The organism is Streptomyces sp. NPDC107562, from assembly GCF_055657325.1.
Window position 1 is genome coordinate 900,813 of sequence record NZ_JBVKBE010000001.1, and the last position, 57,671, is coordinate 958,483.

The 57,671-nt window shown below is 71.7% G+C and carries 34 protein-coding genes and 2 pseudogenes (1 of these 36 only partly in view); 19 read left to right on the top strand and 17 right to left on the bottom strand.

Annotation, left to right across the window (positions count from 1 at the left end; all coding sequences use genetic code 11):
* Window positions 1–66: 66 nt before the first annotated feature.
* Complete coding sequence (locus tag ACZ7LV_RS04100; protein WP_471935449.1) at window positions 67–1,272, bottom strand: cysteine desulfurase-like protein; 1,206 nt, start codon at window positions 1,270–1,272, stop codon at window positions 67–69.
* A gap of 181 nt (window positions 1,273–1,453) precedes the next feature.
* Between ACZ7LV_RS04100 and ACZ7LV_RS04105 the strand changes: the two are divergent.
* The 4 genes and pseudogenes from ACZ7LV_RS04105 to ACZ7LV_RS04120 form a co-directional block, all read left to right on the top strand.
* A pseudogene (locus ACZ7LV_RS04105) lies at window positions 1,454–1,894 on the top strand (IS5 family transposase); the annotation flags it as partial.
* Between the two features lie 774 nt (window positions 1,895–2,668).
* Complete coding sequence (locus ACZ7LV_RS04110; protein WP_471935451.1) at window positions 2,669–4,411, top strand: serine/threonine-protein kinase; 1,743 nt, start codon at window positions 2,669–2,671, stop codon at window positions 4,409–4,411.
* A 331-nt stretch (window positions 4,412–4,742) separates the two neighbouring features.
* On the top strand, window positions 4,743–5,198 hold the full coding sequence (locus ACZ7LV_RS04115; protein WP_471935452.1) for a hypothetical protein: 456 nt from the start codon (window positions 4,743–4,745) through the stop codon (window positions 5,196–5,198).
* A 52-nt stretch (window positions 5,199–5,250) separates the two neighbouring features.
* Window positions 5,251–6,096 (top strand): annotated as a pseudogene (locus ACZ7LV_RS04120) (IS5 family transposase).
* A 95-nt stretch (window positions 6,097–6,191) separates the two neighbouring features.
* Here ACZ7LV_RS04120 and ACZ7LV_RS04125 read toward each other — a convergent pair.
* The 4 genes from ACZ7LV_RS04125 to ACZ7LV_RS04140 form a co-directional block, all read right to left on the bottom strand.
* On the bottom strand, window positions 6,192–7,496 hold the full coding sequence (locus ACZ7LV_RS04125) for a glycoside hydrolase family 125 protein (RefSeq protein WP_471935454.1): 1,305 nt from the start codon (window positions 7,494–7,496) through the stop codon (window positions 6,192–6,194).
* A 229-nt stretch (window positions 7,497–7,725) separates the two neighbouring features.
* Window positions 7,726–8,829, bottom strand: coding sequence for a LacI family DNA-binding transcriptional regulator (locus ACZ7LV_RS04130; RefSeq protein ID WP_471935456.1), 1,104 nt, complete (start codon window positions 8,827–8,829; stop codon window positions 7,726–7,728).
* Between the two features lie 44 nt (window positions 8,830–8,873).
* Complete coding sequence (locus ACZ7LV_RS04135; RefSeq protein WP_471935458.1) at window positions 8,874–9,809, bottom strand: ROK family protein; 936 nt, start codon at window positions 9,807–9,809, stop codon at window positions 8,874–8,876.
* Entirely contained in the window at window positions 9,806–11,524 is a 1,719-nt protein-coding gene (locus ACZ7LV_RS04140) for a class I mannose-6-phosphate isomerase (protein WP_471935460.1), read from the bottom strand. Before ACZ7LV_RS04140 ends, ACZ7LV_RS04135 begins: the two co-directional genes overlap by 4 nt.
* A gap of 291 nt (window positions 11,525–11,815) precedes the next feature.
* Between ACZ7LV_RS04140 and ACZ7LV_RS04145 the strand changes: the two genes are divergently transcribed.
* From ACZ7LV_RS04145 to ACZ7LV_RS04170, 6 genes are all read left to right on the top strand, one after another.
* Window positions 11,816–13,129: an ABC transporter substrate-binding protein gene (locus ACZ7LV_RS04145; RefSeq protein WP_471935462.1), complete on the top strand. Its 1,314-nt coding sequence runs from the start codon at window positions 11,816–11,818 to the stop codon at window positions 13,127–13,129.
* Entirely contained in the window at window positions 13,126–14,085 is a 960-nt protein-coding gene (locus tag ACZ7LV_RS04150; RefSeq protein WP_471935464.1) for a carbohydrate ABC transporter permease, read from the top strand. Before ACZ7LV_RS04145 ends, ACZ7LV_RS04150 begins: the two co-directional genes overlap by 4 nt.
* Window positions 14,086–14,087: 2 nt before the next feature.
* A complete protein-coding gene (locus ACZ7LV_RS04155; protein WP_471935466.1) occupies window positions 14,088–14,903 on the top strand; it encodes a carbohydrate ABC transporter permease in 816 nt (271 codons plus the stop codon).
* A gap of 50 nt (window positions 14,904–14,953) precedes the next feature.
* On the top strand, window positions 14,954–16,177 hold the full coding sequence (locus tag ACZ7LV_RS04160) for a glycoside hydrolase family 76 protein (RefSeq protein ID WP_471935469.1): 1,224 nt from the start codon (window positions 14,954–14,956) through the stop codon (window positions 16,175–16,177).
* A gap of 50 nt (window positions 16,178–16,227) precedes the next feature.
* The gene (locus ACZ7LV_RS04165) at window positions 16,228–19,362 is read left to right on the top strand and encodes a glycoside hydrolase family 38 N-terminal domain-containing protein (protein WP_471935471.1); all 3,135 of its coding nucleotides are present in this window, start codon (window positions 16,228–16,230) and stop codon (window positions 19,360–19,362) included.
* Between the two features lie 190 nt (window positions 19,363–19,552).
* Window positions 19,553–20,293 (top strand): alpha/beta hydrolase, encoded by a 741-nt coding sequence (locus ACZ7LV_RS04170; RefSeq protein ID WP_471935473.1) that lies wholly within the window; start codon window positions 19,553–19,555, stop codon window positions 20,291–20,293.
* Window positions 20,294–20,649: 356 nt separating this feature from the next.
* Here the strand turns inward: ACZ7LV_RS04170 and ACZ7LV_RS04175 are convergent, their stop codons facing one another.
* The 3 genes from ACZ7LV_RS04175 to ACZ7LV_RS04185 form a co-directional block, all read right to left on the bottom strand.
* The gene (locus ACZ7LV_RS04175; RefSeq protein ID WP_471935475.1) at window positions 20,650–21,633 is read right to left on the bottom strand and encodes a TIGR03619 family F420-dependent LLM class oxidoreductase; all 984 of its coding nucleotides are present in this window, start codon (window positions 21,631–21,633) and stop codon (window positions 20,650–20,652) included.
* 135 nt (window positions 21,634–21,768) lie between these two features.
* Window positions 21,769–22,407 carry an NADPH-dependent F420 reductase gene (locus ACZ7LV_RS04180; RefSeq protein ID WP_471935477.1) on the bottom strand — a complete coding sequence of 213 codons (639 nt, stop codon included), beginning with the start codon at window positions 22,405–22,407 and terminating at the stop codon, window positions 21,769–21,771.
* A gap of 150 nt (window positions 22,408–22,557) precedes the next feature.
* Complete coding sequence (locus ACZ7LV_RS04185) at window positions 22,558–23,310, bottom strand: SDR family NAD(P)-dependent oxidoreductase (RefSeq protein ID WP_471935479.1); 753 nt, start codon at window positions 23,308–23,310, stop codon at window positions 22,558–22,560.
* Window positions 23,311–23,584: 274 nt separating this feature from the next.
* Between ACZ7LV_RS04185 and ACZ7LV_RS04190 the strand changes: the two genes are divergently transcribed.
* Window positions 23,585–24,178 (top strand): TetR/AcrR family transcriptional regulator, encoded by a 594-nt coding sequence (locus tag ACZ7LV_RS04190; RefSeq protein WP_471935481.1) that lies wholly within the window; start codon window positions 23,585–23,587, stop codon window positions 24,176–24,178.
* A gap of 641 nt (window positions 24,179–24,819) precedes the next feature.
* Here the strand turns inward: ACZ7LV_RS04190 and ACZ7LV_RS04195 are convergent.
* Entirely contained in the window at window positions 24,820–25,785 is a 966-nt protein-coding gene (locus ACZ7LV_RS04195; protein ID WP_471935483.1) for an NAD(P)-dependent alcohol dehydrogenase, read from the bottom strand.
* 100 nt (window positions 25,786–25,885) lie between these two features.
* On the opposite strand from ACZ7LV_RS04195, the gene ACZ7LV_RS04200 reads away from it, so the two are divergent.
* Window positions 25,886–26,566: a TetR/AcrR family transcriptional regulator gene (locus tag ACZ7LV_RS04200; RefSeq protein ID WP_471936109.1), complete on the top strand. Its 681-nt coding sequence runs from the start codon at window positions 25,886–25,888 to the stop codon at window positions 26,564–26,566.
* Between the two features lie 62 nt (window positions 26,567–26,628).
* Here ACZ7LV_RS04200 and ACZ7LV_RS04205 read toward each other — a convergent pair whose 3' ends face one another.
* Window positions 26,629–27,465 carry a helix-turn-helix transcriptional regulator gene (locus ACZ7LV_RS04205; RefSeq protein ID WP_471935485.1) on the bottom strand — a complete coding sequence of 279 codons (837 nt, stop codon included), beginning with the start codon at window positions 27,463–27,465 and terminating at the stop codon, window positions 26,629–26,631.
* A gap of 472 nt (window positions 27,466–27,937) precedes the next feature.
* Entirely contained in the window at window positions 27,938–28,966 is a 1,029-nt protein-coding gene (locus ACZ7LV_RS04210) for an alcohol dehydrogenase catalytic domain-containing protein (protein ID WP_471935487.1), read from the bottom strand.
* Window positions 28,967–29,636: 670 nt separating this feature from the next.
* Here ACZ7LV_RS04210 and ACZ7LV_RS04215 point away from each other — a divergent pair.
* Entirely contained in the window at window positions 29,637–30,926 is a 1,290-nt protein-coding gene (locus ACZ7LV_RS04215) for a PP2C family protein-serine/threonine phosphatase (protein ID WP_471935489.1), read from the top strand.
* A 130-nt stretch (window positions 30,927–31,056) separates the two neighbouring features.
* On the opposite strand, the gene ACZ7LV_RS04220 is transcribed toward ACZ7LV_RS04215, so the two are convergent.
* Together ACZ7LV_RS04220 and ACZ7LV_RS04225 are read right to left on the bottom strand one after the other, a co-directional pair.
* Window positions 31,057–31,527 (bottom strand): hypothetical protein, encoded by a 471-nt coding sequence (locus tag ACZ7LV_RS04220; protein WP_471935491.1) that lies wholly within the window; start codon window positions 31,525–31,527, stop codon window positions 31,057–31,059.
* A gap of 160 nt (window positions 31,528–31,687) precedes the next feature.
* Window positions 31,688–32,041 carry a DUF1330 domain-containing protein gene (locus ACZ7LV_RS04225; RefSeq protein WP_471935493.1) on the bottom strand — a complete coding sequence of 118 codons (354 nt, stop codon included), beginning with the start codon at window positions 32,039–32,041 and terminating at the stop codon, window positions 31,688–31,690.
* A 261-nt stretch (window positions 32,042–32,302) separates the two neighbouring features.
* On the opposite strand from ACZ7LV_RS04225, the gene ACZ7LV_RS04230 reads away from it, so the two are divergent.
* Window positions 32,303–32,605 (top strand): putative quinol monooxygenase, encoded by a 303-nt coding sequence (locus tag ACZ7LV_RS04230; protein WP_471935495.1) that lies wholly within the window; start codon window positions 32,303–32,305, stop codon window positions 32,603–32,605.
* Between the two features lie 50 nt (window positions 32,606–32,655).
* On the opposite strand, the gene ACZ7LV_RS04235 is transcribed toward ACZ7LV_RS04230, so the two are convergent.
* From ACZ7LV_RS04235 to ACZ7LV_RS04245, 3 genes are all read right to left on the bottom strand, one after another.
* Window positions 32,656–33,678 carry a GlxA family transcriptional regulator gene (locus ACZ7LV_RS04235; RefSeq protein WP_471935497.1) on the bottom strand — a complete coding sequence of 341 codons (1,023 nt, stop codon included), beginning with the start codon at window positions 33,676–33,678 and terminating at the stop codon, window positions 32,656–32,658.
* A 371-nt stretch (window positions 33,679–34,049) separates the two neighbouring features.
* Window positions 34,050–34,403: a carboxymuconolactone decarboxylase family protein gene (locus tag ACZ7LV_RS04240; RefSeq protein ID WP_471935499.1), complete on the bottom strand. Its 354-nt coding sequence runs from the start codon at window positions 34,401–34,403 to the stop codon at window positions 34,050–34,052.
* Between the two features lie 415 nt (window positions 34,404–34,818).
* Window positions 34,819–36,903, bottom strand: coding sequence for a B12-binding domain-containing radical SAM protein (locus ACZ7LV_RS04245; protein ID WP_471935501.1), 2,085 nt, complete (start codon window positions 36,901–36,903; stop codon window positions 34,819–34,821).
* A 296-nt stretch (window positions 36,904–37,199) separates the two neighbouring features.
* Between ACZ7LV_RS04245 and ACZ7LV_RS04250 the strand changes: the two genes are divergently transcribed.
* From ACZ7LV_RS04250 to ACZ7LV_RS04270, 5 genes are read left to right on the top strand one after another with little or no spacing between them, the layout of a single operon-like run.
* Window positions 37,200–51,980: a non-ribosomal peptide synthetase gene (locus ACZ7LV_RS04250; protein WP_471935503.1), complete on the top strand. Its 14,781-nt coding sequence runs from the start codon at window positions 37,200–37,202 to the stop codon at window positions 51,978–51,980.
* 14 nt (window positions 51,981–51,994) lie between these two features.
* On the top strand, window positions 51,995–52,219 hold the full coding sequence (locus ACZ7LV_RS04255; protein WP_471935504.1) for an MbtH family protein: 225 nt from the start codon (window positions 51,995–51,997) through the stop codon (window positions 52,217–52,219).
* A complete protein-coding gene (locus ACZ7LV_RS04260; RefSeq protein ID WP_471935506.1) occupies window positions 52,216–53,175 on the top strand; it encodes an ATP-binding cassette domain-containing protein in 960 nt (319 codons plus the stop codon). The genes ACZ7LV_RS04255 and ACZ7LV_RS04260 overlap by 4 nt, the downstream gene beginning before the upstream one ends.
* Window positions 53,172–53,927, top strand: coding sequence for an ABC transporter permease (locus tag ACZ7LV_RS04265; protein WP_471935508.1), 756 nt, complete (start codon window positions 53,172–53,174; stop codon window positions 53,925–53,927). The genes ACZ7LV_RS04260 and ACZ7LV_RS04265 overlap by 4 nt, the downstream gene beginning before the upstream one ends.
* Before the next feature lie 10 nt (window positions 53,928–53,937).
* Window positions 53,938–56,256, top strand: coding sequence for a lantibiotic dehydratase (locus ACZ7LV_RS04270; RefSeq protein ID WP_471935510.1), 2,319 nt, complete (start codon window positions 53,938–53,940; stop codon window positions 56,254–56,256).
* A gap of 18 nt (window positions 56,257–56,274) precedes the next feature.
* On the opposite strand, the gene ACZ7LV_RS04275 is transcribed toward ACZ7LV_RS04270, so the two are convergent.
* Window positions 56,275–57,671 carry the end of a type I polyketide synthase gene (locus ACZ7LV_RS04275; protein WP_471935513.1) on the bottom strand. Its footprint extends 4,195 nt past the window's final position, so 1,397 of the gene's 5,592 nt are visible here — the last part of the coding sequence; its start codon lies beyond the right edge, outside the window — the gene reads right to left on this strand; the stop codon is at window positions 56,275–56,277.

Sequence of the window (57,671 nt, forward strand, 5' to 3'; positions counted from 1 at the left end):
CTGGGTGGATGGGGACCGGTCACCGCCGGTCCGGGTTGCGGTCCGGGTCGTGGCGCCCGTTCGCGCTCACTCCTCCAGGAACTCGGCCAACGCCGCCAGCAGCCGGTCGACGTCCTCCAAGTCGTTGTAGGGGGCGAGTCCGATGCGCAGGCCGCCGGTGTCGCCGAGGCCCAGGTGGCGGGAGGCCTCGATGGCGTAGAAGTGGCTGGCGGGAGCGTGGATGTCGCGGGCGGCGAGGAACCGGTAGGCGTCGGCGGTGTCGTGGTGCTCGAAGGTGAGCAGGAGAGTGGGGGTGCGGTCCGCGGCCCGGGAGTGGAGGGTGACACCCGGGAGCGCGGCCAGTTCCTTGTCGAGCTGGGTGCGCAAGCTGTGCTCGTGTGCTTCGAGTGCGACGAAGGAGGCGGCCAGGCGTTCGCGCCGAGTGCCCACCGCGTTCGGGTCGAGGCCCGCCAGGAAGTCCACGGCGGCGTGCGTACCGGCGAGCAACTCGTAGGGAAGAGTGCCCAGTTCGAAGCGCTCGGGGACCGCGTCGCTGGAGGGCAGCAGCTTGTCGGGGCGCAGGGTCTCCAGCAGCGCGGGCCGGGCGGCCAGGACGCCGTGGTGGGGGCCGAGGAACTTGTACGGGGAGCAGACGAAGAAGTCCGCCCCCAGAGCCGGCAGATCGACCAGGGTGTGCGCGGTGTAGTGGACGCCGTCGACATGGGCGAGCGCTCCGGCCTCGTGGACCAGGCGGCAGATCTCGGCGATCGGGGGGCGGGTCCCGATGAGGTTGGAGGCCGCGGTGACGGCGACGAGACGCGTGCGGTCGGACAGGACGGCGCGGATGTCGTCGGCCGTCAACTCTCCGGTGGCGGGGTCGAACCCGGCCCAGCGCACGATGGCGCCGGCCCGTTCCGCGGCCTGCACCCAGGGGCGGATGTTGGCGTCATGGTCGAGGCGGGTGACGACGACCTCGTCGCCGGGCGCCCATGAGGCGGCGACGGCGCGGGCGACGTCGTAGGTGAGCTGCGTGGCGCTGCGCCCGAACACGATCCCCGCCGGGTCCGCGCCCAGCAGGTCGGCCACGGCCCGGCGCGCCCCGGTGACGACGGTCTCGGCGTTGCGCTCCCCCAGGGAGTACTGCCCCCGGTTGGACAGGGGCCGCGACAGCGCGTCCGCGATCGCGTCGATGACGGGCTGCGGCGTCTGTGTGCCCCCGGGCCCGTCGAAGTGGACGGTCCCGGCGGTGAGTGCGGGGAACCGGGAGCGCAAGGCGGCAATGTCGTACGTCAACGTCGTAGCTCCTGTCGTGGTCCGGGCCAGGGCACGAGTCAACCTCATCGGTCCCACCGCAGCGACATCGCCTCTCCCTGGCGGGCGGGGGAGGGGGGCGCCTCCGCCGGCTGATGTGCACCTGCGAGACGGCCCTATGCCTAGAGCGTGTCTCTCTGATGGGTCGGTCAGTTGATCGGATGTGTCAGTCCGATTAATGATCACGGATGCGATGTGGGACCGGATCGAGCCGTTGATGTCGGCCGATCCGGTCCGCGGGCGGCGATGGGCCGATCACCGCCGCACTCTTGAGGCCATCGCGTGGAAGTACCGCACCAGCTCGCCCTGGCGGGACCTTCCCGATGAGCTCGGCCCGTTCCAGACCGCTCACAAGCGGCTGATCAGATGGGCCGTCGACGGCACCTGGGAGATGATCCTGGCCGCCGTATTGGCGGCGGCGGACGCCGACGACGGCATCGACTGGACGGTGTCGGTGGACTCCACGGTTGTCCGGGCTCACCAGCACGCTGCCGGAGCGCTCAAAATGGGGCGGCCCACTCCGGCGAGCCCGCCGATCACGCGCTCGGACGCTCCCGCGGCGGGCTGAGCACCAAGGTCCACCTGGCCGCAGACGGCAGCGCACCTCCAAGTACAGGGCCGCGGGAGCGCGTTCTGCAGGGCCTCGGTGCAGTCGACGGTGTGGAGCACGGTGCCGCCGCTCGTGGCCGCCGGCCTTTTGCAGCACTCCCCGGAGGCTCTGCGCGGCCCTGCTGCCTCGCGCAGCGCCGACGACTCGCAGGTGCTCGGCGGGCGCAGCGTCAAATGAGACGCCGCCGACCGGCCGCGGTTCGGGGGCCGGTTGTCCTGGGCGAGGAGCTTGCGGTCGCGCCGCCCATCTCGACCTCGGCCTGCTTGCCCCTTCCAGCCGCCAACCGGGGCAGCGCAGCCGTTCGCCCGAGTGCCGAGGAGGAAAAATGTCTTCGCCTCACCACCGTGAACCGGGACCATCCACACTCCTTCCTCCCTGGCCGAGCTCCCGGCCGCACGGAGTGCGGCTGCACGCTGGAATCCTCGACGTTTTCCGGTACCCGGCTGGCGGAGCGGTAAGTCAACTGCCGGAAGAGGAACGGATCAGGGGTCCCCGTCGGGGGACGACGCGCCCATCGTTACTCCGTCTCGACACCCGTCAGTATCGTGTGCAGAGCTGTCAGGGCAAGGACTCCGTCGTTCGCTGAAAGCTCGGGCCCTCGCGTACGAGCAGTGGGTCATGGCGCCGCTGGCCTTGCAGGTGGTCCGGCGCTTTCGCAGCGCGACCGCTGCCCGACGCACCCGAAGGCGGCGAGGCGGTCGCTACGCTACCCCTGGCTTCGCGGGTTCGGCGAGGGCCGCACAGTCGGAAACAGGGGATGGGTCATCAATGAGCAGCACGCCTTCTGCAGGCCTCTTCACACCACTTCAGGAGGGCGACCCGGCCGATGTGGGCGGATACCGGCTGAGCGCCGTCCTAGGTACGGGAGGCATGGGCAAGGTCTACCTCTCCTACACACCGGGGGGCCGGCCCATCGCGCTCAAGGTGATTCGGCCGGAGTTCAGTGAAGACCCCGAATTCAGACGGCGGTTCACACAGGAGGTTCAAGCCGCGCAGCGGGTGCAGGGACTGTACACGGCTCCAGTACTCGACTTCGACACCGAGGGAGCCCAACCTTGGCTCGCCACCGCCTACGTCCCCGGCCCTTCGCTCGCGCACGCCGTGGCCCAGCACGGGGGCCTGCCGCTGCGCAGTGTGCTCCTGCTGACGGTGGGGGTGGCCGAGGCGCTCACTGTGATTCACGGCGCGGGGATCGTGCACCGTGATCTGAAGCCCGCCAATGTGCTCCTGGCCTCCGACGGCCCTCGTGTCATCGACTTCGGCATCGCCCGCGCAGCCGACGCGACCTCACTGACCGGTACGGGCGTGAGCGTAGGCACACCGACTTTCATGGCGCCGGAGCAGGCGTCAGCCGGTACGATCACCCCGGCCACCGACATCTTCGCCCTGGGCCAGATCGCGGCTTTCGCGGCGATCGGTTCGCCCGCTTACGGTGAAGGCTCCTCGCACGCGGTGCTCTATCGCATCGTCCACGAGGACCCCGACCTCAGCCGACTGCCTTCCGAACTGTTGCCCCTGGTCACCCGCTGTCTCACCCGAGACCCGGTCGGCCGGCCTGGCCTTGGCGAGGTCATCGCCCTGTGCCACGAGCTTTCGTCCGAACCGTTGCGCCAGGGCGAGGACTGGCTGCCGCAGAAGGTCGTCGACTCGATCACCGAGCGGTTGCGTCTGCCGGAGCCCGCGAAGACACCGCCACAGTCGGCTGTAGCTCCGACGCCGACTCAGGTCTCACAGCCGAGTTCGCCGCCCGGCACAGTGGACCCATACGCGCCGACTGGCTTCGCGCCGCCCCCCGCGCCAGGAACTCCGGGGCAGGTGCGGCCTTCCGGGCATCAGGGACGTCCTGCTCCAGGTCACCCGGCGAACCACGTGCCGTCACCCGTGACTCACCACCCCTCGGGGCCGTCGGCCGGCGAGAAGCCCAAGCGGACGGGGCTGATCGTGGCCGCGTCGGTCGTGGGCACGCTGGTCACTCTGGGAGTCATCGGCTTCCTGCTGTCGGACGGAGACGGCAAGGAGGCAAACAGCGGGTCGAACGCCCCTACTCACAGCAGCAGTAGACCTGCGAGCGGCGACGGTAGCCCGGGTGGGGGGCAGCCTTCGAAAGACCCGCAACCTGTTGCGTACGAAGGCATCGATCTGACAGACGGCTACCAGCTCCTACTGGCTGACGACCCGCCACGGCCGGCGGAGAAGGAGGATGCGGCGCCCGGTGATCTCTACTTCAGAGTCGTCAACTTCCTGGATGAGTCGTCGATCGGTACTGACAACGGGAAGCTCGTCCTCCTGAACAACGCGCAGAAGGGCTCCCTGGAGACCTGCCGCAAGGAGACGCGTTATACCGAGAAGATCGACCTCAACCAGCTGAGCCAGGGCTCGGAGATGTGCGTCCTGAGTGACGCGGGTCATGTGGCGGTAGCCACGTACCGCGGCAAGTCGAGCGATAGCGACCCCGGCTCATACATCACCTTGGATCTACGGATCTGGCGCAACGCGCAGGCCGGCGGGTGAGCTTGCTTGAGTGGCTGCCTCGCGAGGCAGCCTTCGTGGAGTGGGTGGTGGACAGTCACGGCGTCGAGCACCAGGCCGACATGCGGAGCTCGTATTCCCTATCTCCGTGGTGGTTCCGGTGAGGCTGTTCGGAGCAGATGTGGAGATCAAGCTTTCTGGGGCAGTCCGTCATGGCCACCGTGCCCCTCCACCGATACGCTACTCGGCGGGCTAGTCACACATATGGTGCAATCTGACGGGGTCTGTTCCTGTGCCGGGGAACAGGAGTTCAGCCGTTTTGTGGTCACTCGGCGAGGACCGGGAGAGGTCGCTGGTGCGAAGGATTGATGGAGTGAAACGGCGCTTTTTATCCGTCGTTGCGGTCTTTGGGCTCATGGCGAGCGCTCTGCTCACTGGGGCCGGCACCGCATCAGCGACTGAGCCGGAAGACGCGCCGCCGGGCTATGCCGGCCCGTTCACGGCCGCTTGCAAAGGCCGTTTGGTTCTGCGGTTGCCCCTATGGGTCGGGGACGCGGAAACCGAGGTCTACTACGACAGCGCGGGCTCCGGCACCTTCTGTGCCCGGACCGTGGATCGTATGCCCGGCTCACACAGCATGCATGTCCGCCTTCAGCGTCACGGCTGGTCGACCTACTGGTACGACACTGGCACTTACTCGGACTATGCGGGCGTCATCTACGTCTCCGGCGCCAACAGCACCTGTGCCGTCGTCACCGGTTGGATCGAGGTCGGCGACACCAACTACTCGCATGATCCATATCGCCTTTGCATGCCCGGAGTCAGTTAGAGCGTGTCTCTCTGATGGGTTGGTCAGTTGATCGGATGTGTCAGTCCGATTAATGATCACGGATGCGATGTGGGACCGGATCGAGCCGTTGATGCCGGCCGATCCGGTCCGCGGGCGGCGATGGGCCGATCACCGCCGCACTCTTGAGGCCATCGCGTGGAAGTACCGCACCAGCTCGCCCTGGCGGGACCTTCCCGATGAGCTCGGCCCGTTCCAGACCGCTCACAAGCGGCTGATCAGATGGGCCGTCGACGGCACCTGGGAGATGATCCTGGCCGCCGTATTGGCGGCGGCGGACGCCGACGACGGCATCGACTGGACGGTGTCGGTGGACTCCACGGTTGTCCGGGCTCACCAGCACGCTGCCGGAGCGCTCAAAATGGGGCGGCCCACTCCGGCGAGCCCGCCGATCACGCGCTCGGACGCTCCCGCGGCGGGCTGAGCACCAAGGTCCACCTGGCCGCAGACGGCAGCGCACGGCCTCTCGCCTTCACCGTCACCGCAGGCCAGGCGGGTGATGCACCCGCCTTCGAGACGGTGATGTCCCACATCCGCGTGCCCCGCAGCGGCTCGGGCAGGCCGCGGACCCGGCCCTTGGCCGTTCTCGCCGACCGCGCGTATTCTTCGCGCGCCATCCGCAGCCACCTGCGGCGCCGGGGGATCCGCGCGGTTATCCCGCAGCCGTCCGACCCAAGTCGGCCACCGCATGCGGCGAGGCCGACTCGGTGGCCGTCCGCCCGGCTTCGACAGCGAGGCGTACAAGCAGCGGAACGCAGTCGAGCGGTGCATCAACCGCCTCAAGCAGTGGCGAGGCCTGGCCACACGAACCGACAAGCTCACGATCGCCTACCAGGCCGCACTCCACCTCGCGGCCATCCTCATCTGGACCCGACAGTGACCAAAGAGACGGAGCCTAGGCCGCCGCCTCCGGGTACGCGCTCGGCCGCTGCCCGATGGCGACATCGCGCCGGTGAGGCCGGGTCGCAGTACCGCTCACCGCGTCGACGCCCACAGCGGACGGGTGCCGAGTCCCACGATGTCCAGGGCCAGTTCGGCGTACATGGCGTTGGCCCAGGAGAACCAGGGGCGGGTGAAGCGGTGGGGGTCGTCCTTGTGGAAGGACTCGTGCATGGCGCCGGTGTCAGCGTCGGTGGAGATCAGTGTGCGCAGGGCGCTGATCCGTTCCGTCTCGTCGGTGCTGGTGAGTCCCCGCACCGCGACGGCGATCGGCCAGATGTGTTCCGCCGGCGTGTGAGGGCTGCCGATGCCCTCGGCCGCCGTTCCGCGGTGGAAGGTCGGGTTCGCCGACGAGAGCGCGAACCGCCGGGTCGCGAGGTACAGCGGATCGGTGACGGGGACGTTCGCGACCAGGGGCAGCGACAGCAGCCCGGGCATGTTGGCATCGTCCATCAGCAGCGCGTTGCCGTAGCCGTCGACCTCGTAGGCGTAGATCGGGCCGAACTCGTCGTGGTGCACGGTGCCGTGCCGCACCACGGCCTCGCGCAGTTCCGCCGCCAGTCGGCCGGCGTCCTCCGTGAGGTCCGTGTCGTGGACGAGCCGTGCCAGTTCAGCGGCGCCGTCGAGGGCGGCGGCGGCACACAGGTTCGCGGGCACGTTGTACCCGTAGCGGCACGCGTCGTCGCTGGGCCTGAACCCGCTCCAGGTCATCCCCGTCCGGTCGACGGGTGTCCCTCGCCCCGCGTTCGGCAGCGTGTCGCTCGGGGGGCCGGAGCGGCGCAGGAAGCGGTAGGGGGAGAGGCGTGCGTGCTCCTGCTCCGTCCGCCACACGGAGATGACGGTGCGCACCGTGCGCAGCGCCTCGGCCAGGTGGTCGGTCCGTCCCGTCGCCGCCCAGAAGCGGTGGGCCAGCAGGAGGGGGAAGGCGAGCGAGTCGACTTCATACTTCTGCTCCCACACCCAGGGGTCGTCGCACAGGTCCTCGGGGTCGTGCGCCTGCCCGGAGGGCTCGGCGTTGAAGGCGTTGGCGTACGGATTGCGGGCGATCTGCCCGAACTGACGGCGCAGCACGGCGAGCACGAGGTCCTGCAGCGCCGGGGCGTCCCGCAGGAGTGCGAGGTAGGGCATCATCTGCGTCGAGGAATCGCGCAGCCACATGGCGGGGATGTCGCCCGTCACGACGAAGGCGGTGCCGTCGGGCATGGGCCGGATGGTGCGGGCCAAGGTGTCGTCCAGGCAGCGCACCAGTGTCTCCCCGAAGCGTGGGTCGCCGAGTCCGTCGAGGAGTCGCACCGCCTGCTGGACGGTCGGGTGGTCTTGGACACTGGCCGGATACTGCATGGTCAGCCCTTCGGTGGGTCGGTTGTCTGCCGGGCCCCCAGCCGCTCGGTCGGAGCCGGTGGGACCCGTGGTGACTGGTGACTGGTGACTGGTGACGGCCGGTCAGGATCGTCGAAGCGCCGGGACGCACTGGACGCCCCCGCTGCGGTCGGCTCAGGTTGACGCGACGGGGGAGCCGCGACCGCAAGGCGGCCCGGAGGAGGGATGACGGGCGAACGGCGGTGTCGGGTCAGGAAGTGCCCGGCGAGCCGCACACGCCGGCACCGCCGTCACGGCCGGTACCGCCGTCGTCGGCGTCCCGGCCGTCGTCGGCGGATACGCCGTCACCGGCGGGCACGCCGTGGCGGACGATGCGCGTGGGGACCGTGACGCGGCGGGAGGCCGGCGCTGTCGCGTCGTCGTGTGCGAGGCGGTCGATCAGCAGCCGTGCCGCCTGACGGCCGATCTCGTCGGCGTCGTACGAGACGAGCGTCAGGGGCAGCCCGAGGACGTCGGACAGGTCGAAGTCGTCGAAACCGGCGAGCGGGAGCGTCCTGCCCGCCTTGTACAGCGCCCGGATCGCGCCCTGGCTGATGCGGTTGTTGGTACAGAACAACGCGGTGGGGCCCTCGGCCTGCCCGAGGAGGTCGAGGGTCGCCCGTTCGGCCGTCGCGGCGTCGACGAGGCCCTGGCGGATGAGGGCGCTGTCCGGCTCGATGCCGATCTCCTCGTGCGCGGCCCAGAAACCACGCAGCCGCTCGGCACCGGTGTAGAGCGCCGGCGGGTTGCCGAGGAAGGCGATGCGGGTGTGTCCCTCGGCCAGGAGACACGCGGTGGCCTCACGGGCGCCGTGGAAGTCCTCCACCAGGACGCAGTCGGTGTCCAGTCCCGCGGGGGGCCGTGCGGCGAGGACGACCGGGACATGCCGCATGGCGTCGGCCAGGTGCTGTTGCCGACTGCCGGCCGGGACCACGATCAGCCCTTCGACCTGGTGATCGACGAGCCCGTTGACAAGTTCGGGTTCCTGCCCGGCCTGCTCCGCGGAGTTGCTCAGCAGCATGCGGAAGCCGTACTTCGTCGCGACTTCCTGCACGCCGAGCGCGAGGCGTGAGTAGAACGGGTTGGCGAGGTTGGTGACGACGAGGCCGATCATGCCGCTGCCGCCGAGACGGAGGCTGCGCGCCGTCTGGTTGCGGCGGTAGCCCAGTTGGTCGACGGCCGCGAAGACCCGCTCGCGGGTCGCTTCGGAGACCCCGGGGTCGTTCTTGAGCACCCGCGAGACGGTCATGGCACTGACCTGCGCGACCTTGCCGACGTCGTGCATGGTCGGCCCTCCGCCGCGGCGAGCGGTCATGCCCGTGCCCCTTCCTCTGCTTGCCTGCTCCGGCGCCTCGGTCCTCACGGGGCGGCCGGTGTGGTGCGGGCCCAATGAGCCGCCCCTATCAAGGGTGCCTCCGCGGGCTGCCGGGCCGGGAGAACGGGTACGTCGGTTCGACCGGCCACGGCCAGTCCCGCGGTGAGCGCAGGATGGACCAGGTGCCACGACTGGGCCATGGAACCACCGATGACGACCGCGGTGGCACCGAAGCGGTCGATCCACGGGGTCAGGGCCCGGCCGAGGGCGTCGAAAGCGTGGCGGAACGCCTCCACCGCGGCGGCGTCACCCTCGTCGGCCCGCGCCGCCACCTCATGGACGTCGAGGAGCCGTCGTCCCTCCACACCGCCCGCGAGCCGCGCGTAGTGGGCGCGGATGCCGCGGCGCGAGACCGTGTCCTCCAGCGGCCGGCCGCGCAGGGTCAGCCGGTGCACGTGCCCGCTGGGCGGTACCCGGTCGCCGGTGTGCACCGGCCGTCCGGCGGACAGGAACGAGGAGCCGATGCCGGTGCCCAGGGTCAGGCAGACGACCCGGTCGTGACCGGCGGCGGCCCCCGCACCGTACTCGCCAAGGGCGAAGGCGTCCGCGTCGTTCAGGAAGGACAGCCGTTGCGCCCGGCCGCCCAGCCGCCGGCGCAGGCCGGCCCCGACGTCGACACCGGACAGCGACTCGAACTTGCCCACACCGGTGAAGCGGCCGACACCGGTGGCGTAGTCGAAAGGCCCCGGCATCGCCACCCCCCACCGCGGATCGTGCCCGGCCGGCAGAGCGAGGGCGGCCGTGGCGATGTCGTCGAGGATGCTGTCGGCGGTCGCGTGCGAGCTCAGGGGCCTGCGGATCACCGTGGCGGGGACGGGACGGCCGCTCAGCGGGTCGACGACCGCCGCGGTCACATGGGTACCGCCGACGTCGAGGACGGGGACCGGTGCGCAGGCGCGCTGCCGGGAGGCGACGCTCACGGCTCGACCACCAGCGCCTTGACGATGCGCACTTCGCTCTCGCCCAGCGCGCGGACGCGGTACGGCCCGACCGCGGCCGGCACCGTGAGGGTCTCGGCGAAGGCCAGGGAATGGGTGCGTCCGTCGTGGGTCTCGACGACGGCACCCTCGCCCGCGGCGACGTTGAGGATGTGGAAGCGGCCCGCGGTGTCGTCGGGGGCGTCGGCGCCCCGGGCCACGACCAGGCGGTGGACCGCGTAGAACATCTCGGGCAGGGCGCCGACGACCTCCTCGCGCCAGCCCTCGCCGTCGCGCAGCGTGCGGGGCCGCTGGATCAGGTCCTTCGTCACGTCCTCCCCCCGCCGGGCCGTGTCCAGGTTGGCGAAGCCGTGATCATAGGGCAAGGGCCGGGAGGCGCCGGCGGCGTCCTTGCGCAGCCAGTCGTAGAACCGCAGGGAGTACAGGTACGGAGTCGCGCTCACCTCCAGCACCAGGTTGCCCGCACCGGAGGCGTGCGGGGTGCCCGCCGGGATCATGAACAGCTGTCCCACCGCCGCCGGATGCGACTGGACGTGGTCCTCCACGGGCATCGGGCGGGCGTGCGCGACGGCGTCCTCGACCTGGCGGCGCATGACGGCGGGATCGGCGCCCTCGGTGAGGCCCAGCAGGACCCGGGCACCGTCCTCGCAGGCCGTGACGTAGTACGTCTCGTGCTGGGTGTACGGCCAGCCGAACACCTCGCGCATGTACTGCTCCCGCGGGTGCAGATGCAGGGACAGGTTTCCGCCCCCCATCGTGTCGAGGTAGTCGAACCGGATGGGGAAGGAGGTGCCGAAGCGGCGGTGCACGTCGGCACCGAGCATGTCCTCGGGGTGTTCGACGCACAGCAGTTGGAACGGGATCTCGACCTGGGGCCCGCCCTTCTCGCCGACGAGGACTCCGGCTTCCGGGGCGATCAGTTCGTAGCCGAGGGCCGTGTTGCCGGCCTGCGGCGTGAAGCCCAGTTCGCTCGCCGCCCACTGGCCGCCCCACGGGGTGGAGTTGAAGTACGGCCGGGTCCGCACCGGCCCCCGGGCCAGATGCGCCAGGGTGGCGCGCAGCGTCGCGCCGTCCAGCGAGGCAGGGGCAGCCGGATCCTGTGTGTCGATCCACCGGTCGACGCGTCCCGCGATCGCGTCACGGTGCCGGTCCAGCACGGGCCAGTCGGTGTAGAAGAGCCGCACCAGGGTGCCCGGTTCGGTGGGGCGCCCCAGGTTGGTGCCGATGGGCAGCTCCCCCCGCGAGACGGCAGCCTCCGCGTAACGCTTGGGCAGGTCCGCGTACCACAGCACATCCGGCGCGCACAGCGACGAGCCCGGCCCGTACACCACCGACACCGCGCCGTTCGTGGGCCGTTCGGGCCGCGGGACCGAGTCGAACAGGTCCGAGACGGTCGCCTCGGACAGCGGGGTGAAGAAGGTGTCGTCGGCCGGGACCGGCCGCGCGGTCAGCCGCTGGCCGGCGGTCGTCGCGTAGTGGCCGCGGACGTCCACCAGCTCCACTGCGCGGCCCGTCGAGCGTACGGCCGCCGCCAGACCGTCGGCCAGCGCGCCCCAGTTCAGGGCGGCGGGGCCGTCGACGGCCAGCACGAGCGGCCCGTGCGGCAGAGCGGCGACCGGGGTCGGCCAGCCGGCGGTCACCTCGGCGCCGACCGGCTGGTAGCTCGGATGGGGGTCGTAAGAACGGGACGCGGGCACATCTGCTCCTTGCTGGCTCACGGCGGTAGTTAACGATAACAGTGCATGACTCAAGGCGTCCATGCTTGCTCCTTGCAGTGAGAGTGACTACGGCACGCGTTTGACCTTGCTGTTCGGCACGCCGTGTGGGTCGTGGGCAGATTCTTTGCCCCGGAACCCTTGCTAGCTCCGGAATGGTGTCGTTAACCTCCACGCAACACACACCGGGAGCCACCGGATTCAGCCCGGGTTGCGAGCGCCCCGTGATTCACATTCAGCCATGCAGGTGGCCCGATTCCGTGAAGGTGATCCATGTCAGCATCGGGCAGGGCCGGCAGCGCAGCCGCGTCGCTCGCTCGCCGTCGCTTCCTCGCCGGGGTCGCCGCCGGCGCGGCCACCCTGACGGCCGGAGGCTGCGCCCGCGGGGCGAGCACCTCCGCGCAGCCGGGGACCACGAGCATCTCCAACGACAACGCCACCTGGGACGACGGCTACCGCGCTGCCGGACGGGAACTGGAGAAGATCACCGGCTATGCGCTCAGGCCGCTGTCGAACCCGTCGGTGACCTCGTACCAGCAGGTCGTGCAGATGACCCTGCAGACCTCGAAGGCGTCCGACCTCGTCAAGTGGGCTTCCGGATACCAGCTCAAGCGCCTGGCACGTGCGGGCGGGCTGACCGACCTGGGCCGCGTCTGGCAGCGGTACGCGGCCAAGGGATGGGTGCGCGGCAGCGCGCGGGAAGCCGTCTCCTACCGCGGCACGGTCTTCGGTGTCCCGCTGTACGAGTCGTACTACGTCCTCTTCTACAGCAAACCCGTGTTCAAGAAGCTGGGCCTGTCGGTGCCCGGCAGTTGGGCCGAGCTTCTGCACTGCGCCGACGTCCTCAAACGCAACAAGGTCACGCCGTTCCTCGCGAGTCAGGTGGGCGGCTGGCCCGCCATCGAGTGGTTCCAGGAACTGCTCAGCAAGGTCGACCCGCACTTCTACCGGCGGTTGGTGGCGGGAGAGGCGTCCTACACCGACGACGCGGCCCTGCGGGCCATGGACATCTGGCACGACTTCATGCGCAAGGGCTGGATGACGGCGCCCGACTTCGACCAGGCCCGCGGCCCCGGCGCGCTGAAGGAGGGCACGGTGGGCATGTTCCTGCACGGCACCTGGCAGGCGTCGGGGATGGCGGCGGCCGGCATGCGGCCGGGCACCGACTACGGCGCCTTCGTCCTCCCCACGGTGCGGCCCGGCACCCCGAAGAGCGTGATCGCCGAATCGGGTGTCTTCGTGGTGCCCAGCCGTGCCTCCTCGCACGCCGCCGCGATGGCGAACGTCGGGGCCTGGCTCGACCCGTCCGTGCAGCGCGTGTGGAGCGACTTCCTGCAGGACAGCTCCGCCAACCCGCAGGTGCGGTCCAGCAATCCGGTGGTGGCCGGGCTCCAGCGCGACATCGCCCGCGAGCGCCGTCTGGCCCTGGTCCGCTACTGGGAGGCAAGTCCGCCCAGCCTCATCCAGGGCAACACCGACGACCTGGGCGGATTCATGGCCGGGCAGACCTCCCCGGCCGCCACGCTCCGCCGGATGCAGGAGCGTGCACACGACGAATGGGCGGCTTGGAGGCGCGACGAAGCATGAGTACTTCGATGACCGACCGGCGCCCGCCCGCCCTGGACGGCGCGGCGGACGCACCCCGGGGCGGAACCCGGCACCCCTCCCTGTCGCGGAGTTGGCGCACCGCGCGTGAGCGGATGCTGGCCGGCGGCTTCCTGGCCCCGGCCGTCCTGCTGGTCACCCTGTTCCTGCTGGCCCCCTTCGTGTGGACCGTCCACCGCAGCTTCTTCAGCGACTCGCGGACCACGCCGTTCAGTTGGTTCGACAACTACGCGCTGTTCGCGTCGGACCCGGCCCTGTTCCGCTCCATCCAGAACACCCTGATGTGGGTGGTGGGCACGGTCGTCCTCCCGTTCGTGCTCGGGCTCGCCATCGCGTGCCTGACGAACTCGGGCCGCCTCTCGCGCCTCGCGCGGCTGTGTGTCGTGCTGCCCTACGCGCTCTCGGGGTCCGCGGTGGCGGTGGTGTGGAACTTCATGCTCACCACCGACGGCGCCGTCAACCAGGTCCTTACCGCCCTGGGCCTGGACTCCCTGGCGCAGGGATGGCTGCTCACCTGGCCGGGCAACACCGTCGTGATGATCCTCGCCAACGCCTGGCAGGCGACCGGCGTGGCCGTCATCCTCTTCCTGGTCGGCCTGCAGTCCATTCCACCCGAGACGCTCGAAGCCGGCGCCCTGGACGGCGCGGGCAGTTGGCAGCAGTTCCGGCACATAGTCCTGCCCCAGCTCCGGCCGGTGTCGATCATCGTGATCGGGATGAGCCTGGTCAACGGCCTCAAGTCGTTCGACCTGATCTGGGTCCTCACCCAGGGCGGCCCCGGACGGGCCACCGAGACCCTCGCGGTGTCCCTGTACAACGAGACCTTCCTGGAGATGCGCCCCGGCGCGGGAGCGGCGATCGCGGTCGTCCTCACCGTGATCGTGCTGGCCGCCTCCTGGCTCTACCTGCGCCGACAGCTCGACGTGAAAGGCGTGTGACGATGTCCCCCGGCCGACTCCTGCGCAACGCCACCATCGCGGTCCTGGCCGTGCTGTGGCTGATCCCCACCTGGCTCCTCGTGGTCAACGCTATGGTGCCCGCCGAGCGTTACTCCGGCAGCCCGCACTGGCTGCCCCAGGACTTCGGGCTCCTCGACAACATGTCCCAGGCCTGGGACCGGGCCCAACTCGGACCGGCGCTCGGCAACAGCCTCCTGTACGCCGTCGTCAGCGCCGTCGCCGCGGCGGTGATCGCCGGCCTCGCCGCCTTCGCCACGATCGTCATGCCCGTCAGGCGGCAGGCCCTGTGGTTCTGGGTGATCTACTCCGGCACACTGCTGCCTCTCCAGGTGTTCCTCCGACCGCTGTTCCTGTCGTACGCGCACACCTCGCTGTACGACACCCAGGTCGGGCTCGTCCTGCTCTACACCGCGATCGCCGTTCCCTTCGCGTTCTTCGTGATGCGCAACTACGCCCTGACGCTGCCGCGGGAAGTGGTGGAGGCGGCGCGCGTGGACGGCGCGTCGTGGTGGCGCGTGTTCTGGCAGATCCACGTCCCGCTGACCCGGTCCGCCATGATCGCCGTGTTCGTCTTCCAGTTCGTGGCCGTCTGGAACGACCTCATGTTCGGCATCACCATGGTCACGAGCCGCAACATCCGGCCCGTCATGGCCGCGCTCGCCGATCTCCAGGGCAACTACTCGAATGTGGGCCCGCCCGTGGTGCTGGCCGGCGCACTCCTGGTGTCGTTGCCGACCGTGGTGCTCTTCTTCTCCGCCCAGCGCTTCTTCGTCAGCAGTCTGAAACTTCACCGCTGACACCGCACGCCCCTCTCCCTGTCTCCTCAAGGTCGCGAAGGAACACACCCATGCTCCGATCGCTGTTCACCCGTGCCGCCGTGCCCGCCGTCTGCGCCGGACTGCTCTGGGGCGCCCTCCCGGCACACGCCCAGACGCCCGGACACGCCCGCACTGTCTCCTCCGCGGACTGGGCCGACCGCGCCACCGCCGCGTACCGCGCCCTGCAGGACCACCTGTACGAGGGCTCCGACCAGCACGGCCTGTACCTGGAGCACACCCCCCGGCAGGCGTCCGACCGGGAGCATTCCTACCTGTGGCCCTTCCGGGAGGCCGCGCAGGCAGCCGTCGACATGCAGGACCTGCCGCGCACCGGGCCCTCCTACCGGAAGGACGCGGCCGAGCGGTTCGCCACGGCCGAGCTCTACTACGCCCCCGGCGAGCGGCCCGGCTACGCGTCGTACCTGCCCGCACCCCTGGGCACGGGCGGCGACATCTACTACGACGACAACGCCGTGGTCGCCCTCAGCCAGCTCGACCAGTACGAGGCCACCGGGAACCGCGTCCTGCTCAAGCGGGCCGAGCAGGTCGTACCCGTCGTCTCCAGGGCCTGGGACGACGACCCCGCCAAGGCATGTCCGGGCGGCATGGACTGGTACGACTCACCGAACAACAACATCCGGGCCACCAATGTCACCGCCCTGTCGGCCCAACTCGCCGCCCGCCTCTACGAGCACACCCGCAAGCGCACCTACCTCGCGAAGGCCGAGCGGTGGTACGGCTGGGTGTACTCGTGCATGCGTAAGGCGGCGGGCCTGTACGTCAACGACCGCGGCGACGACGGCAGCACCAACGAGACCCTGTGGACCTACAACTCCGGCGCCATGGTCGGCACCGCCACTGCCCTCTACCGCGGCACCGGTGACACCCGCTACCTGGACAAGGCCGTGGCGGACGCCCGCGGATCACTGGCGTACTGGACCGAGGGAGACCGACTCCACGAACAGCCGGCCATCTTCAACTCGTTCTACTTCAAGGATCTGTTGGACCTGGACGCCCTTCGCCCCGACCCCGCCTTCCTGACGGCCATGAGCGCCTACGCCGACAACACCTACCGCAGCAACCGGGACGCCGCCACCGGACTGTTCCGCTTCCAGCCCTCCAACGGCGGCGACTACGACCCCCAGGCGCCGGCCGCGACGCTCAACCAGTCCGCCATGGTCCAGATCTTCGCCACGCTCGCCGACGCCACCCACCACGGTCACCGCTCGCAGGAAGGCGACCGGACTTCCTGACCGGCCGGCCCGCGCCACCGCACCCCCGACGCAAAGGACACTCACGCACCATGCCCAAGCCACCGCTGACCCGGCCCTCCTGGTGGGACTCCGACATCGCGCGTGACCTTCTGCGCGAGCGCGTGGCCACCACCGTCGGCCTGGGGGACCTGCGGGTGCAGCTCTCGGGAGAACCCCTGCTGCGCCGCGACGCCACCGGCGGACTGCTCCAGTCCGTCCGGGTACGCGTGCACCCCCGCGACACCGCCGGCCCGCGACCACGCGTCACCCGAGCCCGCGTCACGTCCGCCGGCGGCACCCCCGTCCACTGCGAGGTCCTCCCCGGACCAGGAGGCGACACCCGCCTGCTGGTCCCGGAAGTGGACACCCCCACCCCGCTGCTCATCGAACTGCCGGAACTGGAGGAAGGCACCCGGCTCGCGTTCGAGGCACATCCCCAGCGCCACTGGACCCTGCACCTCGTACAGCACTCGCACCTCGACATCGGCTACACCGACCCACAGGGCCGCGTCATGGCCGAGAGCCGCGCCTACCTCGACTCGCTCCTGGAACTGTGCCGCGACACCGACGACTGGCCCGACCCCGCCCGGTTCCGCTGGGCGGTCGAAGGCTTCCACTCCTTCCAGGACTGGCGGGCCAACCGCCCCCATCGGCAGGTGGAGACCTTCCTCGACCGGGTGCGCGAGGGACGCGTCGAACTCACGGCCATGCCGTTCAACCTCCACACCGAGACCTGCTCCACCGACGAACTGCACGAACTCCTGCGCCCCGCCGTCGAGTTGCGCGAGCGGCACGGCATCGACATCACCACGGCCATGCAGACCGACGTGCCCGGACAGGTGGTGGGCCTGCCCGACGTCCTCACCGACAACGGCATCCGCTACCTGTCCGTGGCGCACAACTGGGCCGGACGCGCGGTGCCGCACCTCGTCGGCGGGGAGCACCTGCCGCGGCTGTTCCGCTGGGAGACACCGAGCGGCAACAGCGTCCTCGTCTGGCGCACGGACACCCCGCACGGCCTGGCCTACATGGAGGGCTCGATCCTCGGCTTCGACGAGTCCTACGACCACGTCGACGACCTGCTCCCCGCCTACCTCGGCGCCCTGGCCCGCTTCCCCTACCCCCACGAGGGACGCGGCATCCCCGGCTTCCCCGCCGTCGAACTCCCCGGCACCGCGGACCCCTACCCCTGGGACGTGCTCCACCTGCGCGTACTGGGCAAGTTCGCGGACAACGGCCCGCCCCGGCGGATCATCTCGGAGACGGTGCGCCGCTGGAACGACCAGTGGGCGTTCCCACAGCTTCGGGCCTCGCGCAACCAGGACTTCTTCGAGGACGCCGAGAAGCGCTACGGGGACCGTCTGGAGACCCACCGCGGGGACTGGGGCGACTGGTGGGTCGACGGCGTCGGTGCCGGCGCCGTACCGCTCTCGGCCACCCGCCGCGGGCAGGCCGCCCTCGCGGAGGCACAGACGGTGGCCGGCTACGCCCACCTGATGGACGTAGCCGGCAGCACGGCCGTGACCGCAGGCGCACCCGAGGTCTACCGGTCGGCCTCCCTGTTCAACGAGCACACCTGGGGCGCCGGCGACCCCTGGACGCACGGCGACCACGGCCACGGGTCCGGCGAGAAGCAGTGGCACTGGAAGTACTCCCAGGCGATGCGCGCCCACGACGACGCGGAGACGCTCCTGGACGCCGCGGGCGCCCTGCTCGGCGAAGCCTTCGCCGCGGGCGCCGGCGCGGACGCGTCCTTCTACGCGGTGAACACCTGCAGCTGGCCGCGCACCGAGACCGTACGGCTCTTCCTGCCCGAGAGCACGGTCGCGCTCGGCGAGGCGGTCCGCGTCCTCGACGCGCGCACCGGCACGTCCCTGCCCTTCGCGCAGGAGGCCCAGAGCAACGACCGCCACCGCGCGGCCGGCCGCTTCCTGCACGTGCCCGTCGCGGACGTACCCGCCTGCGGAGCGGTGCGCCTGGACGTCGTCACCGGCGCCGAACCGCCGGTGGAAACCGGCGCGGAGAGCCAGGAGCCCGCCGATGCCACCGTCCTGGAGAACGACCACCTGCGCGTCACCGTCGACCTCCGCGAGGCGTGCATCGCCTCCGTCATCGACAAGCGCACCGGCCGCGAGATGGTACGGCAGGACGCCGTCATCGGCTTCAACGGCTACGTCTACGACGAGTACGCGACGGCCGGCGCGTTCAACCACCAGTCGAGCAAGACCGTCGCCGACGACTCGATGCACCTGCTCGCCTCACGCACCACCGCTCCGCCCGCGGCGCTCGTCGAGCGCACCACGGACGCCACGGCACACACCCTGGTGTACGAATGCGCCCCGGCCGGCACCCGCAGGCTCCGCGTGACGGTGCGCCTGCCGCACGACGCGGCCCGCGTCGACATCGAGAACCGCGTCGACAAGAACGCGACCCTGACCAAGGAGAGCGCCTTCTTCGCCTTCCCCTTCGCCCTGGACGGCGCCACCGTCCGCACGGAGGCGACAGGCGGTGTCCTCGGCACCGATCGCGAGACCGTGCCGGGCTCCGCCGCGCACATGCGGGCCGTCCGGCGCTGGATAAGTCTGACCGACGGCACCCATCACGTCGCGCTGGCCACGGCCGACGCCCCGCTCGTCCAGATCGGCGGCATCGCGATCCCGTACGTCCCTTACCCGCAGTCCCTGCCGCAGGAGGAACCGGCCACCGTCTTCTCCTGGGTGCACAACAACATCTGGGACACGAACTTCCCCGCCCAGCAGGCCTTCGACCACGTCTTCCGCTACAGCGTGGGCTTCGCCCCGCCCTCCGCGGACGCTGACGAGTTCGCCCAGCGCGTCGCGGCCGTCACCAGTCACCCGTTGGTGCCGGTGCGCGCCCGCGCCGAAGGCCGGACCGCATCGCCGGCCCGGACTCACTTCCTGACCCTGGAGGATTCGCGAGTGCGGCTCGTCGGCCTCACCGTCCCCGGCGAAGGCACGCTCATGGTCCGCCTTCAGTCACTGGCCGACACCCATGTCACCTGCCGCCTACGCACCCCCTTCGCTGTCGAGCGCGCCGTCCGCACCACGTATCTGGGCCTGCCCTCGCACGAGATCGACCGCGACCCCGACGGCGCCATCCCTATCGAGGTACCGGCACTCGGAACGGCCGCGGTCGTCCTGCACCTGAGCCCTTCCACGAACTGAGGTCGGACACCTGACGCGAAAACCCGTTGGCGGACCAGGGCAGCCACTGCTACTTTGCCGAAGGCCGTGCGAGAACGAGGAGGTGGTACCCGTGAACACAGTATCGACATGGGTGCTCCCCTCCGGGGTCACGGTCGGGCGATAGATCGTCCGGGAGCGCCGTCCAGGAGCACTCCCGAAAGGCCCTACCATGCACTTCACTTCTGAACAGCGTCTCGACGACGGCGTCCTCGAGCGCGAGTTCAACCTCGGCGAAATCCCCGGCATCCTGTGGACGCCCGCGTCCGCGTCCGCAGCCGCACCGGTCCCGCTGATTCTGCTCGGCCCCCCGCCGCTCGGACTGCGCAGGGTGTATCCGCGGCTGGTGGCGCGGGCACGGCACGCCGCGGCCGATGGCTTCGCCACGGCAACCATCGAGCTCCCCGGCAGCGGCGACCGGCCCCGTGGGGCCGCCGCCGAGCGGGCCCACGCCGCCCTGCGCCGGGCCCTGGAGGCCGGCGAGCCGATCACCGACGAGATCATCGATGCCCTCATCCTCCCTTTGGTCGACAAGGCGGTCCCGGAATGGCAGGCCGCCCTGGACGCCCTCCTGTCGTTGCCCGAGGTCGACGGCCCGGTCGGCTACTCGGGGGGAGTGATCTCCATCGGCGTACGGCTGGCGGTGGTCGAGCCGCGCATCGTGGCCGCCGGCCTGTTCGCCGGGAGCTTCGTGCCTCGCGCCATGTTCGAGGAGGCCCGCAAGGTCACCATTCCGCTGCACGTCCTGCTGCAGTGGGACGACGAAGGCAACGACCGGCAGGCCGCCCTGGACCTGTTCGACGCCTTCGGCTCCAAGGAGAAGTCCCTGCACGCCAACATGGGCGGGCACACCGGCGTCCCGCAGCACGCGGGGGAGGCCGCGGCCCGGTTCTTCACCCGGCACCTGAAGTGAGGCCGGGCCGTCGGGCCTGATGGCCAGGATGTCCCTCGCAGAGGGCACGTCTTCGGCGATCCTCTGCGGCTGATGGCGCGGGACCCTGTCGACACGGCAAGGTCCCGCGCTGCCCGAAGTTGTGGAAAGTCATGGCCTGGTGGCGACCGGGCGGCCCGGGAAACCCCTGATCGACCCCGATCAGTTGCTTACCGTTGCCGCTTTGCTTGGCCGGGGGTCTGGAGCCCTTCCGCACGACACACGGGATGCGCACATCGATCACCGTGACGTTCGACCGCCCGCCAGTTCTTGAGGTCCTTTCACTGACGTTGCACTGGCGTGCTGCAAGCCAGGAACTGGCCATTCATTCGGGCCCATCACTTACCTGTATCGGATCTCCCCGGCTCGAGGACGCCGAGACGGTTGGCCGCCTCGATCACCTCACCGAGCAGCTCGAGCCATTGCTCCACGTCTGAGGCTTGCAGACCCACGTCGAGCCCGAGGCCCTGTCCACCGGCGAGGTATACCTGGGTCGCACCGGTCTCGCGGGCGGCCGCCAGGTCCTCGGCGATCTGCCGGGGGGACCCGCCGAGGAAGGGACGAGGGTCCCCGATCGGCTCACGGGTGATCGGCGTGGGCCAGGGCACCTGGTTGACGACCATGAGGTCCGCCGGGTCGCGGCCGGACTCCCGGGCCGCAGCATGGAACGCGGACACGATGCCGCGCAGCTCCTGCTCCGAAGAGGTGATGGGGATGAGGCCGTCCGCGATCCGGCCGGCGCGCTTGATGGCGGACGGCGAGTTCGCGGCGAGCAGGACCGGGATGTGGGCCTGGAGCGGCTTGGGGTTCACCTGCGACGGCACGATCCGGTAGAACTCGCCCTCGTGCCGGACCGGGTCTGGACCCCACGCTGCCCGCATCGCCGCGATGAAGTCCTCGGTGCGGGCGCCCTTCCGGCTGCTCGACACGTTCGCTGTCTCGAACTCGTACTGCTGCCATCCCTGTCCCAGACCGGCGATGACCCTGCCGCCGCTGAAATGGTCCAGGGTGGCGAGTCGGCGGGCGAGCATCACAGGTACGTGCAGTGGTGCCACCAGGATCGCCGTACCCAGTTTGATGCGGTCGGTCACGGCGGCGACGTGGCTCAGCGTCTCCAGCGGTTCGTACGTCGAGCCGTAGAACTCCGGCACCGTCTCAGGCTCACCACCGGTCCACAGCACGACCTTGTCGAGCGGACGGAGCAGGCGTTCAAACGTCCACAAGGTGCTGTAGCCCAACCGCTCGGCCTCCTTGGCGACTTTGACGATCGTCTCCGGCGAGGTGTGCGGCCCTGCGGTAGGCAGGGCGAGACCGAGTTCCATGGATCCTCCAGCAGGTGGAGTGCGAGCACGGGTTGTCGATCATGATTCTGGACCATGGGATCAATCGCCGACGTGGGCGTGGCGGGCGCCGGGGCAACATGCAGGTGCTTGGTCCGTGCGGTCCCATGGACGGGGTCAGAAGCGCACGAGGTTCAGCGTGGGCAGAGGCCCGCCGGGGAACTGCTGAAGCGCGCCGCCGGTGGCGAGTGCGCCGAGGTCGATCGCCGAGAACCCCGCGGATTCGAGGAGCCGGCCCACAGCCGCCCGGGCCTCGGACGAGTCACCGGAGACGAACTGGACGCGCCGGCCCCCCTCCGCATTCGGGTCCGCCGCGAGGAGGGCCGGCGCCCATGTGTTGAGCGTCTTCACGACCCGAGCGCCGGGGAGCATGTCCTGGACCACCTCGCTCGACGTTCGGCCGTGCAGGTCGGCCGGGATGAAGTCCGGCGCCTGCAACGGGTTGGTGGTGTCGACGACGATCCGGTTCTCCCACGGGTCGAGACCCGCGACCGCGGTGGGCACGGACCGCCACGGCACCGCGAGGACCACGATGTCCTGCCGTGCCGCCTGAGCGACCGTGCCCGCGGAGGACCTGGGACCGAAATGCAGGATGAGCGACGCCAGGGACTGCGGCCCCCGGCTGTTGCTGAACACGACCTCGTGTCCACCGCGAAGGAAGGCCGTGGCCGCCGCCTGCGCGATGCCGCCCGCGCCGATCATGCCGATACGCATCATGCTTCTCCGAATCCGACTGTGTACTGCGCACGCGTCCACTGCGTGCGGGTGTGCCGCCCAGGTCTGCTGCCGGCCGGCGCCGGGCGGGGCCGACTCGCACTGTCGGTCCGCCTGGCGACCGGCGTTCCGCCGGCCGCCGAGCGGCTGTGCGTCGACCCCGCCCGGCGCACGTCCGGGCGGGGCCGGTGCTCAGGCCAGGAAACCGCCGTCGACGGCGAGTGTGGTGCCGGTGATGAAGTTCGCCTCCGGGCCCGCAAGGAAGCAGATCGCTGCCGCGACCTCTTCGGCCGTGCCGTACCGTCCCAGCGCGTTCATCGACCGCTGGACGTCCGCGAAGGGTCCGGTGTCCGGGTTCATGTCGGTGCTGATCGAGCTGACCTGGACGGCGTTGACGGTGATGCCTCGCGGTCCGAGGTCACGGGACCACCCGCGGGTGTACGCCTCCACGGCGGCCTTCGTCGCCGCGTAGTCGCCCAGCCCGGGGAAGGGCGCGCGCAGGGCCGCCGTCGAACTCATCGAGACGATCCGGCCCCCCTCGCCCATCACCTGTGCCGCGGCGCGCGTGGTGGCGACCAGGCCTCGCACGTTGGTGGACAGCTGACGCTCGAAGGCCTCGACGTCGGTGTCCACGGCGTCGATCGGTCCGGTCACGAACACCCCGGCGTTGTTGACGAGGATGTCGAGCCGGCCCAGTGAGTCCACGACCATGTCGATCAACCGCGCGGCCTGCGCGGTATCGCCCTGATCGGAGGCGACGGCCTTGGCGCGCACGCCGTGCGACTCGATCCGCCGTACGACCTCCTGGGCCTTGTCGGCGGCCGACTGGTAACTGATGACGACGTCGGCACCCTCGCGAGCGAGCCGGTTCGCCGTGGCCGCTCCGATGCCGCGGGATCCGCCCGTCACCAGGGTGACCTTGCCCCTCAGGGGCTTCTCGGTCATGGGTACTCCCAAGTCTCAGGCCGCATTGCGGCCGATCACGAATGTACGGACATGGCGGCAGGCGATCCGGGACTCTCCACGGTCCCGCGCCGAGCCGCATGGCTTAAATTGAGCGTACGCTCAAAAATTAGGTCCGGCCGTGCCGGGTGGCTTTTTGAATGACCGCTCAAATATTTGCACCGCCCTCAGGGCCTGTCAAACCCGACACCCGGGCTGACCCGCCGCGGGCAGGCGCTATATTTGAACGAACGCTACGAAATGGGCGAGGTGGACCATGGCCAGGGGGCGCCCCCGTGACTTCGACGTCGACGATGTCCTGCAGTCGGCCCTGCACATCTTCTGGGAGAGGGGCTACGAAGGCGCGACCATGTCGGACCTCGGCGAGGCGACCGGACTGAAGCCCGGCAGCATCTACGGCGCCTTCGGGTCGAAGGCCGGACTGTTCACACAGGTCGTGGACCGGTACATCGACACCGTCTTCTCCTACGGCCCACAGTGCGTCGAAGCCGCCGACGTCCGGGATGTGGTGCGCTGCTGGCTCACCGGGGCGGCGGAGAAGTCCACGGGCGAGGCCACACCACCGGGCTGTCTGCTGGTGCAGGGGGCCCTCGCCACGGGTGATGCCTCCCGAGACGTCGCTGACGACCTGTGCAACCGCCGTAAGGCCGCCCATGTCATGCTCACCGAACGGTTCGCGCGGGCGCGGCGTGACGGAGAACTGCCGGTCACCGTCGAACCCGGTGTGGCGGCCCGCTATGTCGTCGCCCTCGCGGAGGGCATCGCCGTCGAGGCGGCCTCCGGCGCGACCCGCGAGACGCTCCTGGGCCTGGTCGACCTGACCATGCAGCGCCTGCCCTGGGAGAGCTGAGACCGTAAGGTTTCGCGGGCGTTCCGCCTCATGCCTCCCGAACTCGATCTGCCCTCCGCCCGTCCGACCACGGACGCTCAGTCAGTGTCCGGTCAAGGTCAGACGGCTCCGGCCGGCCGGCGCGAGGCCCGGCCTCGGCCCGACGCCCGCTCGACGGCGGTCGGCAGGGTCGTTCTCATCCGTCGGCCGCGGGTCCGGTTCGTCGGCGAGGCTTGCGTCACCACCCGGCGCCGTTTTCACCCGGACACCTCAGTTGTCGTTCACCGAAGCGGGACTGCGCCAGTGTGTCACTGCGGCGGATTTCGCGGCGGGGGAGACGGTCGTGGTCCTGGCGGAGCTGTACCGGCGCGGGGAAGGCGGGGAGTCCGGGCTGCCGGAAGGGCTACGCCACGGGCTTTTCGGGACTGGCGACCGACAACGGCGTAGACGTCGACTCCGAACCCGAAACTGAGCGCGCTGCCGCACCGCGTCCCGCGCAGCCGCATACGGCAGGCACCCGCGCGGCTCGGTGGACCCGACGAAACTGGAGCGGCGGACCCCGAGCCTGCTGGCCCCCCGCCCGGCAGAGCCGGCCAAGTTCTCGCGGGCTGCGGCCTCATCGCTGCCATCACCGAGTGGCTGTGTCGGCACCTTCAGACGTTCTACACCACCCTGACCACGTACTTGCCCTGGACGCCGCCCGTCTCCAGCGCCCGGTGTGCCGCTGGCGTCTCCTCCAAGGGGAAGACCGTGTCCACCGCGGGGCTCAGCTTGCCCTCGACCACATGGCGGGCGAGGTCGTCGAAGTCCGCCTGCGTGGGGTTTCCGCTGAAGAAGCGCACCCGTCCGTGTCCGTGGACAGTACTGGCCGCGAGGTAGCTGAGCGAGGCAGCAGGCCGTTTGAGGTCGAAAGCGATGGTGACCATGCGCCCGCCAGGATTCAGTAGGCGCCGGAAGGCCCGCAGGTCGGTCCCCGCGGTGTCCAGGACCACGTCGAAGCGGTCCAATTCCGTCGGCCGCACGGTCCGGTGGTCAACGGCCTTGTGTGCGCCGAGCCCGCGGACGAAGTCCAGGTTGGCTGCCCGGGCCAGGGCCGTGACCTCGGCGCCGTACGCCCGTCCGAGCTGGACTGCGGCGTTGCCGACGCCACCCGCCGCGCCCCGGACGAGGAGGCGCTCGCCGGGGCGCAGCCCGGCTTTGTCCCGCAGCGCGGTGATGGCCGTGGTGGCCACCGGAAGCGCGGCGGCGTCCACCAGGTCAAGGCCGTCGGGAACCCGGCCGACCCGCTCGGCGGGCACCGTGACGTACTCGGCAGCGCTGCCGAACCCGGAGGTGCGGCCCAAGACCCCCCACACGCGGTCACCGGCCGCGAACCGTGTGACTCCGGTACCCAGTGCGGCGACCTCGCCGGTGAAGTCCAAGCCGACGCGCTTGGGGAACTTCCGACCGCTCAGGAGGCGGAGACGGCCGGCACGGGCTGCCAGTTCGCCGCCGTTGACGCTGAACGCGCACACCCTCACAAGGACCTCGCCGGGGGCCGGCTCGGGGCGTGGCACGCGGCCCGTATAGAGCACATCGGGGCCGCCGTAGCGGTCGTAGAGCACTGCTTTCATCATGTGGTCGTTCATCGTCTGCCTTTGCCGCCGGGGGCCGTACAGGGATCTGGCAGCGACCGTAGGCTCTTAAGTGGACGCAATCGTCCACTTGGAGCCGAAGAGAGAGACAGTGATGGCGGATTCCTCTCGGATCGCAGCCCGGGACAGGGTGCGGTCGGACGCCAGGCGCAACCGGGAGCGCGTCCTTGTCGCCGCCCGCGCGGTCTTTGCGGAGCGCGGGATCGACGCCCCGATGGCGACCGTGGCCCGACGGGCCGGGGTCGGCGTAGCAACGCTGTACCGGCATTTCCCGACCCGGGACGCTCTGGTGCGGGGCGCGTTCGCGCAACAGATGGAGACCTGCGCGCGGGCGCTCACCGAAGCTCTGGCCGCCCCTGACCCGTGGCAGGGCTTCCAGCAACTCTTCGAGACGATCTGCGCTCTGCAACGGGAGGAACGCGGATTCCCGGCCGCGTTCGTCGCGGCCTTCCCGGAAAGCACGCCGGAACACGCGAAGTCCCGGCAGCGAGCAGAGCGGGATTTCACGACCCTCGTACGCAGGGCCCAGGCGTCGGGCGCACTGCGGCCCGATTTTCACCCTTCCGACCTCGCCGTGGTCCTGTTGGCACACTGCGGCCTGGTGACGGCCCTGCCGGATGACGATGCAGCGTCCCGGCGCCTGGTGGCCTATCTGCTCCAGTCGTTCCGCACCGACACGGCCGACAAGCCGCTGCCCCCGCCGACAGGGCTGACACTGCGCAGCCTCCCGATCGCCTCTGACAGTCCCCAGAAACTGCGATCCTCCAGAACCTGACATGAACCGGCTACCTGTCGCAGGGCAGGTCCAGTCCGACAACCCACTTTCGCGACGGCCGCTCAGCCGAACGCCTGGGTGCCCAAAGCCTGGAGGAAGGCGAACTTCTCGGCCGCGTCGGTTCCCGGTTGCGGGCGGAACATGATGAGCACGTGGCTGGTCGACGCACCGCGGACGACGTCGCACTGGACGACCATGCGCCCCACGGACGGGTGGACGATGGTCTTGCGCGCCGACCTCAGGACGGCCACTTCCCGTTCGTCCCACAGCTTCGCGAACTCGGTGCTGTGCTCCAGCAGGTCGTCCACGAGGCCGACCGCGGTCCGATCGTGCGCGTGTGCCTCCATGACCGCCCGCAGATCGGCGGCGTAGGCCCGGGAGATGGCTTCATGGTCCTCCGGGGCGTAGACGGAACGGCTGGAGGGGTCGGTGAACCACCGCCACACCACGTTCGACTCCCGTCCTTCCCGGCCCGTCCAGTCGCCGAGCAGAGACCTGCCGAGGTCGTTCTGGGCGATGACGTAACTCAGGTTGTCCGCGACGACGGCGGGTGTGGTGGGCAGGGCGTCCAGGAGGTACATGAGCCCCGGGTCGACGTAGCCCTTGCTCACGAACGGGGGTGGCGGCTGGTAGCCGGCGAGCCGGTAGAGGTAGTCCCGTTCGTCGACGGACAGGCGCAGTGCCCGGGCGAGACACGCGACGATCTGCTCCGACGGCCTGACTCCGCGCGCCTGCTCGAAGCGTTCGTAGTAGTCGGCCGAGACTCCCGCCAGCATGGCGACCTCCTCGCGCCGCAGGCCGGGCGTCCGGCGTCGGCCGCCGCCGGGCAGGCCCACCTCGGCCGGCTGCATCGCCTCGCGCCGTGATCGCAGGAACCTGCCGAGTTCTGTACGGTCCATGGTCTTTCTCCCTGCGATGAGTCAGGCGGTCGAGGCGAGGGCCGGGCGGTGTCGGGCCGGGCCGGAGGGATTCACGGTCGTGGCCTGCCCGGCTCGGTCCGACGGCTGCTTCCGTGGCCCGCCGCAGGCGCCGGACGGCGGCGGCACGGCGGCGTCCCACGGCGAGGAACCGGTTCCTCGACCGTGCGGCTGTGGGGATCTTCGCAACGGCCCTGACATCAGTCTGCGGCGGTACCGGCCGCCTCACCACGGTCCCAATCAATGACGAGTGTTACCGGTCGTAGCGAATGCTTGCGATCCGTGACGATGTCGACACCGGTGACGTACACGTGGCCGACCCGACGATGTGAGCGGCCTGCGTGCCGCACCGCAGCCGCTGTCGGTGCGGTGGCGGGGTCCGTACGCCCCCGGGGTGAGGCGGCTGCTTCCCGCCTCACCCCGGGTCCGGGGTCCTCCTCCCGGCGGCAGCGGATCAGGCGCCCGTGGTGAGGACCATGCGGAACCGGGCCTGCCCCGACGCCATCCTGGCCATGGCCTCTCCGGCCTGCTCAAGAGGCCGGGTCTCGATCCAGGGACGTACACCGCTCAGCGCGGCGAACCTCAGGGTGTCCCTGGTGTCGAGGGAGGTCCCGGAGGCGTGCCCGTAGACGCGCCGCCCGGCCAGGGCCAACTGCATGGAGCTCACGTCGATGTTGTCCACGGAGAGACCGACGACGGCCAGCTCACCCCGGCGGCCGAGCCCGTCGACCGTGGCCGCGACGGCGGGACCGTTGGGCACCGTCGCGAGGACGAGCTTCGCACCGCCGAGAGCCTGCAGCCGCGCCGCGACGTTCTCCGACGCGCTGTCGACGTAGTGACGGGCGCCCAGCTTGTGGGCGAACGCGGCCTTGTCCTCGCCGCGGGCGATCGCAACGGTGTCGAACCCCATGGCATTGGCGAACTGCACCCCGAGATGCCCCAGCCCGCCCAGCCCGAGGACGGCGACGGTGTCACCAGGACGCGCCGCGCTGCGGCGCAGGGCGTTGTACACGGTGACGCCCGCGCAGGCCAGCGGCGCGGCCTCCTCGTAGGTGAGGTCGTCCGGTACCGGTGCCAGCGCCTCCTCGGGTACGACGACCAGGTCCGCGAACCCGCCCGGATAGGCCAGGCCGGGCACCTGGGCCTGCGGGCAGTAGATCCCGTCGCCGTCCCGGCAGGCGTCACAGTGACCGCAACTGCCGCCGTACCAGCCGACGGCGACCCGGTCACCGACGGACCAGCCTTCCACGCCCTCACCGACGGCCTCGACGTGCCCGGCGATCTCGTGCCCCGTCGTCAGCGGGAACCGGGTCCCCGGCAGGTACCCGCCCGTCACCATCGCGTCGGAGTGGCAGACCCCGCAGGCGTGCACCCGGACCCGGACCTGCCCTCTGTCCGGCGCCGGCGCCGGCGTCTCGGCCTTGACCAGGCGAAAGGCCTCACCAGGTCCCGGAGTTTCCATACGACGATGCACGAACGGCATGTCTTGTTCCTCTCGTGTGCTGATTCCCGCCCGGATGCCGGCCGGGGATCACTCGTCCCCCGCGGGGAGCGCTTGTCGGACCGCGCGGCATCAGTCTGCGGCGGCTGCAGCAGGCCAACCACGGTCGCTTCGTCCGGGGCTACGCCGTACGCGCCGGTGGGCATGTGGGGCGGATCCGCCGTCACCGCGGGGGGCAGCCGCACGTCCCTGCGCCGCGGCGCACCCCTCGTCCGGACCGGCGGGGGGAGGGCTCGGTAGGTGGTGGCGCTGTGCACGTCCCGGCCGCGATGGGTATCGCTACCGCACCCGGCACCAGCACGCTCGTGCCCCTCTCAGTGGCGGAGCGTCCGAGCGCGCCGTCGACGGGACCGTGGCGTGGGCGAACCCGCCGGAGACGGCGGTACTTCGCGTGAGGTCGCCGAACGGGCTGCGCGCCGCCGCACGGCGCGCGAGGCGACGGCGACGCCTCCTCGGCGGCGGGGAGGGTTCACTCCGGCGCCGAGGAGGACTCCGTGACCGTAGCCCGGGGCGGCGGGGGCGCAGTGGCTGTCCTCGCGCGGGACAGGGCGGCCGGGGACGTTACTGCCCGCCGCGCACCTCATCGGGAGCGAGCAGGTGGGTGAGGAAGGCGATCCAGCTGGGCTACGGCGGTCCCGAACGAACCTTCGGGATGGTCCGCGACGACACCAGGCAGGAGAAACGAAGGGAGAAGGCGCATGCGGCGCTCACCGCAGAGCGACAACGCGCCAAGGACATCGCCGACTTCTCCTCCGCCTTGATCACCGCAGCCACGGAGCAGGAGATGCAGCAGGTCGTCCTGACCCGGCTCGCCGCATCCTTCGGCGCCGGCGGCGCCCTGCTCGCGCTCGTCGACGACGACCGCCTGCGCATCTCCACCGACGCCGGGATAGCCATGTGGGAGGTTGACGACCTGCACGGCATGTCGCTGGACCATCCGACCCCGCTGACTGAAGCGATCCGCACGGGCAAGTCCTACTTCATCCCCGACCGGGAGGACTACATCCGCCGTTGGCCGCACAGGGCTGAATTTCGGCAGCTCGCCCGCCTCGGCTCCGACTACGCCGTCTCAGTCATGCCCCTCACCGAGCCTGGCAACCAGCCGCTCGGGGGATGGCTGGTGTTCTACGGCAGCGGACACCGGCCGTCCCTGGATGAGCAGACCCTCGTGGGTACGCTGGCCGATCTGGCGGGCCAGGCGTTGCGGCGCATCAGGTTGCAGCAGGCGCGCGTCGGGCTGGCCACAGCGCTGCAGCAGTCCATGCTCCCCAGGCTGCCCAAGCATCTCGCGGGCCTGGAGGTCGCCGCCCGCTACCGACCGAGCCGGGACGGGTTGGACATCGGCGGCGACTGGTACGACGCCTTTGCCACGCCTGACGGCACGGTCGCCATGGAGATCGGCGACGCCCAGGGGCATGACGTGGACGCTGCCGCAGCCATGGGACAGGTGCGTGCCTCCATACGTGCGATCGCCGCCCACGAGCCGGATCCCGCGACCGTGCTGACGCGTATCAACGAGTTGCTCGTCACGATGGGCGCGGATCGCTTCGCCAGCTGCACCATGCTGCATCTCGACCCCTGCGACGGACAGGTCACCGGCGCAAGCGCCGGCCACGTGCCGCTGCTGTACGCGCGCAAGGACGGCAGCCACAGCATCCGCGAGCTGCCGGGCGGCCCGGTCCTGGGAGTCGTGCCCGGTACCGAGTACCGCGAGGAGACCTTCACCCTGGACCAGGACAGTGCGCTGGTCATGGTCACCGACGGCTTGGTCGAAGGACCGGGCCTCACCTTGGAAGCCGGGCTGGAACGGGCGGGAACACTGGCGGGCACGGCGCTCCACGACGGACTGAACGCCGAGGAGACCGCCGACCGCATCCTTGACGCCGCGGTCGCGGTGGACCACCTCGACGACGTCGCCGTACTGGTCATCCGACGTACCTGACTACCTCAAGCTGGCGCGGGCGCCGTCGCTCGGGTAGCGGGGGTTGGCTGGCGTGGTCGTTGAGCTCCATCTGAGCAGTCAGCCGAACGGCCCGCCGGAGATCCCGACGGGCCGCTTCGAAGCAGCGAGGTCAGATCATGTCGATCTCGCAGAACACCCCGTACCCCGAGCGCTCCTCGCACCGCGCGAGTTCATGGTTGGAGATCTTGGTCCAGACGAAGGCGTTGACCTTCTTCGGGTCGTCTCCGCCGTCTCCGTGGTCGTGCACCCAGTACGCCGATTCCACCATGAAGCCGTCGGTGTCCGACCAGGTCCCGCGGATGTCCTTGCTGCTCTTGTTGCCGGGGAGCCACCAGTGCGTACATTTCAGTGACCCGGCGTTCCATGTCGAGCAGGTGGAGGAGCCGCCTTCGAAGTCACCGATCTTCACGGTGTAGTTGCTGGGCAGATAGTTGTAGACGACGCCGCAGATCATCCCGAAGGTGCAGCCACCCATGGGAGTGGCCTCGGACGTCGGCGCCGCAGCCGCGCTGCCGGACAGCGCTCCGGTGAGGAGCGTGGCTGCACCTAGGAAGGTCCCGAGACGAGTCGTCAGCTTCATGATTTCTTCATGCCCCCTGGGTCGCGGTGCTGCCTCGCGAGTGAGCAGCGCTGGCCGCATTCTGGCATGAACATGTCTCAGTCATACGGTGTCTCGCCGAGTTCGTCAGGGACTCACCGGGCGCCGGCCTCGCGAGGTGTGGGCGGAAGGGCATGTGTCGCTATGCGGACGACGTCGTGGCGGCGCGCACCTGCTGGGCAAAGCCGGCCACGGTGAAGTCAGGTCCCACACCGTCAACCATGATCATGTCGCTGATGGAGTTGTCGGTCCGCAGGGGCCGGATCGCGCGGTACTCGGGGGAGTCGTACCAGTCGCGAGCCGACTGCATGCTGGGAAACTCCATCAGGACGACTGAGCCCGGCCAGGCGCCCTCGACCACGTCCGCCTCGCCCTGAGCGAGCCACCTGCCGCCGTACGGCCGTACGGTCTCCTCGACGCGCTCAAGATAGGTCAGGCCCTGCTCATTCGGCACGCCACCGGGGATGCGCAGGTGGTTGATCAGGTAGGTGCTCATCTCGTCCTCCGGTCGGTCACCGCGGCGCGGCGCTAGGTTCGCAACCAATGTCGACTTGTCATGATCTACCCCCTCTGTTTTACCCCTTTTGCGCCCTCGTGCAGTCGACCTGGAAGCCAACCGGGCGATGTGGTCCGGATCTGGGGTTCCGGTGGCGGGATGCGTGCTGTCCGGCCTGCCAGGGAGGGGCATAGTCGATTCGTCACCCCCACCATGCCCGGTGCGCAACCGCCGGGCCCTCATCCCTCACGGGAGGACAAGATGCCCGCATTCGGATTCCTGGTCGAGTTCGAGGCCAGGCCGGGCAAGGAGGAGGACGTCGCCGCCTTCCTCCGGCACGCGAAAACACTGGTCGACGCGGAGCCCGGGACGCTGGCCTGGTTCGCATTCCGGCTCGGCCCCACCTCGTTCCGCATCTTCGACGCCTTCGAGACGGAGGAGGACCGCGAGACGCACCTCCAGGGCAAGGTGCGCCAGGAGATCGAGGCGCGCGGTGAGGAACTGTTCAGCGTGCAGCCCACCATCACGCCGGTGGACGTACTCGCGTCGAAGCTCCCCGGGTAGCCCGGCCGCGCGCAGGTGCGGCGCGCGCGGTGCGGCCGCTTCGGCGGTCCTCAGGGAGCCGGTGCGGCCCGGGCGGGCCGGAAGGTGTGCCGGTAGGCGAGGGCGGTGGTGCCGACCGTGCGTTCGAAGTTGCGTCGGAACGACTCGTACGAGCCGAAGCCGACCATGGCCGCGATCTCCGTTACACGGTGGTCGGTGGTCTCCAGCAACTCCTTGGCCTGGTCGACCCGTTCGCGGGTGATCCAGTCGAAGACGCTCATCCCGGTCTCCTGGCGGAACCTGCGCGCCAGGGTGCGCTCGCTCAGGTGCTCGTGCCTCGCCAGTTCGGCGAGGGTCAACGGCTCGTGCACATGATCGCGCAGCCACCGCAGGAAGGAGCCGTCGGACGATCGGCGGGCGGGGCGTAGCGAGTCCTTCGCGAACTGCGCCTGGCCGCCCTGCCGGTGCGGCGCGCTGACCAGCAGGCGCGCGACGTCGCTCGCGTACGCCTGGCCGAGGTCGAGCGCGAGCAGGTGAAGCGCCAGGTCGGTGGCGGAGAAGACGCCGCCGGAGGTGTGCACGGGCCCGTCGTCCACGAACAGCAGCTCCGGCTCCAGCCGCACTGCGGGAAAGCGCCTGCGGAAGTCGTCGGAGAACAGCCAATGCGTCGTGGCGCGCCGGCCGTCGAGCACGCCGGCTTCGCCGAGCAAGAAGGCGCCGGCGCAGAAGGAGACCATGCGCGCGCCGGCCGCGTGCGCCTCGCGCAACGCGGCGAGCAGCCGCTCGCCGCGCGGGGCGCGGGGATCCTCGACGCCGGGTACCAGCACGGTGTCGGCCGTCACCAGGGCGTCCAGCGGGGCCAGTTCGCCCAGGTCGGCGCCGGAGGAGAGGGGCTGGCGTGACCGCTCGCCGCACAGCACGACCTGGTAGGGCGACACGGTGTCCCGGGTGGCCGCTCCCGGAGCGGCGATGCGGGGACCGAACACCTGCTGGGCGACGGCCACTTCGAGCATGACCGCGTCGGGCACGACGAGCAGGGCGATGACGTGTCGGTCCCGTCCGTGCGAGGTGGTGGGGCGCGATGCGGGGCGCACGGTGATGTCACCGGCCGTCGGCTGCGCTGCTGTCCGTACCGGCCTGTGCGCGGCTGTCCCTACCGTCCTGTGCGCTGCTGTCCCTACCGCCATCCTCGCGTCCCCTCACCGCCTGGTGCGGCCCTGGGCCGGCACGCCCCCATGGTGCGGTCCTCGCGCGGTGCGGAGCCGTGCGATGCCGACCCGGTGTGGCCTCCGGCCGAAGATCTTTCACCCTACGCAATGGACGTGGCAGGCGAAACGGCTCCTGGTCGCGTGCCGACTTACCGAGCGGCCGAGGGCGCCGATCTCATCGGCGCCGCCGGTACGGAAGAGCTCTGACCAGGCGGTGCTTCTCCGACTGCTTGGTCCGTCTCGGTACCGGCTCTCGGTCACGCGTCGGCGGCGTCGCCGCCCTCGGCCTGGTCGAAGAACTTCATCGCCATGAAGCCGTGGGCGAAGCTGCCACCCGCACGCAGGGCCGCGGCCATCATGATGGTCTCGGCCAGCTCCTGCTGGGTCGCGCCCGCGGTGTGTGCGGCCTTGGTGTGGGCCTCGATGCAGTACGGGCACTGGGTGGTCAGTGCGACAGCCACGGCGATGAGTTCGGCGTATTTCCGTGGGATGACGTTGTCCGTGCCACGCAAAGCCTCTGCGTCCCAGGCGGTGAAGGCCTTGAAGGCCGCCGGGGCGCCGGCGCGGATGTGCTTGGCGTACTGGTGGTCGGTGTGCTCGTGATAGGACACGAAGTTCTCCTGTGCTGTGGCGCCAGGAGTACGGGACGCGCGCGTCCCGTATCCGGCCGGCCGCGGGGTTGGGGGAGGGGCGGTGACGGAGTCGGCGTGTCGTGGTGGCTCTGTGTCACGGACGCCGTGCCCGTCGAGCGGCCTCCGGACCGGCTGTCCGGCCCGGAGAACGGCTTCTGCCGCTCTCCCAGGAATGACCGTCCGCCCGCGCAGAGTGTGACAACCCTTGATCGGTCGAGGCCACGAGGATCGAGCGGCTCCAGGCACCCGACCGCGTCAGCGCCGACGCCCGGACCGCCTGTCCGCCCGAAGAGGTCCGCATCCGGCGACGCGGCCGGCTCACGGTGCAGGGGTCAGCCCGACGGGCTGGGCCCCCACATGAGGGGACCGTGTGCGGGCAGCGGCATCCGAGCGATCACGGAGCAGCCGCAGCGACGGCGTCCGCGGCGCCCACGACCACGACGCCCAGGGCCACCAGATGGTCCAGGAGGCTCACGTCGACCTTGTCGTCGCCGTCCGGGGCGGCCTCCGCGTACTCCTGGATCTCGGTGCGCACACCGGCGGCGGACATCGGGCCCTCCCCGAGTCGGCGCAGCACGAACTCCTCCGCGCTGCTGAGGGGGTACAGGGCCGAAACCGCCCTGTCGACGGCGATGGTCAGGTTCATGCGTGACACCTCGAAGACAGGGCGGGCGCCCTGCGCGGCGGGGTTGCCGAAGTGCACGGCGCCGGAGTTCGCCACATGGACCCGCTGTAGTTCGCAGTCGGGGGACAGGGCCACCGTCGCCTCGTCGGGCACCGCCTGCGACGGGGTGCTGGCTTCGCCGGCGGCGGCGAAGAACCGGCGGAACGCGTTCGGGCCCACATCGGCGTTGTAGAGGATGTCCTCCGGCACGTCGATCAGGGCGACCTCCGGGTAGAGGCGCTGGATCCGTTCCATGGCCGCCGCGCCGACCGACACCTTCTCCGGTGCCGTGTGCCGGAAGTCCAGGTGGTACCAGCGCTTCTTGGGGTCGCCGAGCACGACGATCCCGTACTTCTCGGGGGTGTCCGCTATGGGCGCGCCCTTGAGCAGCCTGAACGTGCCCACGTCCGCACGGGCTATGACATGTCGGTGGTCGCGGACGAACCGGTAGGTGTCGTCCGCCTCCTCCGCCGTCTCGGACGGGAAGCCGCTGAACACCCCGGCCTCCACGGAGATGCCCGCCGAGCCGCACATGCGCAGGATCTCCGACATGCGCTGCCGGTCGGTGCCCTTGACCATCGCCTTGAGCACCCGTTCGTTGGCGCTCTCCATCCCCATGTACAGGCGCACGCAGCCCGCCTGGCGCATGGTGGAGAAGAGTTCGTCCGTCATGCCCTTCTCGAAGCGGGCCACGCCGTGCCATTTGATGTCCGTGCCGCGGGCCACCAGGGCTTCGGATATCTGCTTCAGGTGCAGGGGCAGCATGACGTCGGACTCGAACGAGAACACGTCCTCGCCGGTAGCCGCGCGGATGGTGGCGACGTCCTCGGCGAGGAGCCGCGGCGAACGCATCCGGTACGGGGTCATCTTGATGAACGCGTAGTTGCAGAAGGCGCATTTGTTGAAGTAGCAGCCGCGCGTGGGCATCAGACAGATGATGCGCTTGGGCGCGAAATAGCGGTCCATCGGCATCATCGTGAAGTCCGGCGTGGGCGACCAGTCCAGGTCGAGCTGGTAATGGTCGTCGAGCTGGCTGACGATCCGGCCGTCCACGTACCGGACCATGTTGGCGACGGCGGCGAGGTCGCGCTTGCCGTGCAGTGCGTCGACGAAGTGCAGGAACGTCTCGTCAGCCTCACCGACGAAGAAGGAGTCCAGCCAGCGTCCGAACCGTCCGTCCGCCATCAGCACCTCCTTGCCCCAGGTGATCACCGGGCCGCCGAACGTGAGGTGGACGCCAGGATCCGCGGCCCGGATGCGGTCGGCCAGGATGAACGCGGGGATCAGCTGGGAGAAGTACGGGACGGAGATGCCGATTACCTTCGGGGCCGCCGCCAGCAGCGACGGAACAGTGGTCGTCTCGAAGTATCGGGCGAGCGGTCCCGCGTCGGTCCGGACAGCGGCCTCGATCTCTTCGAAGGAGTCGTAGGAGCTCGGCGAGTAGGAGTACTTGCCGAACCGGACCGTCGGATGCGATGCCGAGAGCAGGTCGCCGGCCAGATGGAACAGGCGCTTGGCGAACAGGAGCTTCATCGGGTCGTAGAAGTCCACCGGGTCGCGCAGGATGGCGCGCGCCGCGTCGATGTCGGCGATCACCTCGGCCGCCGTGCCGCCGGTCCGGCCGGGGGCGTCCTCGCGGTGCAGCGCCTCGGCCAGCGCGTCCGGTCTCCAGAGGTCGTCGAACGCCTCCAGGTTCACGTCGCGCAGCGACACGTCCGCGTAGCCGGCCCGCTTCAGGACGGCGCCGAGCAACGGCAGAGCGCCGTACGGCAGGGAAGGATCAGCTGCGGGGGGAAAGACGATCGTGATGTTCACGAGGCGCTCCGCATCGGCGAGAAGGGCTGAGACGGAGGCACATACCCCGGGGGCGGAGCGTAGCCCACGCGGGGCGCCGGGCCAACTGCCATGATCTTGCGCGCTACTGAAGTGACCCCCAGTCAACCCCGTTGCGCACCGGGCGGCTTTCCGTGGGGGGCAAGATCTTGTGGGGGCGCTTGCGGAGGTGGAACCATGTGCCTCCGCACGTGGGGTCGGGAACGGGCAGGCCGGCGTACGGCCGAGGAAATTCGGTCTGCGCCGGCGAGGCGAGCGGGGACCGGGGGTTGGCGGCCATGACGGGTTGGAGTACTCCGGCCTCCTTCGACCAGGAGCGGGTGTGGTTCGCGAGCCGGCTGGACCCGGACTCCCCGGCGTTCAACATCCCCACCGTCGTGCCGTTGTCCGGCGTCGTGCTCGACGCCGTGGACGTGGCGGCGGCACTGCGCGCCCTTGTGCGACGCCACGAGGCCCTGCGCACATCCCTGGCACAGGCGTCGGACGGCTCGCTCGTGCAGACCGTCCACGAGCACGTCGAGCCGGCCGTGGAGGAAGTGGACCTGCGGTCCCTGGAGGGGGCGGCCGCCGCCGCCCGGGCCGAGGAACTACTCGCCGAACTGGCCCGGGAGCCCTTCGACCTGACCCGGGCCCCGTTGTTCCGCGCCCGGTTGGTCCGCCTCTCCGCAGCGGACCGCCTGCTGCTGGTGGTGGTTCACCACAGCGCGTTCGACGCCGCCTCGGTGGCCCTGCTGGACCATGAGGTCATCGAGCTGTGCCGGGCAGCCGCGGAGGGCCGCGCCGCCGAACTCCCGCCGCTGCCCGTGCAATACGCGGACTACTCCTCCTGGCAGCGCTCCCGGTACGACAACGGCGAGTTCGAGCCGGACCTCGCCTACTGGCGACAGCGGCTGGCCGGGCTGCCGCCCGTGCACGCCCTGCCGCTGGACCGGCGGCGCCCCCCGGTCCGGAGCAACACCGGCGACACCGTCCGGTTCACCGTGCCCGAGGAGGTCGCCGACGCGGTGGCCGCGCTCGCACGGAACGCCGGCACCACGCCGTTCACCGTGCTGCTCGCGGCCTTCACGGCCCTGCTGTCGCGCACCTCGGGCAGCGAGGACGTGGTGGTCGGCGTCCCCGTGTCCGGACGCGTCCTGCCCGAGGTGGGTTCGCTGATCGGCATGTTCGTCAACACGGTCGTGCTGCGCACCGACGCTTCCGGGAACCCGACCTTCGGCGAGCTGGTGGCCCGCACCCGCGATGCGGTGGCCGACGCGCTGGAGCACTCCCAGCTGCCGTTCCAGAAGCTGGTCGAGGAGTTGTCGCCCGGACGCGACCCCAGTGTCTCCCCGCTTTACCAGATCGCGTTCAACTACCTGCCCGACTCCGGCAACGAACTGGTCGACACCGGCACCGCCAAGGACGAACTCGTTCTGGAGCTGGGCCCGCGGGAGGGGCGGCTGAGCTTCCGCACCGATCTGTTCGACAGCCGTACGGCCAAGGCCCTCGCGGAGCGCTACGTCAGGTTTCTGGCCGCCGCCTCACCGCGGACCCGGCTGGAGGATCTGCCGCTGACCGGCCCGGCGGAGGAGCGAGCGGCCTCGGCGGAGGACCGGGGCCCGGAGCGGGAGCTGCCGACCGGGCTGGTCCCTGAGCTGTTCCAGGCACGGGCCGTGGCAAGGCCCGGTGCCCCGGCGCTGATCGACGCCGACGTCTGCCTGAGCTACGCCGAGCTGAACAGCCGCGCCAACCGGCTCGCCCGGCTGCTCGTCCGGCGCGGTGCGGGGCCAGAGCGGCGGATCGCCCTGGTCCTGCCGAGGTCCGCGCAGATGGTCGTCGCGGTGCTCGCCGTGTTCAAGGCCGGCGCCGCCTACGTACCGGTGGATCCCGGTCTTCCGAGGCTGCGCCGGGAATTCCTGCTGAGCGACTCGGCGCCAGCGCTGGTCCTCACCCTCACCGCGACGGCGGACGAGGACCTGGCCGCGGCCGCGGCGCTGGCGCTGGACGACCCGGCCGTGCTCGCCGAGCTGGCCGGGGCCGACGACACCGACCTCACCGACGCCGACCGGACGGCCCCGCTGCGGCCGGCCGGCCTCGCCTACGTGCTGTACACCTCCGGGTCGACCGGACGGCCGAAGGGCGTGGCGGTCCCGCACTCCGGGCTGAGCAACCTCGCCCACGCGCACATCGACCTGCTCGGCATCGGGCCCGACGACCGCGTGGCGAACCGGTCGGCCTGGTCCTTCGACATCTCGGTACTGGAACTGGTGGCGACGCTGCTGGCCGGTGCCGCCCTTGTCGTCACCCCGCACGAACCGTCCCTCCTAGGTGCCGAACTGGCGGACTGGCTGCGCCGCCACGCGGTGACGCACCTCCTTGCACCGACCCCGGTCGCGGCCACCCTTCCGGCTGGTGCGCCGCCCGCGCTCCGGGTGATCTTCGTCGGTGGTGAGGCGTGCCCGGCCGAACTGGTCGCGCGGCTGGGCGCTGACGTGTCGTTCGTCAACGGGTACGGCCCGACGGAGTCCACGGTCGTCGCCACCACATGGCCGGGCAGGCGGCAGCCCCCGACCGCGATCGCTCCGATCGGCCGACCACTGCCGAACACCGCCTGTCACGTGCTGGACGACCGGCTGCGCCCGGTCCCGCCCGGGGTGCCGGGAGAGCTGTACGTCGCCGGCCCGCATGTCGCCCGCGGCTACACCGGCCGGTTCGGCCTGACCGCCGAGCGGTTCGTGGCCGACCCCTTCGGGGCGCCGGGCACCCGCATGTACCGCACCGGAGACCTGGTGCGGCGCAACCACGACGGCGACCTCGAGTTCCTGGGCCGGACCGACCGGCAGGTCAAAATCCGGGGCTACCGGATCGAACCGGGTGAGATCGAGACGGCGCTGACCGAATGCGACGGTGTCCGGCAGGCCGTCGCCGTGGTGGCGAAGGACGACCCGCCGCGGCTGATCGGCCACGTCGTGGCCGAACCGGGGGCCGCGCTGGACCCCGAGGCGTTGCGCGCGGAACTGCTCGCGGTGCTGCCCCGGCACATGGTCCCGGCGCAGATCACCGTGCTGGAGGCGTTGCCGCTGCTCCCCAACGGCAAACTCGACCGTGCCGCACTACCCGCCCCTGCTCCGGCCGGGCCCCGGCCCGGCCGACGGCCCGCGACGGAACGGGAGCGGGTGCTCTGCGCGGCCGTGGCGCATGCGCTGCGCCTGGACGAGGCCGGTGCGGACGACGACTTCTTCCAGCTCGGCGGCGACAGCATCTCGGCGATCACCCTGGTGGCCGCGGCGCGCGCCGCCGGACTGCGGATCACCGCACGTGAGGTGTTCCGGCACCGCACGCCCGAGGCCCTGGCGCAGGTCGCGGCCGCGGTGGCCGACGGAGCCCCGGCCGGCGGCGAACCGGCCGCGCTCGTACGCCCGGACGCCGCCGACCGGGACCGGCTGGCCGCCCGTTACCCCGGCCACCACGAGGTACTGCCGCTCTCACCGCTGCAGCAGGGATTGCTCTTCCACGCTCAGTACGACGAGCAGGCGCCCGACGTCTACACCGTGCAACTGGTCCTCGACATCTCCGGCCGACCGGACACCGGCCGGCTGCGCGCCGCCGGATCCGCACTGCTGCGCCGGCACCCCAACCTGCGCGCGGGGTTCTGGAGCGACGGTGCCGAACCGGTGCAGGTGATTCCCGTGCCCGGCCCCATACCGTGGCAGGAGCGGGACCTGCGCTCGCTCGACGCCGGACGGCAGGATGAGCAGATACGTTCCTTCCTGGCCGCGGACAAGGCACGCCGGTTCGACCTGTCCGCGCCTCCGCTGATCCGGATGTGCCTGCTGCGCCTGGCCGACGACCGACACCGACTCGTCCTGACCAGCCATCACATCCTGATGGACGGCTGGTCCATGCCGATGTTCCTCGACGAACTGCTCACCGGCTATGCGGGGGGTCCGGAACTTCCACCACCGCCCGCCTTCCGCGACTACCTCGCCTGGCTGGCCGCGCAGGACCCGGAACGGTCGCGAGCGGCCTGGCGCCGGGCCCTGGACGGAGCTCGCCCGTGCGCCGTGGCACCGGGCGGGGCCACGACCCGGCACCCCGTCACGCCCGAGCGGGTGGACGTGCCGCTCACCGCGGAGGAGACCGGCGCGCTCTCGGCCGCCCTGCGCGCCACCGGCGTCACCCTCAACACCCTGGCGCAAACGGCCTGGGCGGTGGTGCTCGGCCAGCTCACCGGCCGGGACGACGTCGTCTTCGGCGGCTCGGTGGCGGGACGTCCGCCGGAGATCCCCGGTGCCGAGCGCATGATCGGCCTGTTCACCAACACCGTGCCGGTTCGGGTCCGGGTACGGCCCAGGGAAACGCTGACCGGCCTGCTCAGGCGCGTCCAGGACGAGCAGTCCGAGCTGCTGGCCCATCACCACACGGCCCTCGCCGACATCCAGCGTGACGCCGGAGGCGAACTGTTCGACACGATGACGACGGTCGAGAACTATCCCGACGCCGGACAGCTCCTCCCCGCGGGGGCCGCCGCGCCCTCCGGCGCCACGGACGTCCTTCGGCTGACCGGGGCGAGCGTCGACGACGCCACCCACTACGCCCTCAGCCTGACCGTGGTGCCCGGCACGCGGCTGCTGCTGCGCCTGGAACACTGGCCCGACCTGTTTTCCGCCGCCGAAGCCGAGTCGATCGCCGCCCGGCTCCGCAGCGTCCTCGCCGCAGTGACCGGCGCCCCGAACGGGCCCGTCGGCCGACTGGCCCTGGCCGGCGCGGCCGAACATACGGCGCTGCTGGCCAGGGCAGCCGGTCCGACCCTGCCCGACGGCCCGGTCGAAGGACCCACCGAACTGGTGGCCCGCTGGGCCGCGTCGGCGGGCGACCGCACGGCGGTCACCGACGGCGACACCGTGCTCGGCTACGCGGAACTCGCCCGGCGGGCCGACCGACTCGCCCGGCTCCTCGTCGCACGCGGAGCCGGGCCGGACACCGTTGTCGCCCTCGCCCTGCCCCGCTCCGCGGGGCTGATCGTGGCCGCGCTGGCGGTGGCCAAGGCAGGCGCCGCCTTCCTGTGGACCGACCCCGGCCTGCCGCCGCTCCGGCAGGCCCGCCTGGTGTCCGGCGCGAAGGCGGTGCTCGCCGTCACCGCGGCGGGTCACGGGAAGGCACTGCCGCCGAGCCTGCCGGTCCTGGACCTGGACGCTCCCGGTCACCAGGGCGACGTGACGCACCCGGCTTCCTCCCTTTCCGACCGCCGGGATGACGTGGCGGTCCTGGGTCCGCCGGATTCCGACCGCCGGGATGACGTGGCGGTCCTGGGTCCGCCGGATCCCGAGCGTCGGAGTGACGTGACGCTCCCGGCCCCGCCGCATCCCGACCACCTCGCCTATGTGCTCCACACCTCGGGGTCCACCGGAACCCCCAAGCCGGTGGCGGTCACGCGGCGCGGCGCGCACACGATGGTCCGTGCCCAGCTGGGCCGCTTCGGCCTCGACGCCGACAGCCGAATGGCGCAGCTCGCCCCCTGGACCTTCGACGCCGCGATGTCGGAATGGCTCACGGCCATGGCCGCCGGAGCGGCCCTCGTCCTGCCTCCCACCGGGGAGCCCCTGGTCGGCGAGGCACTGGCGCGCTGGATCGACACGGCCGGGGTGACGCACGTACAGCTCACGCCCGCCGTTCTGGCCACGGTGCCGGAGGGCTCCCTGACCGGGGTACGCACCCTGGTCGTCGGAGGCGAGTCCTGCCCGCCGGAGCTCGTGGCCCGTTGGTCGCCCGGCCGGCTGATGATCAACGCGTACGGGCCCACCGAGGCGAGCGACACGGTGACGCTCGCCGACTGCCGTCCGGACGGCCCCGGCACCCGGGTGCCGATCGGCACCCCGGTGGCGAACGCGGCGGTCCACGTCCTCGACTCCGCGCTGCGGCCCGTCCCGCCCGGTACCCCCGGCGAGTTGTACGCGGCCGGCCCCGGCGTGACACGGGGCTACCTCGGCAGGCCGGCGGATACCGCGCAGCGCTTCGTGGCCTGTCCGTTCGGACCGCCGGGCGCTCGTATGTACCGCACGGGCGACCTGGCGCGCTGGACCGCCGGGGGCGAGCTGGAGTTCCTCGGCCGGGTCGACCGGCAGGTGCAGGTCAACGGTGTCCGGATCGAACCCGCGGAGGTCGAGGCCGCGCTGGCTGACTGCCCCGGCGTCGGCCAGGCCGCCGTGCTCGCGCTGGGCGAACCGCCACGGCTGGTGGCGTACGCCGCACCGGCCACCGGTCGAAAGCTGCTGGCACCCACCGAAGTCATCGACTGGCTCGCCGGAGTGCTGCCCCGCAACCTGGTGCCCGCGACCGTGGTCCCGCTGGCCGCGCTGCCGCTCAACCGCCACGGCAAGGTCGACCGGCACGCGCTGCCGGACCCGGGGGCGCCGCGCCGCTCCGCGCGCCGGGAGCCGGGCACCGAACGCGAACGGGTGCTCTGCGCCGCCGTCGCGGACACCCTGCGCGTGGACTCCGTCGGCCCGGACGACGACTTCTTCGGGATCGGCGGCGACAGCATCACCTCGATCCAACTGGTGGCCCGGGCACGGGCGGCGGGACTGCGGCTGACCGCCCGGCAGATCTTCGAGCACCGGACGGCGGCAGCACTGGCAGCGGTCGCCTCGGCTCTGCGGACCGAGGCCGACACGGACATGCCGGTCGGCCTGCTGGAGGTGTGGCCCATCGCCGCCTGGCTGCGTGAACGCGCGGCGCCGCTGGACGGCTTCAGCCAGTCGACCGTGCTCGGCACCCCCGCCGGGACCACCCAGGAGCAGTTGCTGACGGCGATCGGCGCGCTGCTCGACTGGCACGACGCACTGAGGCTCCGGCTGCTGCCGCGGCAGTGGACGCTGGAGATCGCCCCGCGCGGCGCGGTGTCCGCGGCCGGCTGCTGGCGGCGCGTCGACGTGCGAGGGCTGGACCGGGAGGCTCTGGGCGCCGTCATCGACACGGAACGCAAGGGCGACGGGGGCGGATTCGACCTGGCCGCCGGCAGGGTGCTGCGCGCGGTGTGGTTCGACGCGGGTCCGCGAGAGTCCGGCCATCTGCTGCTGTCCGTCCATCACCTCGCCGTCGACGGATACTCCTGGCGGGTTCTGGTTCCCGACCTCGTGGCGGCCGTCGGCGCGGCGGCAGCCGGGGAACCGGTACGGCTGCCCGCCGTGGGCACCTCGCTGCGCCGGTGGGCGAAGCTCCTGCGCGAGCAGGCCGGCGGACCGCGGCGCCGGGCCGAACTGCCCTACTGGCTCGACGTCACGGCACCGACCGCGGCCCCGGCCCTCGCCCGCCGGCCCCTGGAACCGGCCCGGGACACCTACGGCCGGGCCCGGTTGCGCACCTGCCTCGTCCCGGCGCAACTGACGGCCGAACTGCTGACGACGGTCCCGGCCGCTTTCGGTGGCACCGTCCAGGACCTGCTGCTGACCGCACTGGCCATGGCCGTAGCCGAGCACCGCCGGGACCGCGGGCAACCGGACGACGGCACCCTGCTCGTCGATGTCGAGGGCCACGGCCGCGAGGAGATCGCCGAAGGCGTCGATCTCACCCGCACCGTCGGCTGGTTCACCAGCATGTACCCGGTGCGGCTGCGGCTCGGCGAGCAGGACCCGGCCGAGCTGTTCGACGGCGGGCCCGCGACCGGCCGCGCCGTCAAACGGGTCAAGGAGCAACTGCGCTCGGCGCCCGACGGCGGTCTCGGCTACGGCATGCTGCGCTACCTCGACCATGACACGGCCACCGCCCTCCAGGACCGTGCCGCTGCCGAGATCCTCTTCAACTACCTGGGCCGGTTCGACGGACCGTCCGGTACCGGTGCGTGGAGCCCGACGGTGGACTCGGCGGAGTTGGCCGGCGGGCTCGACCCGGACATGGCGATGCCACACGTGATGGAACTCAACGCCATGGTGGTCGGCGGCCCTTCAGGGCCCGCCCTCGCTGCGACCTGGTCGTGGGCCCCCGGCGCGCTCGACGACGCGACCGCCGCCGAACTCGCCGACGGCTGGCATCGGGCGCTGCACGCCCTCGTCGCGCACGTGCGCGCGCACGGCGGCGGCCGCACCCCGTCGGACTTCCCGCTCGCCCGGCTCGACCAGGACGAGGTCGATCTCGTGACGCGTGAGCAGCCGGACGTCCGGGACATCCTGCCGCTCACACCGCTGCAGGAGGGCCTGCTCTTCCACAGCGGCTACGACGACGGCCCCGACCTGTACACGATGCAGCTCTACGTCGACCTGGCCGGACCGGTGGACGCCGCCGCCGTCCGGCGGGCCGGCCGGCTGATGCTGCGCCGGCACCCGAACCTGCGGGCCTCCTTCCGCTGGCAGGGGCTGCGCCGCCCGGTGCAGGTGATCACGGACCACGACGACTTCGCGTGGCGAGAGACCGATCTGAGCGCCCTGGACGAGACGCGGCGCGGGGAGGCGCTGGAGCGGCTGGAGGCCGCCGACCGCGACCAGCGGTTCGACCTCACCCGGGCACCCCTGATGCGGATGGCCCTCGTCCGGCTCGCACCGGACCGGCACCGGCTGCTGGTGACGCACCATCACACGCTGATCGACGGCTGGTCCACGCCGCTGTTCGTGCGGGAACTCCTCAGGTTGACCGCCGACGGGGGCGACACGGGCGCACTGCCGCCGGTACGCCCGTACCGCGACTTCCTCGCCTGGCTCGACGGCCAGGACACGAAAACCTCCGCCGCGGCCTGGGCCCGGGCGCTGGCGGATCTGGACGGCCCCACCCTGGTGGCCGACGACCGCGGCACGCGGCACCTGCCGGTCCGCCCGAGCGAGCTGACCGCCGAACTGGACCCGGCCGCCACCGCCGCCCTCACGGCGGCGCTCCGCGAGCACGGGCTGACCCTGCACACCGTGGTGCTCGGCGTATGGGCGACGGTGCTGGCCCGGCTGACCGGCCGTGACGACGTGGTGTTCGGGGCGACCGTGTCGGGCCGGCCGGGCGAGCTCGACGGATCCGCCGAGATGCTCGGGCTGTTCATCAACACCGTGCCGGTGAGGATACGGCTGCGCCCGCGCGACACCGTCGCCGGGCTGTTCCAGGAGATCGCCGCCGGCCAGGCGGAGCTGCTCGCCCACCACCACGTGCCGCTCAGCGAGATCCAGCGCAGGACCGGGCACGACGCGCTGTTCGACACCGCCGTCGTCGTGGAGAACTTCCCGGTCGACGCGGAGGACGACGCCGCGCCGACGGACACCGTCCAGATCACCGGGGCGGGTGGCTACGACGCCACGCACTACACCCTGGACCTGACCGTGGTGCCGCACGAGCGGCTGCGGATCATACTGCGCCACCGGCCGGACACCTTCGAGCAGTCCGCAGCGGACGCGGTCCTGGACCACGTGGTGGAGCTGCTGCGCACCGTGGTGGCAGAACCGGACGCCCTCGTGGGGCGGTTGTGGGCACCTGCCGATGCCGAGCGGTCCCGCCGGCTCGCCGCGGGTGCGGCCCGGCCGTGGGCCGGCACGCCCCCGCTGCCGGCGGACGGCCTCCTGCCGGACCTGTTCGAGGCCCGGGCCGCCGCCCGCGCCGAGCGCACCGCCGTCGCCGACGGCGACCGCCACTACAGCTATGCCGAACTCAACGCCCGTGCCAACCGCCTGGCCCGCCTGCTGGTCGCCCGCGGAGCCGGGCCCGAGCAGACGGTTGCCGTAGCGGTGTCGCGCTCCGTGGACGCGGTCGTCGCGGTCCTGGCGGTGGCGAAGACCGGCGCCGCGTTCCTCCCCGTCGACCTGGACCATCCGGCGCAGCGGGTGGCGTTCATGTTCGCCGACGCACGGCCGTGCCTGGCGGTCGCCACCGCCGCAACGGCAGGAGCGGTGCCTTCGGGGGTCGCGTCGCTGCTGCTCGACGAAGTACTTGCCGAACCCGGTACCGCCGCCCCGGCGGCCACCGACCTCACCGACACCGAGCGCCTCGCTCCGCTGCGGCCGGACCACCCCGCATACGTGCTGTTCACCTCGGGCTCGACCGGCACCCCCAAGGCGGTCGCCGTCACCCACGCCGGGGTGGCCAACATGGCCGCCGTACAGATCGACCGGTTCGGCGTGGACGGCGACTGCCGGGTGTCGCAGCTCGCGTCCTGGAGCTTCGACGCGGCCATGTCCGAGCTGTGCACCGCCCTGCTCTCCGGAGCCACCCTGGTGCTGCCCCCGCCCGGAACCGTGCTCGCCGGTGAAGCCCTCGCCCGCTGGATCCAGCAGAGCAAGGTCAGCCACGTCCAGTTGACGCCCGCGGTCCTCGGCACCCTGCCGGACGGCGCGCTCGCCAGCGTCGGCACGCTCGTGGTCGGCGGCGAGGCGTGCCCAGGGGAGCTCGCGCGACGCTGGTCCGCCGGACGCCGGATGATCAACACCTACGGGCCGACCGAGGCGGCCGACACGGTCACCCTCGCCGACTGCGGCACGGTCGCGGGAGCCGCAGTCGCCCCCATCGGCCGCCCGGTGCCGCGCGTCGGGGCCCACGTGCTCGACGCCACCCTGCAGCCCGTGGCCGACGGCGCCGCCGGTGAACTGTACGTCACCGGCGCCGGGCTGGCCCGCGGCTATCTGGGCCGGCCCGACCGCACGGCGGAGCGGTTCGTGGCCTGCCCGTTCGGGGCGCCCGGCGAGCGGATGTACCGCACCGGCGACCTGGCCCGCCGGCGGTCGGACGGCCAACTGGAGTTCCTGGGACGCGCCGACCAGCAGGTGAAGATCCGCGGGGTGCGTGTCGAACTCGCCGAGATCGAGGCCGCCGTCACCGCCCTCCCCGCGGTGGCGCGGGCGGCCGTCGTCGTCCGCGAGGACCGGCCCGGTGACACCCGCCTGGTGGCCTACGCCGTACCGGCGCCCGGCGCCCTGCTGGACGGGGCCGCCACGCGGCGAAGCCTGGCACGCGTGCTGCCGCGCGCCCTCGTGCCGGCCGCGGTGGTGGCGCTGGACGGGCTGCCCGTCACCCCCAACGGCAAACTCGACCGCAAGGCGCTGCCCGTGCCACCGCCCGCCGCGGCCGGCGGCCGGGCGGCCCGTACCCCGGCCGAACAGGTGCTGTGCGAGCTGTTCGCCGACGTGCTGGACGCGCCTGTGGTCGGCGCCGACGACGACTTCTTCGACCTCGGCGGCCACTCCCTGCTCGCCACCCGGCTGACCGGCCGTGTGCGCGACGCCCTCGGGACGGACGTGGACATCCGGACGCTGTTCGAGCACCCCACCCCGGCCGCCCTGGCGGCGGAACTCGCCCACCGCGAAGGCGGTCCGGTGCGCCCGCGGCCGGCGCCGGCCGCCCGCCCGACCCGGCTGCCGCTCTCGTACGGGCAACGCCGGTTCTGGTTCCTCAACGAGCTCGCCGACGGCGCCGTCAACAACACCATGCCGCTCGCGCTGCGGCTGCCCGGCGACGCGGACGCCACGGCGCTGCAACACGCCCTGGACGACGTCGTGGCCCGGCACGAAAGCCTGCGCACCGTCTTCCCCACCGGGCCCGACGGCGTCCCCTACCAGCAGGTGTCCGCCGACGGCCGGGCACCGCTGAGCACCGTCGCGTGCGCCCCGGAGGACCTGCCCGCGGCGCTGGCCGCCGCGCTGCGCCGCAGCTTCGACCTCGCCACCGAAACCCCGCTGCGCGCCCACCTGTTCACCGCCGGCCCTGGTGAATCCGTCGTGCTGCTCGTCCTGCACCACATCGCCGGTGACGGCTGGTCGCTGGGTGTCCTCGCCGACGACCTGCACACCGCGTACACGTCCCGCCGGGCGGGCCACGCCCCCGCCTGGCAGCCGCTGCCGGTCCAGTACCCCGACGTCACCCTGTGGCAACGCGACCTGCTCGGCGCACCGGACCGGCCCGGCAGCCGGCACTCCCGCCAGTTGGAGCACTGGCGCCGCACACTCGCCGACCTGCCCGACTGCACCCCGCTCCCGACCGACCGGCCGCGCTCCGTCGCCACCGGCGACCACGGCGGAACCGTCACCCTCGGTGTGGACGCCGACCTGCACGAGCGCCTGCTGGGTGTCGCCAGGCGCACCGGGACCACCCTGTTCATGGTGCTCCAGACGGCGTTGAGCGCACTGCTGACCCGGCTGGGCGCGGGCACCGACATCCCGATCGGCACACCGCTGTCCGGCCGTGGCGACGCGTTGCTGGACCGGCTCGTCGGCTGCTTCGTCAACTTCCTGGTGCTGAGGGCCGACACCGGCGGCGATCCGACGTTTCGCAGCCTGCTGGAACGCGTGCGCAAGACCGATCTGGCCGCCTACGCGCACGCGGACTTGCCGTTCGAGTCCCTGGTCGAGGCGCTCAACCCGGCCAGGACCACGGCCCGGCATCCGCTGTTCCAGGTGGTGCTCTCGCTGCAGACGGCCACGGCGGCGGACGGCGGCTTCGAGGAACTGCCGGTCGAACCGGCCGGTGCCCCGTTCGACCTGTTCTTCGAGGTCACCGAACGGCGCGGAACCGACGGCGCACCCCAGGGCCTGGACTGCCACCTCGGCTACCGCGGCGACCTGTACGACCGTGGCACCGCGCGGGCGTGCCACCAGTGGTTCGCGGTGCTGCTGCACGCCATGACCGCCGACATCGACCAGCCGATCAGCTATCCGCGGCTGCTCACCGCGGCCGAGCGTCGTCGCCTGCTCCACGAGTGGAACGCCACCGCGGCTCCGGCGGCCCCGGACGTCGTGACCGCGTTCGAGCGGCAGGTCCTGAGCACCCCGGAGGCCGATGCCGTCATCGGCGCGACCCGCACGCTCAGCTACTCCGGCCTCGACCGGCGGGCCAACCGGCTCGCGCACCACCTGATCGGACGGGGCGCCGGCCCGGGCGCGCTGGTCGCGCTGCCGCTGCCGCGGACCGAGGAGTTCCTGGTCGCCGTACTCGCGGTGCTCAAGGCCGGCGCGGCGTACCTGCCGCTGGACCCCGACCACCCGGCCGACCGCCTGCGTCACGTCGTCGCCGAGGCCGCACCCGATCTCGTGCTGGAGGCGGTACCGGACGACGGCGACCTGGCCGCGGCCGGCTGTCCGGACACCGCCCCCGGCGACGCGGACCGGCCTGTCCGGCCGGCGTCCCCCTCCGACCCCGCGTACGTCATCTACACCTCGGCGACCACCGGCCCGCCCAAGGGCGTGGTCATCGGCCGGGGTGCCCTCGCCAACCTGCTGGCCGCCCTGCGCGGCGTCCTGCGGCTGACCCCCGACGACCGAATGCTGTCGGTGACCACCGCGGCCTTCGACATGTCGGTGCCGGAGCTCTACGGTCCGCTGCTGAGCGGCGCCGCCGTGGTGCTGGCCGGCCCGGAGACGGTCCGCGACCCGATGGCGCTGGCCCGGCGGTGCGCGCAGACCTCCGTGACCGTCGTGCACGCCACCCCCTCGCTGTGGCAGTCCCTGGCCGAAGCCGTCCCGGAACTGCTGCCCGGGCTGCGGAAGTTCACCGGCGCCGATGCGCTTCCCCCCGGCCTGGCCGGCCGGCTGTCCGGACCCGGCGGGGAGTTCACCAACCTGTACGGTCCGACCGAGACCACTGTGTGGTCCACCGCCGCCCGCCTCTCCGGCCCGGTGGACGGGCAGCCGATCGGCACCCCGCTGGCCAATACCCGGGCCTACGTGCTCGACGACCGGCTGCAGCCGGTCCCGCCCGGGGTGACCGGGGAGCTGTACCTCGCCGGCGCCGGCCTCGCGGGCGGCTATCTCCGCCGGCCCGCGCTGACCGCGGAACGGTTCACGGCCTGCCCGTGGGGACCGCCCGGCGAGCGCATGTACCGCACCGGCGACCTGGCACGCTGGACGTCCGCGGGGCAGCTGGAGTATCGAGGCCGTGCCGACCAGCAGATCAAGCTCCGCGGGTTCCGGATCGAGCCGGGCGAGGTCGAAGCGGCCCTGGTCTCCCATCCGGAGGTGGCCCGTGCGGCGGTCGTCGCGCGCGAGGACCGGCCCGGCGACCGGCGGCTGGTGGCCTACGTCGTACCGGAGGCCGGCCGGGACGTCGAGCCGGCGGCGCTGCGCGCGCACGCGGGCCGTGTGCTGCCGCCGTACATGCTGCCGAACGCGATCGTGGCGCTCGCGGCCCTGCCGCGGACGCCGAACGGTAAGCTCGACCGCCGGGCGCTGCCCGCGCCGTCGGCCGCTCGCGCGGGCCTCGCCGCCCGCAGCCACCGCGAGGAACTGCTGTGCCAGCTCTTCGCCGAGGTGCTCGGCGTGCCGCGTGTCGGCGTCGACGACAACTTCTTCGACCTCGGCGGCCATTCCCTGCTGGCCGCTGCGCTGGCCGGCCGGATCCGGGCCGAGCTGGACGTCGAACTGGGCCTCGGCCTGCTGTTCGAGCAACCGACGGTGAGCGGTCTCGCCGCGCGGCTGGACGGCGGCGGCGAACGTGGGCTGGGTGTGCTGCTGCCGATCCGCACCAAGGGGAGCCTGGCGCCGCTGTTCTGCGTGGCGCCGATCGCCGGCCTCGCCTGGTGCTACACCGGCCTGCTGCGGCACCTGGACCCCGAGCGGCCGATCTACGGCCTGCAGTCCCGGCTCCCGGCTCCCGGCCGCCCGTTGCCCGGCTCGCTCGCCGAGGTCGCCGCCGAACACCTCGCCCGGATCCGCTCCGTACGGCCCACCGGCCCGTACCACCTGCTCGGCTGGTCCTACGGCGGTCTGGTGGCGCACGAGCTGGCCGTGCGGCTGCGGGAGGAGGGGGCGCCTGTCGGACTGCTGGCCCTGCTCGACGCCTTCCCGGTCGCCGACGGCGAACTGGAGGCCCGCGTCGACCCGGTGGCCGCGCTGCACCGCCTGCTGGGCCCGGACACGGTCGCCGGCCTGCCCTGCGAACTGGCCGACGTGGTGGCCAACAACGCCCGGCTCGCCGGGGCGCACCGCCCCGGACGCTTCGACGGGGACATCGACCTGTTCCACGCGACCGCAGAACCCGGTGCGGCCCGGCCCGAGGTATGGGCCGGGCACGCCACCGGCGAGGTCCGCGTGCACCGGATCGCTTGCGCGCACGACGACATGACCCGGCCCGAGCACCTGCGCCTGATCGGCGCCGAACTCGACAGCCGGCTGAGCACACAGCCCTGAAGGAGCAGAACACCATGACCAATCCGTTCGACGACGCCGAGGGCCGCTTCCTGGTACTGGTGAACGACGAGGGCCAGCACTCGCTGTGGCCCTCGTTCGCCGAGGTGCCCGCGGGCTGGACGGTGGCGCACCCGGAGGACAGCCGCCAGGCCTGCCTGGACCACGTCGAGAGGCACTGGACGGACATGCGGCCTCTGAGCCTGGTGCGGTCGATGGAGGATGCCGGGCCTACGTCGTGATCGAGGCCCGTGGACTGCGCAAGACCTACCGCGACCGTAAGGTCGGCGTTCCGGCGGTGCGCGATCTCGACCTGGACGTCGCCGAAGGGGAGATATTCGGCTTCCTGGGCCCGAACGGCGCAGGCAAGTCGACCCTGATGCGCATGCTGACCACGCTGCTGCCACCGGACGGCGGCGAGGCCACGGTGGCGGGCGCCGACCTGCGCCGGCACCCGCGCAAGGTCCGCCGGCGGATAGGTTACGTGGCCCAGGGCCCCGCCACCTGGCGGCTCGTCACGGCCCGTGAGGAACTGGTCATGCAGGGGCGACTGCACGGCATGTCGAAAGCGGCTGCCACGCGCCGCGCGGCCGAGGTCGTCGACACGCTCGGCATGGCGGATTTCGCGGACCGGCAGTGTGGCACCTACTCCGGCGGTCAGCGGCGGCGGGTGGACATCGCCCTGGGCGTCGTGCACGAACCGGTGCTGCTGTTCCTCGACGAGCCGACCACAGGACTCGATCCGGCGAGCCGCAGCGACCTGTGGCGGGAGGTGCGCCGGCAGCGGGCCGCCGGCACCACGATCTTCCTCACCACGCACTACCTGGACGAGGCCGACGCGCTGTGCGACCGGGTCGCCGTCATGGACCACGGGACCGTCGTCGCGGTCGGCTCGCCCGCCGAACTGAAGCGGGCCGTCGGCGGCGACGTGGTGACCCTGACGTTCGCCGACGGGACCGACGCGGCGACCGCCGCCGCGGTGCTGGCGCGGGAAGCGGGACCGCAGCCGGCCGACGCCGTGCGGCAGCGGCTCCGGCTGCGGGTACCCGACGGCACCACGGCGATTCCGGGGCTGCTCGGCGCGCTGCACGAGGCCGGCACCAGACCGGTCGCCATCGAACTGCACCAGCCCAGCCTCGACGACGTCTTCATGGCGCACACCGGGCGCTCCCTGGCCGAAGAGGAAGGCCCGACGTGATCACCTTGGCGCGGGAGATCTGGATCGTCTTCACCCGGTCTCTGCGGCTGAGCCTGCGCGAACCGTTCATGGTGCTGGTCGCGCTGGCTCCGCCCGTGTACTTCGTGGTGCTCTTCGGGCCGCTGTGGGAGCGTTCGCTCGGCATGTCCCGCGACGACTCCTATGCGGTGTTCCTGCCCGGACTCCTGGTGGAGATCGCCGTGTTCGGCACGATCTTCGCCGGCGTGGGCCTGGTCAGCGAGATCCACGCGGGACTGCTGGAGAGGATGCGGGTCACGCCGGTCAGCCGGACGGCGCTGCTGCTGGGCCGGTGCGCACGGGACGTCTTCATGCTGCTCGTCCAGGCCTCGGTCCTGGTGGCCCTCGCCGTGCCGTTCGGCTTCCCGCTGCGGGCCGGACCGCTGCTGCTGACGTTCGTGCTGATGGCGTTCGTGGCGCTGGCGGCCACCTCGCTGTCGTACGCGCTGGCGACGGTCGTGCGCTCCGAGATGTCCCTCGCGGCCCTGGCCAACATCATCAACCTGCCCCTGATGCTGACGTCCGGCATCCTCATCCCGGTGGCCTACGCGCCCGACTGGCTGCGTCTGGTCTCCGAGTTCAACCCGGTTCAGCACGCTGTCGTCGCCTCCCGGGCGGTGTTCGCCGGCACCTACAGCGACCCCTCGGTCATCCGGGCCCTGGTGATCGTGGTCGTCGTAGGCAGTATGTCGGCCGCCTGGGCCGTACGTCGTTTCACCCGCAGCATCCACTGATCAGGAGCCGGTGACCATCGTGTCCGACCACCTCGTCCCCCTGCCCGGCACCTCCTGGGGTGTCTGGCGGCACACCCTGGTGCGCTCCGCCGGTTTCCCGGCCGACGGCGTCGCCGCGTTCTGCGCTCCGGAGCTGGCCCGGACCGTGGACCGGCACCTGGACGACGCCGATGACGGCGTCGGGGTCGACGCCGCGTTCGCCGACGCGATGATCCAGCTGGGCCATGCCGTCCACGACGTCTGCGCCGATCCGCTGTTCCGCCAGGCGGTCACCTGGCAGAACCCCGGAGCGCTCAGCTCCGTGGCCGGGGTGCTGCGCGATGGGCCCACCGCGCGGCGCAACGAACGCCGCCGGCGCCGCGAGGAGATCGTCGCCAAGTACTGGCAGCGGTACTGCACCAAGAACGACACCATCGGCTTCTTCGGTCCCATGAGCTGGTCGACCGTGGACAACGGCGGCCCGCGACTGGAGGTGCGGCACGGGCCCGCGCTCGTCCGGGACACGGCCGTGCACTTCGAGTGGTGGGCGCTCGACGCGCTGGCGGCGCACCTCGCGAACGACGGACGGCTGCGTCCCTGGCTGCCCGTGGCCCGGCAACCGCAGCTGCGGCTCGACGGACACCGGCTGGAGTGGCCGAACCGGCCCGCGCAGGACCTGCCGTCCGGCGCCGCCGAGCTGGTCGCCCGCTGCGACGGTCGCCTGCGGGCGGGCGAACTGGCGGCAGGGCTGACCGCGGACGGCACCTACCGCCGCACGGCCGACGTGTACGCCCAGCTCGACGAGCTCGCCGCCGCCGGAGTCCTGCGGCTCGGCTTCGACCTGCCGATGGACCTCGGCGCCGAACTGCTGCTGCGCGAGGGGCTGGACGGCATCGGTGACGCGGAGGCCCGGGAGTGGGCGCTGGCGACGATGGACCGCCTGTGCGACGCCCGGGACGCGGTGGCCGCCGCCGACGGACCGGACGAACTCAGCGACGCCATGGCCGCGTTGGAGGACACCTTCACCCGGATCACCGGCCGGGACTCCCGGCGGCGGCCCGGCGAGACATACGCCGGCCGTACGCTCTGCCATCTGGACGCCGTGCGTGACCTGGACGTCACCGTCGGCGGGGACGTGCTGGCCCGGCTGGCCGGTCTGGCGCCGCTGCTCCAGTCGGCGCGCTGGCTGTCGGCCCGGATCGCGGCGGCCTACACGTCGGCGCTGACCGAGCTGTACGGCGAACTGGCCGCCGACGCCGGGGCAGCGGAGGTGCCGCTGCGGGAGTTGTGGTTCATGGCGCAGGCGCTGGTCTTCGGCGACGAGCGGCCCGCCGACCCGGTGGTCGCCGACTTCCTGCGCCGGTGGACGGCCGTCCTCGGCCTGGAGGACGTCCGCCCCGGTACCGCAGAACTGCGCTTCACCGCCGAGGAACTCGGCGCCCGGGTCGCCGAGGCGTTCCCCGCCGAACGGCCGGGCTGGTCCGAGGCACGGGTGCACAGCCCGGACGTCCACTTGTGCGCCACCGACGCCGAGGCGCTCGCCCGCGGCGACTACACCCTCGTGCTCGGTGAACTGCACATCGCCTCCGCCGCGTTCGACACGCAGTTCTTCGCGCTGGGGCACCCCGCGCCGCAGGTGCTGCGCGAGGCCCTCGCCGCCGATCTGCCGGACAGCCGGATCCGGCTGCTGCTGCCGCACGACTGGCCACGCCACTGCTCCCGCAACGCTTACTGGATGCACGGGCCGCACGACGTGGAACTGGGCTTCGTCCCGGCCCCGGGAGCGGACCCCGACCGGCTCGTACCGGTCACCGCCCTGACCGTCACCGACACGCCGGACGGGCTCGTCGCACGGGCGGAGGACGGCCGGCGGTGGCCGATCCTCGAGGTGTTCGCGAACATGCTGGGGCTGCAGACGTTCGACACCTGGAAGCTGGCCGGCGCCGACGGGCACACGCCCCGGATCACGGTGGACGACCTCGTGCTCGTCCGCCGCACCTGGAAGTCCACGATCGGCGCCGGCGGGCTGGCCGACGTCACCGGCGAGCAACAGCGGTTCGTGTCGGCCCGCCGCTGGCGGCGGGCCGAGGACATGCCCGAGCAGGTCTACGTCCGGGTCGCGACCGACATCAAGCCGCAGTTCGTCGACTTCACCAGCCCGGTGTACGTGCGGCTGCTCTGCACCATGCTGCGCGGAGCCCGCGCCAAGGGGGGCGACGACGTGGAGGTGATCGTCACCGAGGCGCTGCCCACGGCCGAGCACGCCTGGCTGGCCGACGGGCAGGGCCGACGGTACTCCTCCGAGCTGCGGCTCCAGATCATCGATCCGGAGCCGCCCGGCCGGCCCTGACCGTCGGCCCGGCCTCCCTCAGCTCGTTCGCGGGCGCGGCAGGACCGGAATCGTCGTCGCCTGCGGCGCGGGCGGCGCGGTCGCCGACTCCGGCTGCGCGGCCCGCAGTTCGACGATGCGTGCGGCCATGCTCGCGACCGTGGGGGCGTCGAACAGCGTCCGCATCGGCAGCCGTACACCGGTGGCCTTGCGGATCTGTGCGACGAGTTGCACGGCGACGAGCGAGTTCCCGCCCAGCTCGAAGAAGTCGTCGTCCTCCGCGATGTCCTCCTCGCCGAGCACCGCCGACCAGACCCGGCTGACGGTGGACACCAGGTCGTCGCCGCCGGACGCGCCCGGGTCGGACGGTCCGGCGGCGACCGGTTCGAGGGTCTCACCGCGCAGCACGGCCAGGGCCCGCCGGGCGCGTTCGGCACTGCCCCGCAGCATTGCGTCGTACCGGCCCGGGGTGATCAGCACGTGTGCCGCCGGCGCCGCGGCCACCACCCGGTGCAGGGCGTCCAGACCGTCGGCCGGCATGATCGCCCAGGGGTCCGCGGGCCCGGTGTCCGGGGCAGTCTCCGGCGTCGTGGCGACCGCCGCTCGGATCGCGGCCGGATCGACGGCGCGCAGTACGAAGTCGGCGACCGTGACGAGCGGCCGTCCACCGTCATCGGTGACGACGAAGTCCCAGGAGACGACCGCCGCGGCGTCCTCGTGCGCGCCGTCGCGCCACCGGTGCACCCACACCGCCGAGTCGAGCGGGGCGTGGAGGCGAACCCGGCCGTAGCCGATCGGCAGCCGGGTACCGCCGCCCCCCGGCCCGACCGGCATGGTCGCCACATCCAGCAGTGCGGGATGCAGCGGCCACTCGGCGCCGTCCGCCTCGGCCGGGACCAGGCGGACGAGTTCCTCGTCCGTGCCGATCCACGCCTCGCCGAGGCAGCGCCAGCGCGGCCCGAAGGCCAGGAACGGGTTGCCGTCGAGCTGCTGGTGGAAGCGCTCGGCCTCCGCCGGGGACTCGGCGCACCGCCCGCGGACCGCCGCCAGGTCGAGCGGTGCGGTGCTGTCCGGCCGGACCCACACGGCATGGCCGCCGGTGTGGGTGCGCACGAGGTCGCCGTGCCCGCTGGACACGGTGAACTCCACCCCGTCGCCGTCCGGGAGCAGCGTGACGCGGACCTCCGTCCGCGTGCCGTCGGCGACCGCGATCGGTTCCGTGAACGCGACGTCGGACAGCTCCAGTTCGCTCACTCCGTCGGGTGCGGGCCACCCGGCCACGACGGCCGCGCGGACGAGTTCGAGCTGGCCGGTGCCGGGCATCACGGGCACCCCGCCGATGCGGTGCTCGTCGAGCAGCCAGTGCTGTCCGGCCGAGACGGTGCCACGGCAGTACGCGGGGGCGCCGCCGGACGCCGGCACCAGCTCGGTCAGCA

Bases quoted from the DNA above. Each gene is read 5' to 3' on its own strand.
- ACZ7LV_RS04110 (WP_471935451.1), top strand. From the start codon at position 2,669: ATGAGCAGCACGCCTTCTGCAGGCCTCTTCACACCACTTCAGGAGGGC.
- ACZ7LV_RS04145 (WP_471935462.1), top strand. From the start codon at position 11,816: ATGTCAGCATCGGGCAGGGCCGGCAGCGCAGCCGCGTCGCTCGCTCGC.
- ACZ7LV_RS04170 (WP_471935473.1), top strand. From the start codon at position 19,553: ATGCACTTCACTTCTGAACAGCGTCTCGACGACGGCGTCCTCGAGCGC.
- ACZ7LV_RS04155 (WP_471935466.1), top strand. From the start codon at position 14,088: ATGTCCCCCGGCCGACTCCTGCGCAACGCCACCATCGCGGTCCTGGCC.
- ACZ7LV_RS04200 (WP_471936109.1), top strand. From the start codon at position 25,886: ATGGCGGATTCCTCTCGGATCGCAGCCCGGGACAGGGTGCGGTCGGAC.
- ACZ7LV_RS04225 (WP_471935493.1), bottom strand. From the start codon at position 32,041: ATGAGCACCTACCTGATCAACCACCTGCGCATCCCCGGTGGCGTGCCG.
- ACZ7LV_RS04255 (WP_471935504.1), top strand. From the start codon at position 51,995: ATGACCAATCCGTTCGACGACGCCGAGGGCCGCTTCCTGGTACTGGTG.
- ACZ7LV_RS04175 (WP_471935475.1), bottom strand. From the start codon at position 21,633: ATGGAACTCGGTCTCGCCCTGCCTACCGCAGGGCCGCACACCTCGCCG.
- ACZ7LV_RS04185 (WP_471935479.1), bottom strand. From the start codon at position 23,310: ATGACCGAGAAGCCCCTGAGGGGCAAGGTCACCCTGGTGACGGGCGGA.
- ACZ7LV_RS04165 (WP_471935471.1), top strand. From the start codon at position 16,228: ATGCCCAAGCCACCGCTGACCCGGCCCTCCTGGTGGGACTCCGACATC.
- ACZ7LV_RS04250 (WP_471935503.1), top strand. From the start codon at position 37,200: ATGACGGGTTGGAGTACTCCGGCCTCCTTCGACCAGGAGCGGGTGTGG.
- ACZ7LV_RS04130 (WP_471935456.1), bottom strand. From the start codon at position 8,829: ATGACCGCTCGCCGCGGCGGAGGGCCGACCATGCACGACGTCGGCAAG.
- ACZ7LV_RS04190 (WP_471935481.1), top strand. From the start codon at position 23,585: ATGGCCAGGGGGCGCCCCCGTGACTTCGACGTCGACGATGTCCTGCAG.
- ACZ7LV_RS04210 (WP_471935487.1), bottom strand. From the start codon at position 28,966: ATGCCGTTCGTGCATCGTCGTATGGAAACTCCGGGACCTGGTGAGGCC.
- ACZ7LV_RS04220 (WP_471935491.1), bottom strand. From the start codon at position 31,527: ATGAAGCTGACGACTCGTCTCGGGACCTTCCTAGGTGCAGCCACGCTC.
- ACZ7LV_RS04160 (WP_471935469.1), top strand. From the start codon at position 14,954: ATGCTCCGATCGCTGTTCACCCGTGCCGCCGTGCCCGCCGTCTGCGCC.
- ACZ7LV_RS04125 (WP_471935454.1), bottom strand. From the start codon at position 7,496: ATGCAGTATCCGGCCAGTGTCCAAGACCACCCGACCGTCCAGCAGGCG.
- ACZ7LV_RS04215 (WP_471935489.1), top strand. From the start codon at position 29,637: ATGGTCCGCGACGACACCAGGCAGGAGAAACGAAGGGAGAAGGCGCAT.
- ACZ7LV_RS04230 (WP_471935495.1), top strand. From the start codon at position 32,303: ATGCCCGCATTCGGATTCCTGGTCGAGTTCGAGGCCAGGCCGGGCAAG.
- ACZ7LV_RS04150 (WP_471935464.1), top strand. From the start codon at position 13,126: ATGAGTACTTCGATGACCGACCGGCGCCCGCCCGCCCTGGACGGCGCG.
- ACZ7LV_RS04205 (WP_471935485.1), bottom strand. From the start codon at position 27,465: ATGGACCGTACAGAACTCGGCAGGTTCCTGCGATCACGGCGCGAGGCG.
- ACZ7LV_RS04195 (WP_471935483.1), bottom strand. From the start codon at position 25,785: ATGAACGACCACATGATGAAAGCAGTGCTCTACGACCGCTACGGCGGC.